Genomic DNA, 57,671 nt, shown 5'->3' on the forward strand with positions numbered 1-57,671 from the left:
CCGACTTGGTATAACCAGCCGCTGGTGGCCCGGTTCAAAAAACATTGCTTCTACCAGCCGACAGGCGAAGAATGCGAGAACATTTACAACACGTATTAGCTATTCATCTATAAAACGGACGATCAGATCGCAAAGATATGCCGGCCGATCGTGATGGTCGGGGTGCGAGACCAGATCCATTTGCTGGTTGCGGTAGCCGGATTAAAGTAATACAGGGCGTCCTTGGTAGGATCCCAGCCCTTAACAGCTTCAAGAGCTGCCAGATAGGCGGTGCGATCGGGGATCATCCCGTACTGTCCATCATCCACCGCTGTGAAAGCTCCAGGCTGAAACACGACATCCGAGATCGTATTCGGGAAGGAATCCGACTGCAGCCGGTTCATGACGACCGCTCCGACTGCGACTTGACCGATGAAGGGCTCGCCTCTGGCTTCTCCATAAATAACTTTTGCCAGGACATCCAATTCCTTTTGGTTGACCGAGAAGCGCTTCAGCTGTCTCCAGGTCTGCTCTCCGACAATACCGTCACTCGCGAGCCCGTAATCGGACTGAAACTGCTTGACAGCCGTATCCGTCTGCGTGCCATATTTGCCATCCAAAAGCTGTGTATAGTAGCCTAGCGTCCGCAATCTGAACTGCAGATCCCACACATCGGGATGCGCGCTGCCCTTCGTGAGGGTAGCGGGAGACTGGGCTTGACTGACCGGCAAGCCGCTGAGCAGGAATAGAACTATCGAGATGAGGACTGCAAACATGCTGCGTTGTCTCAAGATCATCAGCTCCTTTCAAGGACTTAATTATAAGGAGCAGGACCGATTAATCAACCTGCAATAATTGGATTTGACCGAGCAAATAGGCGAAAAAGCTGACGCGAACCTCGAGTTCGGTCAGCTTTTTACTATCTGGAAAAGCAGGTCAAGCGGTATGCCGAGTCTGCTTAGTATCCGTCGCTCTGTTGTCCGGACTGTTCCGCGCGGACAGCCCCTTCCTGCAGGGCGGCTGAGCCGATATGACCGGTCGGGCCTTGAGTCGCGAGAGCCTGGGCCAAGCCTTCGGCCACGCGTCGTCCGTATTCGGGATCGGCCTGGGAGAAGTACCCGATCATGCGCTCGCTAATATCGGGCTTGCATATTTTTAAGACATCCACCAGGTTGCGGACAAGCTCATCCTGCTCCTCTGGACTGAATTTGCGGTACGTATCGCCAGCCTGCCCGAAATCATTGGTCCGCTCCAGCTTCTGGCGTACGAGACGATCGTTGTAGTGGGGCTCATGCTCTTTGCCGATGGGACTGGCTTCGACCAAGCCTCCAAGCGAAGCGGGCTCATAGTCGACATGAGGGCTTTGCTCGGGAGCGCGGTCGACGAAAAATGTCATCTGACCATCACGCTGGTTCGTGGCTACCCTCGTCTTGGGCGCATTGATCGGCAGCTGCAGGTAATTGGATCCGACCCGGTAACGCTGCGTATCCGAGTAAGAGAACGTACGCCCCTGCAGCAGCTTATCATCGGAGAAGTCAAGACCGTCCACCAGCACGCCGGTGCCGAAGGCAGCCTGTTCGACCTCGGCAAAATAGTTTTCCGGATTTTTGTTCAGTACCATTCGGCCGACCGGCAGGAACGGAAATTTCTCGTGGTCCCACAGCTTGGTCGGATCGAGCGGATCGAAGTCCAGCTCGGGATGCTCTTCGTCGCTTAGGATCTGTACGCAGAGCTCCCACTCGGGAAAGTCGCCTTTTTCGATGGCTTCGTACAGATCCTGGGTAGCGTGACTCGTATTCTTCGCCTGGATCTCGTCGGCTTCCGACTGGGTCAGATTGCGGATGCCTTGCTTCGGCTCCCAGTGATATTTCACGAGCACGGCCTCGCCCTCGCTATTCACCCATTTGTACGTGTTGACGCCCGAGCCCTGCATCTGGCGATAGTTAGCCGGAATTCCCCATGGCGAGAACAGAAAGGTAACCATATGCGTCGCTTCGGGGGAGAGCGAAAGAAAATCGAACATGCGCTCCGGATTTTGCAGATTATTGACAGGATCGGGCCGGAAGGAATGCACCATATCCGGAAATTTCAGCGGATCGCGGATGAAGAAAATTTTCAGGTTATTGCCGACCAGATCCCAGTTGCCCTCCTCCGTATAGAATTTGGTAGCGAAGCCCCTCGGATCGCGAAACGTTTCAGGCGAATGGCCGCCGTGCACCACCGTAGAGAAGCGGACGAACACGGGGGTGCGTTTCCCCTTCTCCTGGAACAGTTTGGCTCGGGTGTATCGGGATACGGGTTCTTGCCCGGCCGTACCGTAGGCTTCGAAATACCCGTGCGCCCCGGCCCCGCGTGCATGTACGACGCGTTCGGGAATACGCTCGCGGTCGAAGTGAGAAATTTTCTCGAGGTAATGTTAGTTCTCCAAGGTCGAAGGACCTCTATCGCCGATCGTACGGATGTTCTGATTATCGGATATCGGGTGTCCTTGACGGTCCGTTAAGGTAAGGTTGTCCGGCTGCTGCTTATTTTCCATAATCGTCCTCCAGATTCAAATTCTCTCCTATCCTGCTTCGGGATAAAGAAAAATATACCAGGATGAATATAACCCGAATGTGGAGGGTTCTTCAGATGCTTCGGGGAAGGAGAAGGACAGGCGGGTGAACGTCGAACAAGCCTGACGGGAAGTCAGGCTTGTTCGGAGGCGGGCTTGCGCCGCATCTTCGTTCTATAAGGGTTCCGCAGACAGCTCATGGAGGCCGTTACGCGCTGCGGGTAGCTATTTGTTCTTGTTCGTCCATCCAATCGACGGCCGGAAGCTCAGTCAGCGGAGAGCAGACGCCGGCGTTATACAGGACCTGATCAATATAACGAAAGCCCGAGCTGTATATCGTCTCAACGGATGAATAGTCAGCGGGATGCAGGCGTTGGCAGCAGAGGCAGTAGTACATAGTTCGACTCCCTTCAACAAGTTCTGACTCCTATTAAACTATTCGCGGCAGATTGAAACAGCTCTTGTCGGAATATGACTGACGAAAAGAAGAAAAACGAAAAAGGACGAACACAGGTGTCGTCCCTTGGGGGAATTTGGAGGATAAAAGCAGGTCAGCCAAACATCTCAATGATGCTTTGTACAAGAAGGACCGGCAGGGTCGCGAAGCCAAACAATCCGAATAGCATGCCCTTCAACACCGACTTGATGTTGTCCATAAGGCTCATCATCTCCTGACGGTTGGTTTGTTTGTCTAATATGTGAACAGTGTAATGAAAATTCGAAATAATGTCAATACTAAACATTTTAATACTAAACAATAAAATAGCTGCATGACAGATTGGATAAGATTATGGTAAAATAATTAAACATCGAAACGCCTATGTCGTTTAGTACCGAAAACGAGCGAATAGTACCTAGCATATAGCAGTGGTCTCCTAGGGAGCCGACTGCTTTTACCATATGAGCATAGATACTGCTGCCCGCTACCAAGGCGCTGACCGAGGGCTGCTGACACAAGCATCTTAACGGGTAGCGTGCTTTCGGGCAAAGAAGTGGAGGTGTCCTTTGATGATGAGCATCGTGGACGAAATTGATAAGCTAAAGCAGCAGCTGATGCTGAAGGGGCACAAGCTTACTCCGCAGCGGGAGGTCACGCTGCGCGTGCTGCTTGAGAATGAAAAGGATCACTTGAGCGCTGAAGATGTGTTCATGCTGGTCAAGGAACGATTTCCCGAGATCGGGCTCGCTACCGTATACCGGACGCTGGAGCTTCTGGCTGAGCTTCATATCGTCGAAAAGATGAATTTCGGCGACGGGGTATCCCGATTCGACCTTCGCAGCGAGGATCATGAGCATATGCATCACCACTTGATCTGTCATGTATGCGGAGCTTTGAATGAAATCAAGGATGATTGGCTGCTTGAGCTTGAACAGCGGCTTCAGCGTGAGTACGGCTTTCAGGTAACGGATCACCGGCTTGATTTTATTGGCATCTACCATTCCTGTAAGAGCGGGGACTGCAAGAAAGCATGCAAAGCCGTATCCTGACTTGACCCATACGGATAGACAGTCCCCATAACGTCTTGCCGGCAGCGGCGCTATGAAGCCAGCTGCGGCAAGACGTTTTTTGCTGCTTTTACAAGGGAAGGAGACCGGATCATGAGCTTTCAATTGACCGATCGAATGATTAAACAGCTGTGCGGCAAACTCTCTTATCAGCGGGGAGAAGCTTTTTTTCGCCAAGGCCGGGTGACGCTCCGCGAACGCGATTCGGAGGAGCCGCTCTACGAGGCCGCTGTGCGGGACCATGATCATCACCAAGTATCCGTCGAGATCGATCGCAACGGGGATGTGCATGCGGGCTGCTCCTGTCCCGAATTTGCGAATTACGAAGATTATTGCAAGCATGTTGCAGCAGTTCTGCTGCACATCGTACACATCGAGCAAAAAGACAGGCTGCCGGACCGCCCTTCATCCCATGACAGACTGTCCCCGGTCGCCGGAGACAGCCGGAAGGCGTCAGAACCATCCGGAGTCAGTGGCTCGCTTCAAGGAATCCATACCGCGCAGGCCGATCCGCAGCTGGCCCAGACGGTGCTCGAGGTATTCGCAGGGAAGCCGTCGTTGCCCAGCAGCTTTCGTGCGCTTATAGATATACGGACAGTTCTGGAGGCGGAGTTCACCCTCAGTCCGTTTCCTACCGGTAAAGGCACGTATATGTTCGGTTTGGAGCTGAAGCTAGGTCCTCCAAAGCGATTGTATGTCGTTACCCGAATCCGAGAGCTGCTGGAGAAGATCAGCCGGCAGGAAGTTCATGCACTCTCCAGACATTTTACCTATGATCCCCGCATGCACAGCTTCGGTGCGGAGGACGACTCCATTATACAAGAATTGATCCGGGTTCTGCGCAACGAGCAGCTCTACCGGGAAACGATAAGCCTGTATCCTTCCTTCGACAGAGGTAAGAGCGGCGAGCGGATGCTGCTGATCCCTCCGGCTTGCTGGGCGGCCTTGCTGCCCCTGCTGGAGCGGGCGAGGTCGGTTAAGCTGGACCATGAAGGCCGAATAGCCGAAGGCATACGGGCCTCCAGCGACCCGCTTCCTCTTGCCTTCGAATTCGACGAGGCGGAGCCGGGAGCACAGGCAGACGGCTATCGGTTAACCGTTCGCGGCTTGGATAAGATGACCGTCATGGAAGCATACGGAATCGTATGCGCAGAGGGCAAGCTTCTGAGGCTGGCGGATGAGGGATGCAGACGGCTGGCCGAGCTAAAGTCGGTCCTTCAGTCCTCCCCGGATAACAGGATTCCGATACCTGCGGGGCAGATGGAGGGCTTCATGGAGAAGGTTGTTCCTGGCCTGATGAAGCTTGGCAGCGTACGGGTCGCACAGGCCATCTCCGACCGGGTGCTGCAGACGGAGCTGAAGGCGAGGCTCTACCTGGACCGAGTGAAGGATAGGCTGCTCGCAGGTCTGGAGTTTCAGTACGGGGATATTGTGATCAACCCGCTGGAAGGAAGCGGCGGCATGCGCGGCTCCGACCGCATCCTGATGCGGGACGGGGAGCGGGAGCGGCGGATTCTAGAGCTGATGGAGGAAGCGCCGTTCTCGAAAACGGAGAGCGGGTATATGCTGGATGATGAAGAGGCGGAGTATCAGTTTTTGTATCATGTTCTGCCCCATCTGGAGAAGCTGGTCCAGGTATACGCCACCTCGGCGGTGAAGGTCAGGATTCTGCCCGCTCCGGCGCCTCCCCGCATCCGGGTGAATATCGGCGATCGGATCGACTGGCTGGAATGCCGATTCGATATGGAAGGAATACCGGACTCGGCGATCCGCGAGCTGCTGCTGTCGCTTGAGGAGAAACGCCGCTATTACCGCCTTCCGAATGGAGCGTTAATGCCGCTGGAAGCGGAGGAGTTCCAGGAGATCGTCCGCTTCATGAACGAGATGGGAGTCCGGAAGGACGATATAACCGGCGACACGTTCCGTCTGCCTGCCGTCCGCGGCCTACAGCTGCTCGACGCCGGAGAGCCGGGACAAGCGATTAGTCTGGGCAAAACATTACGCAAGCTCCTGGAGCATATCCGGAACCCGGATCATCTGGATTTCCCGGTGCCTGACAGCTTGAGCGGTGTGCTGCGCGACTATCAGATCTACGGATACCAATGGATGAAGACGCTGGCGCATTACCGGTTCGGCGGAATTCTGGCGGACGATATGGGCCTGGGAAAGACGCTGCAGAGCATCGCATTCCTCGTCTCCGAGCTGCCGGATATCCGGCGGCAGGGAGCTCCGGCGATCGTCGTATCGCCGGCCTCGCTCGTCTACAACTGGCTCAGCGAGCTGACGCGGTTCGCCCCGGAGATCAGGGCCGTCGTTGCCGACGGCAGCCCGGATGAACGAAGCGCATTTCTGGCTGGAACCGTTCAGGCCGATGTGATCATCACGTCTTACCCGCTATTGCGCAGGGATGTGAGCCAGTATGCGGAGCGAGCGTACCATACCTTGATTTTAGACGAGGCGCAGTTCTTTAAGAATGATGCCACACAGACAGCTCAGGCGGTCAAGGCTATAAAGGCCCAGTATCGCTTTGCGCTCACCGGGACACCCGTCGAGAATGGCCTGGACGAGCTGTGGTCGATCTTTGATGCGGTGTTCCCAGCTTTATTCCCGAGCAAGAGGGCTTTCCACGAGCTGCCGCGGGAGACGGTCGCCCGACGTGTTCGTCCCTTTGTCCTGCGGCGGCTGAAAACCGATGTCCTGAAGGAGCTTCCGGAGAAAATCGAGTCGGTGCAAGCTGCTGAGCTGCTCCCGGAGCAGAAGAAGCTGTACAAGGCCTATTTGGCCCGGCTTCAAAAAGAGGCGATAAAGGATCTGAACAAGGACGGCTTCCAGAAAAGCCGCATCAAGATCCTGGCCGGTCTGACCCGGCTTCGGCAGCTGTGCTGCCATCCGGCCTTGTTCGTTGAAGGGTATCGAGGAAGCTCCGCCAAGTTCGAGCAGCTCCTGGTCATCATGGAGGAGTGCCGGCGTGCCGGAAAGCGAATGCTCCTTTTTTCCCAGTTCACGGAGATGCTGGGTCTGATAAGGCGGGAGCTGGGCGTTCAGGGGATACCGTTTTTTTATTTGGACGGTTCCACACCGGCTTCCGACCGCGTAGAGCTGTGCAGCCGGTTCAATGCAGGGGAGCGCGATGTGTTCCTGATTTCCTTGAAGGCGGGGGGGACGGGCTTGAATCTGACCGGAGCGGATACGGTCGTCCTCTACGATCTCTGGTGGAATCCTGCGGTCGAGCAGCAAGCGGCCGACCGTGCGCACCGCATGGGTCAGAGCAAGGTCGTACAGGTCATCCGGCTGGTAACACGGGGGACCGTCGAGGAGAAGATGTATGAGCTTCAGCAGCGGAAGAAAAATTTGATCGACGAAGTGATCCGACCGGGGCAGGAGGCCATGTCCGCCTTGTCCGAGCAGGAGCTGCGGGAAATATTGATGATGGATTGAATGACTATTACTAGAGCTCCAAGCGAAAAAGGTGTCCACCAAGAAGATGGGGGACACCTTTTTTCAACCGGCTAACGAGCCTTCCTTACACGATCCGTACAACAACTACCTCTAGGTCGGCAGGTACGGACTTGGGAGTGCCGGATACCAGATCGCCGTCGGCATTGCGAACTCTCAGGGTATAGGAGAAGTTTGTCGGAGCGACGAGGTTGGTGAATCGGGCCACGCCAAATTCGTCGAAGTTGGCCGTTTGCGTCGTTCCTCCCGTTCTCGTCATGACGGCTGTCCAGCCTGTCGTGTCGCGGGGGATGCCCGCGCTGTTCGTGACTACGACGTGAAAGCGATCGAATACTTGTCTAACTCTTCTTCTGCTTCTGGCAGCCGCTTTAGGTTTGCGGACTAAAGAAGCTCTTTTGGGGATAATCGGCATTTTGTCACCACCTTTGCTCGAAGGATAGGATATTACATGCGGTTCAGTCGAGCTTTGAAACATCTCTAGCCTATCAAACTATAAAAAGGCATCTATCATCCGGCATCTGAACCGCTAGCTGATAGCCTCTCTTCAACTTTCCTGGCATGGTGCATATACTGCACAAGAAAGAGGTGAGCGTCCCCCTATGAATGTGCAGGCTGGCCATCCATCTTCAGTCCGGAAGCTGAACGCTTCCTTGAAAAAGCGGCTCGGGCATCCGTCGTTCCACGCCAGGAAACGGGTTCCCGTCATTATCCGGTTTCATCGGCGTATCGAGAAGAAGAGACTTCGCGCGCTGCACGAGTACGTATTCCCCCACAAGATCGCCGTCAGGCACCGGCTTCATCTGCTCCAGGCTGTGTCAGCCCGCGTCTCCCGCGCTTGTCTCCGTCGGATATGCGGCTGCCGCGAAGTGCGGAGGGTATACCTGGACGGGGTCAAAAAAACGTCTTTATCCGTAGCGACCCCTGCTATCGGGGCGGCAGCGGTACGCAGCAGGCTGGGTCTGACAGGGAAGGGAATTCGCATCGCGATTCTCGACACAGGCGTATTCCCGCATCCGGATCTGACGCGCCCTGTCAATCGCATCGTTGCCTTCAAGGATTTCGTCCGCAACAAGAAACGGCCCTATGACGATAACGGTCACGGGACCCATGTTGCCGGTGATGCGGCGGGCAACGGACAGGCGAGCAGAGGAACATACAGAGGTCCGGCTCCGGAGGTCGGGATTGTCGCTGTTAAGGTATTGGGCAAGACAGGTACAGGGAATGACTCCACGATTATCAAGGGCATCGAGTGGTGCGTCCGGAACCGGAAGCGTCTTGGACTGCGCATCCTTACTTTATCCTTGGGCGGGCGCGCTTCTAGCCGCTGGCAGGACGATCCGCTGTGCCTAAGCGTAGAGAACGCGGTCAAGGCGGGCCTCGTCGTATCGGTTGCTGCCGGTAACAGCGGGCCTCGAAAGAAAACCATCGAGTCGCCGGGTATTACTCCGTCGGCGTTAACGATAGGGGCTGCCGATGATCGGCGAACCGTAACCCAGAAGGATGATGTGATCGCCTGGTATTCGAGCCGCGGGCCTACTGGCTCCGGGGCAAAGAAGCCTGATCTCGCGGCTCCCGGCGAAACGATCACCTCGCTTCGTGCGCCCGGCTCGGCACTGGATAAGCAATATCCTCATCTGCGAGTGGGCAAAGCTTACTTTACTCTGTCGGGCACGAGCATGTCGGCGCCTCTTGCCGCAGGCGCCGCGGCCCAGCTGCTGCAAAGAAAGCCGACCCTTTCACCCGACCAGGTCAAGAGGCTGCTCAAGCGCGAGGCGTTTCGGATAAAGGAAGGCGCCAATGCGGCGGGGAGCGGAGAAATCAATCTTAGGTTTCTGATCCCGTCTAAGAAGCCCGCACGTCGTCGAGCCGTGGGCCGGCGAGGCCGCTCCTACCGCAAGCGCTAGCAGGCTTGAAACATGCGCGCTCCTCGCTCCATAGAAAGGCGACCGGAAAAATATACCGATTGATGAAACATATTTCCGACTCCGGCAGTTAATAAGATATAGGGCTGCAGGAGGGGATGAGATGACGGTGACTAAGTATAGTATAGGTAGAAAGCACATGGCTCTGGCAGCGGTCCTGCTGCTCGCTTCCGGCTGCGAAGGGACGCATGCCGTCCCGCCGGAAGCAGGATATCAGGCCCCGGCTTCGATGGGCCGCCTCGTCCCTGCCGAGACCGGGCCGGATACGCGTCCCCATCAGACCGGGGAATTTGAGCCTCCTTCGGGGGTTTGGTTTAACGGACAAGGGATCGCAACGGCGATTGCCGCGGGTTCCAAGATGCCTGGAGAGGAGGTCTCTATCCAGATTGAGGCAATCAAGCCTGAGCAAGCGAAAGCATGGGCCAAGCGCTCCATCCGTTACAAGCTGACCGAACGGGACCCGGACGGCCGTTACTTGCGGACGGTCGACGAGAAAGTCGGTTCGGTCGTCGCAAATGAGCGCATTTCCTCTTATCAGGTCAAACTGCCGGACAAGGCTGACACGTATTACTGGCTGACTGCGGAGGTTATGTATCAAGGGAAAGTAGAGGACACCTTGCTGTCCCGCCTCGAGGTGCCGCTTCAGGAGGCTGAGGCGGAGCTAAAGCTGGACCAGTCTGTCTACGAGAGGAGCGGGACCATGAAGGTGACCTTGACTAATCGGGGGCCAACGTCTCTGTTCTTCGGCGAGGACTATCGCTTCGAGCGTCAGGAAGGAGGGGACTGGGTTCGGGTCGGGACAGGCCTCACCGTAGCTATCGTGTCCATAGGCCACCGGATGCCGCCCGGCGGACAATGGGAGCAGACGATCAACTTCAAGGAGCTGGCGCCCGGCTTATACCGTGTCGGCAAAGAAGTAGAAGGAGTCGGGACTCCGCTCCGCTTCAGCGCCTACGCAGAGTTCCGTATCGAGTAGCCGTCGAACAACCGATGGCCGAATGGGGAAAAAGGGGCCCTTACGGCCCTTTTCCCATCTTCGATGCTGTCTTACACGCGCGGCTCAAACGTTTTGCAGTCGGTTTCTTCGGAATTCCGTGCGTTGCTGCCATGGTGACTGACTACGTAAATCGAGGAAGCGCTGCATTTATTTCCTGCCGCCCAGTATTTACAGGAGTTTACTTCACAGAGAACATCTTTTGCCATGATCGGTTCACCTCCTTTTGGTATAAGGATGGACGAAACCGATATCGCTTTATACCTGCTTAGGCCCTGAGGAGCTCGGGATAACTAGCCGCGAGCCGGCCCGTCTTCCGTCTGCGCAGGCCTTGACCTGGCGTTGACCAGTACGATGCTTGCGATAATTAGGACAAGCCCTGCCACCAGATTCAAGGTGATCTTCTCGCCCAGAAAGGCGACACTGCAGCTAATGGCAACGAGCGGGATCAGGAAGGTATAGGCCCCGACCTTACTCGCTTCACCTGATCCGACAAGCTTGAAGTATACGATCCAGCCGGCAGCTATGACGAATACGGATATAAACAATAAATTATAAACAAACGAAGGCTCCCACCGGATATCCGACCAGCGTTCCCATATGAAGCCTGAGGCCATAAGCATCAAGCCGCCAAGAAAGATTTGCAGGGCAACGACCCACACCATATCGACCTTATCGGAACATTTTTTCATATATACCGTGCCTAAGGCCCAGCTCCCTGCGCTCCCGAGAGCGAGCAGTATTCCCGTGAGCGAGATATGACCGGCGAATCCGCCTGCGCTTATCGTTCCGACACCCACGAAGCCGAGGATTAACCCCGTCAGCTTCCGTGCGGACATGGATTCTCCTAGCCAAAGCCAGGAGAAAATGCCGATCAGGACGGGCTGTAGGAACACTATAGAAGAGAAAAGCCCTGCGGGCAGGTAGTTCAAACCGATCGTTTGCAAACCGTAATACAAGATGATGTTCAGCAGGGAAGATATCAAATAAATCGGCCAGGTGGCACGAAGACGAAGCTTTCGGTAGCCGGGCAAGGCAAGCAGCAGGAGGATCAACCCCCCAATGCAGGTCCGCAAGCCTGCAAACAGCAGGGGAGGCGTATAACTAAGGGCATACTTGGTTAGAGGCCAGTTGATTCCCCATACGAGGATAAGAAAGGCCAGATAGAGGGCTGACCTGGTGCGAGACAGAGAAGACACGTTCATTCACTCCTTGATGCGGGATGTCTACCATCATACCTTACTTGCCTTATGAAATAAAAGAAGGGTTTCTCACAAGGCAGCTGTTAGAAATGTCGGATTATTTTCACAATTCAAGTATTCACGATAGGCTAAGGTGGTAATATAAGTAAAGGCATAGTCTGGATGTTAACTTCTATATTGAAAAGGAGCCGTGAAAAGGATGAGGGATTTATTCAATCGGGCTATATCGCTGGGCTTCGGGCTGGCGGCGGAAAGCAAGGAACAGATCGAGAAAGCGGTAGAGGAATTGGTTAAAAAAGGCGAGGTTAGCCGGAAGGAATCCTCGGAGATGGTGGATGAGCTCGTCCGAAAGGGCGAAGAGGCCAGGAGTAAAATGGAGACGGTTATCAGTGAGCGTGTAAAGGCTGTAATCGGCGAGAAAAAATGGGCGACGAAAGAGGAGGTAGCTCTGCTCGAGAAGCGCATTGAGAAATTAGAGCAGCTGCTGGAGGGCCGAAGCGATCTCAACTAACTGAAGACAGCGGAGCGGAGGAGGAACGACGATGCTAGTCAGGAGAAGAATCCGCCATCTTCAGCGATATCAGAAAATCGCCGCTGCGCTCGTGCGCAACGGCTTTGGCTTTGTCGTGCATGAATTGGGCTTCTCCGAAACGATGACTTTCTTCCGTGGAGGGGCCCAGAAGGATATCCATAAAAAAACGGTCGGCGAACGCGTCCGCCTCATTCTGGAGGAACTGGGCCCGACCTTCGTCAAGCTGGGGCAAATCGCGAGCACGCGGCCCGATCTGATTCCGGCCGACCTGATCGCGGAGCTGGAGCAGCTGCAGGATAAGGTGCCGCCCTTTACCTATGAGGAAGCTGTCCATATCGTGGAAGAAGAGCTGGGGGATACAATCGGCGAGTTGTTTCTTGAGTTCGAGCCGCTCCCGGTCGCTTCAGCTTCGATCGGTCAAGTGCATCGGGCCAGATTGCCCGATGGCACCGTCGTCGCCGTGAAGGTGCAGCGGCCCAAGATTACGGCTATCATCGAGGCGGACCTCGATATTCTTGCGGAGCTGTCTCGTCTGGCCGAAAGCCGGATGGCGTGGGCGAAGCATTACCGGCTGCGTGAAATTGTCGAGGAGCTGACCAAGTCGCTTAGGGCCGAACTGGACTACACGGCAGAGGCGCGCAATGGCGAAAAATTTGCCGGCCAATGCGAGCGGATGAAGCACGTCCAGGTTCCGGACATATACTGGGAGTACTGTTCCCGAAAAGTGTTAACCATGGAGTTTATGACCGGCATCCGCTTGTCCGAGCCCATGCTCCTGGATCAAGCGGGAATCGACAGGACCTTGATCGCCGAGAGGCTGGCCTCCGCTATCTTTCATCAGATCCTCGTAGAGGGCTTCTTCCATGGCGATCCGCATCCGGGCAACGTGCTGGTTTTGCCGGACGGGAGTCTCGGGTTGATCGATTTTGGGATGGTCGGCCGGCTTTCCCCGGAGATGAAGAAGCACTTCGCCGCTCTGGTCATTGCGCTGCGCAACCAAAGCTCCAAGGGAGTATTGCGAGCCATCACCAAGATGGGAATCGTCCCCGAGGATGTGGAGGAGGCGGCTCTAAGAGCTGATGTGGACGAGCTGAGGGACAAATACTATAAGGTGCCGTTCAGCCAGATTCGGATGGGCGAAGCGGTCAATGATTTATTCAGCGTGGCGTTCCGGCATCGCATCCGAATGCCGGCGGAGATGACGATGCTTGGCAAGACGCTTCTGACGATGGAGGGAGTCGTGACCGCTCTGGATCCGTCGTTCAGCGTTTTCGACGTGGCCGAGCCTTATGGCCGACGCTTGTTCAGAGATCAGTTCGACGTTGGCAAGCTGGGTAAAAAATGGCTGGAGGAGATCCCGGACTACATGGACTTGGTGACGGAAATCCCGCTCAGCCTGAAGAACTTGACCACCTTCGTGCGGAAGGGCAAGCTCAGGATCGAGGTTACGGCACCGGAGCTCAGCGCTTTATTGAATAAAATGGATCGGATCACCAATAAGATGTCGTTCAGTATCGTACTGCTATCCCTCAGCATTATTATGGTCGGGCTGATTATCGGATCATCCATGGGTCATCAGGAGTCGATGCTGTGGAGGTTTCCTGTTATCGAGATCGGTCTGGGGATAGCGGCCATACTGGTACTATGGCTCGTCTATTCGATTTTCAAGTCCGGCAGGTTCTAGCCGCTGCAAGGGCTGCCGGATTTGACGGGAGGGCTTTTATTTGTCTTAATATAGAGGGAATTGGGGGACTGCTCCCATACGAGGCGCTGCAGATCATTTGCCTGACAAGTCTTTCGGAATCGGAGGATAGGCGCTATAATAGCAGAAGGAACCTACGTATGGAAAAGGTGGTCTGTTCCCCATGATCAAGTGTCCAGCATGCCTAAAGCCCACTGAATTGCAATTGCGCCGCTGTTCCCATTGCGGAGATGTGTTGAATTATACGATGGCCGAAAAATTCGATCTGCTTGCGGCTTCCGTCGAAATGGCGCTGAAGAAGGAATGGGAGATCCGGAAAATGAAAAGACAGTAGAGGATCGACCGACCGGACCAGGTTTACAAGGATGTACATAATCGGATGGGGGCTAACTTATCGTGACTCAGAAAAAGAAATCAATCGTGGATACCTCGGATAAACTGCAGCATTCTACCAACGTATTGTTAAAAAGATGGGCGGGCCTGAGCGGGCTCTACGGCTACAAATCGATGGAGCTGGACGAAGTACTCGCTTTATTCAAGGCGGGCGGCTGGAAGGTCGTAATCGACGACTCGCAAAGTCCGAACCGGACGGTTGAGCTTTACAAGGAGGAGAAGCGGGTTCGCAGGGAAAAATTTATTGTGGATGAAGCAGGACGCGTTCGTATGGTTTAAATGGAGGGAAGCCTATGAACGACTCAGCAGCTAAAGAAGAGCTAAGGCTCAAATTGCTTACCGCCGAGCAAGTGCTGCAAAAAGCGGAGGAAGAGTACGTGCAGTATTTACAGCAATTGGATCTATACCGGCGAACGATCGAGGAACAAAAAAAGGTCATTTCCGCGATCCGCCTTAGACTGCACGGGCCTATTCAATAAGCATATCTCGGACATGAAGAAAGAGCTCCTGCATAGCGGGGGCTCTTTCTTGTGACAATCCTTGAAGCCCGGCTTGGTCATGGCATCAATCGGTTATATTTCTTGTGTAATACTCAATAATATCCTTGCGCCGTATGATGCCTAGAAACACGCGGTCGTCATCTACGACGGGAACGAAGTTCTGATCGGCTGCAAGCGCCAGCATATCCTCCATATGGGCATGGATCGATACGCATTCGTTATAGATCCTTTTTTTGATATCGACCACCGGCACCTGATCCATATTGTCGAAGCTCAGCTCGGGCGTATTTTTTAATTTCCACAGCAGGTCGCCTTCAGACAAGGTTCCTATATATTTACCTTCACTGTCGATGATGGGGATGGCAGAGTAGTGGTGAAGCTCCAGCTGCTCCATGGCTTCCCGCATAGAAGCAGAGGATGTGATAAAAGCGACCTCGTTCTTAGGCAATAGAAAAGAACCTATTCTCATCGTTATGACTCTCCTTTGCTTCAGATTTCTAATCGTTATATCTTATTAAACCACACTTTTCTAGTAGTTCGCATTGAAAATTGGTTCCATTTATGAAAAAAATACCAGTGAAAGTCAATTTTCGCTGACAACGAAGAACCGTCCGTAAATTCCGACGGTTCTTGCGCATGACACATGATGCTTGCTTAGGGATGGTAAAGCGTCTGGGTCTGCTTGGAAAATTTCTGAATGATGGCGGAAACCGTTTCAAGCTTCGTCGGTTTAGCAATATAATCATCCATCCCGGCCGCAATGCATCTTTCGCGCTCTCCGTTAAGGGCATTGGCCGTCACAGCTACGATGAAGGGACATTTATCGTGCGGCAGGAACTGCTTGATCTTCTCGGCCGCCTCAAGACCGCTCATCTGGGGCATCTGCAGATCCATGAAGACGATGTCATAATGGTTCCGCTGGACGGCCTCAACCGCTTCAGAGCCGTTCTGAGCGATGCTTACTTGGTGACCCATCGCTTCGAGCATTTTTTTAAGCACAAGCTGGTTGATCTCATTATCCTCCGCCACCAGCAGCGATAAGGAGTTTGAGGAACCGGCCGTTTTTTTGTGACAAGATCCCTCCTCATGGAGAAGGGACTTGCGATTTTCCTGAAGCCAGATGGTAAAGGTGATCGTCGTCCCCGGCTCCTCCTTCTGCTCCACCCAGATGCGTCCGTCCATCAGCTCCACGAGCTTCTTGGTGATGGCGAGTCCGAGTCCCGTGCCCTCCGATTTCCTTGTCATGAAATGATCGAGCTGGTAAAACGGGTCGAAGATCTGCTCTGCCTGGCTCTGGGGAATGCCGATGCCGGTATCTTTCACGGACATCTGGAGCAGAACTCTGTCCTCCTGGCGTTCCTTGAGCTGAACGGTCAGCTGGATGCCTCCGATCAGCGTAAATTTAATCGAATTGCCTATCAAGTTAATCAGGATCTGCTTGAGCCGCGCCGTATCGCCGATCAGGGAAGCGGGAACGTCAGGATCGACCGCATAGGAAACGGTAAGCTTCTTTTTATGCGCGGCTTGGGATAGCAGGTCCAGGGTTTCTTCGATGATCTCGTAAAGCTCCAGCGTTTCCTGACGCAAGGAAGTGTTGCCGGATTCAATTTTGGAGAAATCCAATATATCGTTAATGATCGTCAAAAGCGTGTTGCCGCTTTTGCGAATAATCTCTACGTATTCCTTCTGCACCTCGTTTAGCAGAGTCGTTTGCGTTAACAAATCAGCCATCCCGATGACGCCGTTCATCGGCGTACGGATCTCGTGGCTCATCATGGACAAAAACTCGCTCTTGGCACGGTTCGTGCTTTCGGCCGCTTCTTTGGCGATCAATAGCTTCCGCTGCTCCGTGATGTCCTTTACGATGATATAATAGCCTACTGTTTTCTCATGGATCACGATAGGGGCAATCGTCAGCAAGACATCGGCCACATGTCCGTCCACATGCTCAAGCTGCCTCGACAATTCCGTTTGTATCGGATCGTTTTCCAGATGATGCAGAATATCCGGACCGAAAAAGCAGGAGACATTGGATCCCGTCATACGGCTGGCTTTAAGTCCTATCAGTTTCTCCGCGGCTCCATTGGCATTGATGATATTGCCTTTCAAGTCAAGCGAGATGATTCCGTCATGGTTGTATTTTTTTAGCGACGTATAGCGCTCTACGCTTTCCATCAGCTGAAGCTCGATCCGCTTGCGTTCCGTGATATCTTGTACGGTTCCTCCGATTTTGGTATCCTTGCCGGTGATATCGTGCGCGAGCGATCCTTGAATGTAAAGGTACTTAATCGTACCGTCCGGCTGAAGATGCCGAATCTCGAACGAGAGCGTCTCGCCTTGAAGGATGCGTTGAATACATTCGCGCATGCGATCGCGATCATCGGGATGAACCAGGTACAGGAGCTTCTGCGGCTCATGGATGGAGAAGCTGCCCGGAACCAGATTGAAGATCCGGTACATCTGGTCGGACAACATCAACTGCTTGTTCGTTATATTCCATTCCCAGCTTCCGAGCGAAGTGATCCGCTGCGCTTCCGATAAGATATCTTCATTTCGCTTACGCTCCGTAATATCCCGCACGATGGCCAGGATGATATCCGGCTCTCCTTGCTCGTTGCGAACCAGCGCATAGTTTCCCTCAAACCAGAGAAAATGGCCGTTCTTATGAAGAAAACGAAAGCGCAGCACATCCGCATCCGAATGTTCTTTAGCCTGAAGCTCGGCCAGATCGTCAGGATGGAAATAGGCAAAGTTCGTATTCCCGACGAACTCCTGGGGGTCGTACCCAAGCAAGCTGCGGACGGAGGGCGAAATATATTGGCAAACGCCTTCCGTCGTACAGGCATAAATAATATCGCGAGCGTGCTCGGCAAGGAGAGCCGATATACCTTTCGCGTCCATTTCATTGGACGTTGCCGTAGCGGGAGAGGACGCCTCCCTAACGAAATATAGAAAATACGCAGGAGTCTGTGCGGATTCTTCCTTGATGACTTGAATCTGTACGGATACCCGGACCCACTTTCCGTCCTTATCCGCGTAACGCTGCTCGAATGGAGCCTGCGGGCTTTCGCCGGCAAGTGCCTGTTGCCGGAGCCTCTCGTTTGCATCGATGTCATCGGGATGAATAAGGGTCTGCAGCGTCAGGTCCAATCGTTGTTCGGGACTGTATCCGAGCAGCGTGCAAAAAGCGGGATTGGCCTTCAACAGGCTGCCTTCCGCGGATATCAGAGCTGCCCCCAAGGGCATACCGGTATAAGCGTGTTCAAAAATAACGAAAGTATCCGCTTGTTTGCTTGACATTTCCACGGCCTCCCATGCTGATCTGTCTATCATACGAGCTAATACCTGATATTTTAACATGCCTTAGAACGGAAAACGAGGCAAATTGCATACTTTCACGTCCAATTGACCGTAGATCGTAGCAATCGGGGCCGCAATCTAGTACACTTGGAGCAAGGAGTGATGCGCTGTGACTTACCGGATCTTTTCTTTAAACGAAGCAAACGCCATGCTTCCCGAGTTAAAAGAGGACCTCAAGCAGCTGCAGATCATGACTGCGCTTTTTGAGAAGCAATATACGGATTTGCAGAAAAGCAAAGCCAGACTGGCAGGCAGCTCGGCCTTGATGGAGGACCGGGGAACGATGTATTTTGAAGCTGAGAGCCAGCTTGAATTTATGAGGATCGAAGTGGAGCTGTTCATGCAAAACTTCGGCCGAAAAGGCGTACTTTTGAAAATGATCAACCCGGGGCTGATCGATTTTCCAGCGATGGTAAATGAGAAAGCCGTGCTGCTCTGCTGGAGGGAAGGGGAGGAAACTATTACGCATTATCATGGATGGGAAGAGGGCTATATGGGACGGAGGATACATCCCGACGCCTATTAGGCGAGAGCCGGCCAAGGGGATTCCCGGAGCCGGAGCTCCAACCGTTGCATCTGCAACCTTCCAGGCGCAGGGGCGCAGCGATACATCGAACGCTTGACGGAGAAGGTCAATCACAGGGGAGAAGAAGGGGATTTTGATGTCGAAGGTCGGACTGAAGCTTACTGACAACCAGCGGTTTTTACTGCGCAATGTATCGATCATCGTACTTGGACTATTCATCAATCAGCTGCTGCAAACGTTAGGAAGCATCGTGCTGGCGCGTCTGCTGGACGACCCGGTCAGGTTCGGCGAAGTTAACTTGCTGCTGCAAATATTCGGAATGGTCGCGCTGTTCTTGAATGTAGGGTTCAACTCGTCGCTTGTGTATACGTTTTCTACCAATGCCGAGGAGGCGATCCATCGGAAGTTTCGGGTAGCGCTGGCCGGCAGTACCTTTTTTGGCGTTGTCGTAAGCGTGGCGATGTGTATCCTGGCCCCGGTGCTTGCCGCTTCTTACGGGATAGCCGAGCTGAAGGGCGCGTTAATGCTTAGCTCGGTCACCTTGTTTTTCAACTCGATTGTGAATATCGGGGTAGCTTCATTTTCGGGGAACCGAGATTTCCGAACGCAAGCTTTTTTTATGGTAGTCATGACAACGTTTTCTACCGCCGCCATGATCATGGGAGTGCTTGTGCCTTTTCATGATCTCTTATGGGGGGTGTCGCTTTGGACGGGCATCGGTTCGGCGTTGACAGCTGCTTTTATATGCTGGAAGGTGGCAAGGGTCCACCGGCCGCGCTGGCGTGGAGCCGTTAGGCTAGCCGAGATGAAGGACATGATGAAGTACGGGGTCCCCATGTGGGCAGGCAATATCGCGAAAGCTTTCCAGCAGCCCTTTCTTGTCATGATGATCGGCTCGATCTCGGTCGTTGCGGTCGGCCAGCTAGCCAATGCTTCCCGTATCACCGGATTTATCGGCATTATTACCTGGGCGTTCATGATCGTAACGCTGCCGTTCGTGGCGGAGAGCGCCCATAATCCCAAGGAGAGCTCCCGTCGAGGGACGCTTTGTATCCGCTACAATAATTTGATCCTTTACCCGCTCACAGCGGCCATCTGTATATTTCCCGATGAGATCAACGGCTTCCTGTTCGGATCAGGCTATACGACTCCTGAATCTGCAACTTACATAAGGCTGCTTGCTCTTGGCGTTTTCTTCTCGTCAGTCGGTAGGCTGGGCGGCAATATTTTGGCGGGGATCGGTAAGACGAAGGCGAACTTCTGGGTGATGATTTTGGCCGGTATCATAGTCATCGCGCTTGTTCCCGTGCTTGTCAAGGTCGATGCCGTATGGGCGGTATGGGTGTACACGGCAAGCTGGGCGGTATCTGCGTTTGTGATGATCTATTTCTTCTTTGTGGAGGGCTTCTCTCCGGACTGGTGGAAGGCCTACGGACAACCGTTCGTTCCAACGGCTGTGATGACCGCCCTGATCTTGATCGGGAGGCTATCAGAGGCTTGGCTGCCGTATTTTGTCGTAGTCGGTGTGATCAGTCTCTTGGCGCTCACCATGCGCATTGAATCCAAGAAGGGCTTGACGATCCGAAGCATTCGTTTGCATCGATAAGCTTAAATCCGTGTCAAAACTCGAATAGAGCGGAAATATAAGGAAAAAGGAGAATCCGGTAGAAAATTAGCGGAATCGGGGCCTTTTTTCTTATAGGCGGATTATTCTGAATATTTACAATAATTAAATAATAGAGTATCTTAATAAACAAGAAGGACATCAACCACGTTGACAAGTTTCAATTCGGAAGTAGGATGCGAATCCGGCCCGGATTGAATTTCACTCTTAATCCTACTTGGAAAGGTGGCGTTTCCATTGGACCATGTTAGCGAAGCATGCCTTTGATTACGGCATGCGGGTGAGGGGAATTAATCGAAATCTAAGAAGAATGGAGTGCTGTAAGTAAATTGAATAGACAGAAGGACGCATAGGGACCTCTCGGTTATCATCGATAAGCGGGAGGCCCTATTTGTGTTTTCTGCCGGATTCTCTTGGGGCCGCAAAAAAGGTGGAAGCCGAAGGGAGTCCGGCGTGCCGCTTTTCGTCTTCCTGATGTATACTGGTGTTATAACCAATCGTCGGAGAGGAAAAGGTCTATGTGCAGAAACATCAAAACGCTGTTTAATTTCGACCCGCCGGCTACGGATGAGGAAATCGAAGCGGCCTCGCTGCAGTTTGTCCGCAAGCTGACAGGCTTCACCGAGCCGTCCAAAGCCAATGAACAAGCTTTCCGGCAAGCGGTAGGCGAGGTCGCTCATGCGGCCAGGCAGCTGCTGGATTCGCTGGTGACCCAAGCAGAGCCGCGCAATCGCGAGATCGAGGCCGAGCGGGCCCGCGCCCGCAATGCCAAAAGATTCGGAACGGCGACAAGCACAGCGGAAAGAGACGTCTGATCGCGTTCGTCTTCTTCTGGCGCCGGGACTCTGCCGTTTCTTTATCGGGGAGCAGCAAAAAGCGGACAAGCTGAGCTTGTCCGCTTTTTGCTGCTCCGGAAGCCGAAGAGGATGCAGCCTTGGTAGGGGTGGTCGGTCATGGAGCTTCCTCATTGGCGCGATAAGGAACCCTTTTTAATTAAACGCAATTCAGAGAGATGCCCTAAGTAAACGGCCGCTTTTCATAGAATAGCTGCCCATATCAGGCTGTGCGTACTGTTGCAGTTGCAACTTATCATTGATACGATATAGCTTACTTTATGAAAACCGGGTGATTAGATGGATGGATGGAAACGGACCTTTTGGATCTTATTCGCAGGCGTATTGCTGTGCAGCTCCAGTTATACGATGGCAGTACCGTTTCTGCCCTTGTTTTTGTTTCAGCTCGGCGTAGACGAGTCCTCGGTGCATTTGTGGTCGGGGATCGTTTATTCGTCAGCCTTTTTCATGGGAGCGCTTATGGCGCCGTTATGGGGCTCTCTGGCCGATAAATACGGGAAGAAGAAAATGGTGGTCCGGGCCGGGCTTAGTCTCGCTGTTATCTATGCCTTGTTTGCCGTCGTACAGAGCCCGTGGCAACTGGTCGGCGTCCGTCTGCTGCATGGCTTCGTAGGTGGCTTTGTACCGGCCTCCATGTCCATCGTCGCTTCCGCGACACCTGAGAAGCAGCTGGGGTGGAGTCTGGGGATGATGCAGGCGGGTACGATGACCGGGGGGATCATGGGGCCGCTGGTCGGGGGCATTCTGGCTGAATGGTTCGGACTCAGGCTATCCTTTGTCGTCGCTGCGGTCATAATTTTAGCCGCTGCCGTGTCCGTCATATTCTGGGTAAAGGAAGGAGCCCAGACACCGGCATCCGGACAGCCGGCAAAGCTTGGCATCATGCATACCTGGAAAGAAGCGGCGAAGCAGCGCCCGCTGATGAGGCTGCTGCTGCTGCTGGTGATTTTCCAGCTTTCGGTGAATATGATCCAGCCGGTACTGACCCTTCATATCGCCGATATTCAAGGAAGCCTGCAAGGGGCCGTGTTATCCTCGGGCATCGTGTTCTCTCTTATCGGGATAGCCGGTATCGTCGCATCCCCCTTCTGGGGAAAGAAGGGGCAGATGCATGATTATAACACGATCATGTACATTTGTCTGATGGCGGCGGGGGCCGTGATCATGACCCAGTATTTCGTGCACCAGCTCTGGCTGTTCACGGTCGTTCAGTTTATTTACGGTTTTTTTCTGGCAGGCGTCGTACCATCCGTCAATACGCTGGTTGTCCGATCGACGGATGCGGATTTCCGCGGGAGATCGTTCGGCTTGACGACAAGCGCCAACCAACTGGGAGCAATGCTCGGTCCATTGATTGGCGGTGCGGTAGGCTTGTATTTGAACGTTTACTGGGTGTTTGTCTGCACCGGCGTGATTCTGCTTATCGCAGGGGCTTCGGTGTACGCCTCCCCGAAGCTTAGCCCCGCTCAATCACGCAAGCTTCATGGCTAAACTTCAAGCGGCGCAGAACCGCAGAACAATTTTTCTATATGAATTTATAAGAAATCTAGCGTTTTTCTGAGAGATTGGGAGATTATAGGGGATTTTTGTTGAAAATTAGATTATTCTGAATATTTACAATATTTTAATAATCGGGTATCGTAATAAACAAGAAAGCTCACCAGCGACGCTGACAAGTTTCAATCCGGAATTAGCCTAGCGGCTGATCCGGGTTGAAGTTTCACTAATACCATTTCAATTAAGAAAGGCGGCGTTTCCGTTGGAGAAGTGTTAGCGAAGCGTGCCAAGCTTGCGGCATGCGGGGCCTAATTCATTTTTAAGCGGATTGGAGTGCAGGTATTAAATTGAATAGGATGAAGAAAGCGTAGGGTTCTCCGGTTATCATCGATAAGCGGGGGCCCTATTTGTGTTGTCCGCTTTTACATAGATTTCTTGTAATTCGACACAATTTGAGGTTATATCAGAAAGTCTGATGAATCTCATAAGATTACTCTAATTGACCTGTACATTCCTTACTGGTAGGTTTATAGTAGGATAATTAAGTCAGATACCCGAAAAGGGTATACTATCATGGCATGCTATGCGAGGTGGGTTATTCGGTGGAATTTCAGGTAACAAACAGTCCCTTTACTCAAGAACAGGCGGAGCTGCTTAATCGTCTTCTGCCTACATTAACGGAAGGTCAGCGGGTTTGGCTGAGCGGATATCTAGCAGCTCAAGCCTCTTCGGCTCCTGCGGTGGGAGTTATCCCGGCTGCCGCTCCTGCAGAGGTGCTGGCAGCAGCACCGGCGGCCGTCGTTTCCAAGGAAGTAACCGTACTATTCGGTTCGCAATCCGGAAATTGCAGCGGGCTCGCCAAAAAATTGTCGAAAAAACTCGAGGAAAACGGATTTCAGGTCTCGCTCTCTTCGATGGGGGATTTCAAAACGAACGGGCTAAAAAAGATTCAGAATCTTCTCGTTCTGGTAAGCACCCACGGAGAAGGAGAACCGCCTGACAATGCGCTTTCCTTCCATGAGTTTCTTCATAGTAAGAGAGCGCCCAAGCTGGAGGGCTTGTCGTTTTCCGTGCTGGGGCTTGGAGATACATCCTACGAGTTCTTCTGCCAGACGGGGAAAGACTTCGACAAACGGCTGGAAGAGCTCGGGGGCAAACGTGTTGTCGATCGCGCAGACTGCGATGTAGATTATGATGACGCCGCCAAGCAGTGGATGGATCAGGTGCTTCAGGCTCTTCAGGGACCTGCAGCGGCAGCGCAGCCGAGTACAGCAAGCTCGGCCGGAGCAGCGGCTGTCGTGACGGAGTCGGAGTATTCCAGATCGAATCCGTTCCAGGCGGAGGTTCTGGAAAACCTTAATCTGAATGGACGCGGCTCCGATCGGGAAACACGTCACATCGAAATTTCGCTGGAGGGCTCTAACCTTCAATATGAACCCGGAGACAGTCTTGGCGTATATCCGGAGAACCATCCCCGTCTGGTCGATGAGCTGATCGAGGCGATGGGCTGGAACAGTACAGCGGCTGTTCCTGTCGGAAAAAGCGGCGAACTGGTGCCATTGAGGGAAGCGCTGCTTCGTCATGTAGAGATAACAGTTTTGACTAAGCCGCTGCTGGAGCAAGCGGCCAAGCTGACCTCGAACAGCGGCTTGCTGGCGCTTCTGGAGGCAGGACGCGAGCAGGAGCTTAGAGCGTACCTGAATGGCCGCGATCTGCTGGACCTGGTGCAGGATTATTCCCTCAAGGGCGTTCCTGCCAAAGAATTCATAGGGGTGCTGAGGAAGCTTCCGGCTCGTTTGTACTCCATCGCAAGCAGTCCTAAAGCTAACCCGGATGAGGTGCATGTTACAGTTCGGGCGGTGCGGTACGAAACTCAAGGCCGCGAGAGATACGGCGTCTGCTCCGTTCATCTGGCGGAGAGAGTACAGCCCGGAGATCCGCTGCCCGTCTTCGTTCAGCAGAATCCGAACTTTAAACTGCCGGATAATCCGGATACGCCGATCATCATGATCGGACCGGGTACCGGCGTCGCGCCATTCCGTGCATTTTTGGGCGAGCGCGAGGAGACGGGGGCGCAAGGCAAGTCTTGGTTGTTCTACGGGGACCAGCACTTCGCTACCGACTTCCTCTATCAGATCGAATGGCAGCGCTGGCTGAAGGACGGCGTGTTGACTCGTCTCGATGTAGCCTTCTCCCGCGACACCGATCAAAAGGTATATGTCCAGCACCGTATGCTGGAGAAAAGCAAGGAGCTTTATCAATGGCTGCAAGAGGGCGCATGCGTCTATATCTGCGGCGACGAGAAGAAGATGGCGCATGACGTGCACGGCGCATTGCAGGCGATTCTCCAGCAAGAGGGCGGCTTGAGCGCCGAAGCGGCTGCGGATTATCTGAGCCGCATGCAGCAGGAGAAGCGCTACCAGCGGGATGTATACTAGTCCCTTTATATAGAACGAGAGGAGTGGGGTACCCACCATGGCAATTAATCTAATCTCATCTTCGGATACATCTTTGCACAGCGACGTGGAGGAGCTTAAGCGCCGAAGCGACTATCTGCGCGGCAGCCTGGTCGAAACGCTGGAAAACCGCATTACGGGTTCGATCCCGGAGCTGGATAACCGGCTGATGAAATTCCACGGCAGCTATATGCAGGATGACCGGGATTTGCGCATTGAGCGGAATAAACAGAAGCTGGAGCCCGCTTATCAATTTATGCTGCGGGTGCGTGCGGCCGGCGGGGTTGTAACGCCGGAGCAATGGTTGATGATGGACCGCGTCGCACAGAAATATGCGAACGGGACGATTCGTCTGACGACGCGTCAATCGTTTCAGCTGCATGGGGTCATCAAGTGGAATCTGAAGCCTACGATTCGCGAGGTCAACGACGCGCTGCTTAGCACGCTCGCTGCCTGTGGAGACGTTAACCGGAACGTCATGTGCAATCCGAATCCGTTTCAGTCCGAGGTGCATGAGGAAGTATACGAATGGTCCAAGCGCATCAGCAATCATCTGGATCCGCAGACCCGGGCCTACCATGAAATCTGGCTGGACGGCGAGAAGATCGTCGACAGTCAGGAGGGTGCCGAGCAGGAGCCGATCTATGGTCCGGTTTACTTGCCCCGCAAGTTTAAGATCGGTATCGCGGTACCTCCGTCCAACGACGTGGATGTGTTCTCCCAGGATCTGGGCTTCATCGCCATCGTCGAGAATGGCCGCTTGAAGGGCTTCAACGTCGCGGTCGGCGGCGGAATGGGGATGACCCATGGCGACACGGCGACCTATCCTCAGATCGCGAAGGTGATTGGATTCTGCACGCCGGAACAAGTCATCGACGTAGCTGAGAAGACTGTCACGATCCAGCGCGATTATGGCGACCGTTCGGTTCGGAAGCATGCCCGCTTTAAGTATACGATCGACGATCGGGGCCTTGACTGGTTTGTCGGAGAGCTTACCTCCCGTCTGGGCTGGTCGCTGCAAGCTGCTCTTCCGTATCACTTCGAGCATCATGGCGACCGTTACGGTTGGGTTAAAGGCTCCAACGGCAAATGGCATTTCACACTCTTTATTGAGAACGGCCGTGTGAAGGATGAAGGCGACTATCTCTTGATGACGGGTCTGCGTGAAATTGCTAAGCTGCAAACGGGCGACTTCCGGTTAACCGCCAATCAGAATCTGATCATCGGCAACGTACCGACCGCCAAAAAGAAACGGGTCGAGAAGCTGATCTCAGATTATAAGCTAACTGACGGGGCTCACCACTCGGAGCTGCGGAGAAATGCCATGGCCTGCGTCGCGCTGCCGACCTGCGGGATGGCGATGGCGGAAGCCGAGCGTTATCTTCCGGAGCTTCTGGATAAGATCGAGCTTATGCTGGATGATGCAGGACTGCGCCAGGAAGAGATCGTGATCCGGATGACCGGCTGCCCGAATGGCTGCGCACGTCCGATGCTGGCGGAAATTTCGTTCATCGGCAAGGCTCCGGGGAAATATAATATGTACCTGGGAGGCGGCTTCGACGGAAGCAGGCTGAACAAGCTGTACAAGGAAACGATCGGGGAAGCGGAGATTCTCGAATCGCTTAAAGAGATGTTTAACCGGTATGCGAAGGAGCGCCACAATGGCGAGCGGTTCGGAGATTTCGTTATCCGTGCCGGCTATGTCAAGGAAGTTCTTGACGGCAAAGAGTTTCATTCCTAAAATCATGCGCTAAGGCGCGCTGCAAGCACAGGCTGCTCCGAGATTTTTCGGATGGCCTGTGTTTTGTTTGTCCTTGTGCCGCAATCCGCGATGAAAAAGCGAAAAAAAGCAGTACTATCCAGGTGGAGCAAACGCATACATTACCTATGCGTAACTAAATCCAATGGAATGCGAGTGATGCTGATGGCGATGTCATTTTGTTCGCATTGTAACGAGAGGATTCCGGAGGGCTCCATCTCCTGCAAGTACTGCGGAACGCTTACGAATCAAGCCGGCGGATCATCCGCTGCTCCGGCAGCCATCGCGGAACCAGCCAAATCCAGCGCCAAGCTATGGATTATCAGCATTGTTATCATCGTCGTGCTGGCCGTCCTAGTCGTGCTGCTTGCACTTTCCTAACGCAGCGGCATCCCTCACTTTGAACGTCAGGCTAATTCTGTTCGCTGTTAATCAGGAGCGGGCGAATTAGCCTTTTTTCTATGAGTGCAGCAGGCCGTCAGATGGATAAAACAAGGAGAAACTGCCAAAGCTAGTTGCGTAATAAGACCCAGCAAGAAGGAGATAAGCGATGAGAGATTTTCACAGCTTTGTCGAAGAGCTGCTCGGGCGCAATAGGCAGCTGTTTAGCGCCGACGATTTTACCGAATGCCAGAAGGCCGCCGCCGACCTGGGCGAGTTGATCCTTAATCTGGAGACGACTGAAGTGAAATTCCGGCGCAAGCTGACAGAAGTCTCCGCTCAGGTCCCGCAAAATAAAGACAAAATTGTGTATTTGCAAGGCTTATGCGATGGTATGAATCTGATCTTGGGTCCCTTGAAGAAATATGGCCGGCCGGATGACCCTGAACATCGGCAATAAATCGGACATACACGCCTGACTAAAGCTCCTGCGGATGAGAATCTGCTGGGGCTTTTGTTTTAGCTGCCGGGCGAATAGGTTAAAGGTCCTGCCGGTGAGTCTGCGAGCCCGAAATAAGACTCAAAAATGAAGGCGTTTCATCCGATAACTTTCAAATACCACAATAACGGCGGTCGTGTTATGATGACTAAAACAAGTGGCTGATGAATAAATCGGGAGGAAATAAATGGAGCATATACATGGTTCGCATGACCCTATACTGGTCGTTTTTTCCTATATCGTGGCGGTTGTCGCTTCCTATACGGCTCTCGACCTGACAGGAAGAATCCGTTCGGCAGAGGGGTTCAAGAGGTGGCTGTGGCTTATACTAGGAGCTGTAGCGATGGGGCTGGGCATCTGGTCGATGCATTTTGTGGCCATGCTGGCGTTTACGCTGCCGGTGCAGGTCGCATATAACATCACTATCGTGTTCCTCTCCGTGCTACCCTCGGTGTTCGGCTCCTTCGCCGCCTTGTACATAGTAGGACGCAGTAACCAGCTTAGCGCCCGGGCTTTGCTTGGAGGCGGAATGCTGCTGGCCGTAGGCGTTTCAAGCATGCATTATATCGGGATGGCAGCGATGCAGATCGGGATTGCCTATGATCCGTTTTATTTTGCTCTCTCCATCGCAATAGCGATTATCGCATCCATAGCGGCTTTATGGCTATCCTTTTACTTCCGTAAGGACGGCAAACGAGGAGCGGGTTGGAAGAAGATGGGGAGCGGCTTGATCATGGGGGCGGCTATTGCCGGCCTGCATTATACCGGGATGATGGCTGCGCATTTTTATATCGAACCTGACTCGGATTTGTCCGCCGGGGTTGTGCTGAATCAGACCTGGCTCGGCTATTTCATATCGGGAGGTACGGTTGCGACATTGGGACTTTGCCTGGTCGGCATCTTGATCTCCAAGCGGTTCTCGCGTAAAGATTCGGAAATTCGGCTCAAATCCGATGAAATTTACCGAATGAATCTAGAGCTGCGCGAGCTGAACGAGCATTTGGAGGAATTGGTCCAGGAAAGAACGTCCCAGCTGGAGAAAGCCCACGATGAAGCTATCAAGGCGAATCTGATCAAAAGCCAGTTTCTGGCCAACATGAGCCACGAATTAAGAACGCCCTTGAATGCGATCATCGGATACAGCGAAATGCTGAAAGAAGACGCAGAGGATCTCGGAGAAGCGACCTTTGTCGAGGATTTGGGGAAAATCAGTAAAGCGGGCAAGCATTTGCTTGCGCTGATCAACGATATTCTGGACATCTCGAAGATCGAGGCCGACAAGATGGAGGTCTATGTGGAAGCATGCGACTTGACCAAGCTGACCCAAGAGGCGGTGAACACGGTAGCTCCGCTCATTGAAGCAAACGGAAATCAGCTGGAGGTTCGCTGCGTGGACGGCCACATCGCGACCGATGTGACGAAGGTGCGGCAGATTCTGATAAATCTCCTCAGCAATGCAAGCAAATTTACCCATGGGGGCACAGTCTCTCTGGAGGTGTGTGAGGAAACAAGGAATGGGCGGGCCGGTTATCGCTTCCGGGTGGCGGATACGGGAATCGGGATGTCCCCTGAGCAAATGAAGAAGCTGTTCGAGCCGTTCACGCAAGCCGATTCGTCCACGACGCGCAAGTATGGCGGGACGGGGCTCGGGCTGGCCATAAGCCGCAGGTTCTCCCATCTGCTAGGCGGAGATATTTCCGTTGAAAGCGAGCTCGGTTCGGGCAGCGTATTTGCTTGCTGGCTGCCGGCTTCGCCTCCAGGCCATGAGGCTTTCGCCCCGGAGGCCGTCATTCCTCATGAAGCGGGCCGCGACGAGGTGACGGATGCGGACACGAGCCACGTCAGCATCCTTCTTATCGACGATGAGCCTTATAACGCGCAATTGATGAAACGGTACCTCGATAAGGAGGGCTGGACGATGGCCTTCGCTCCGAGCGGGCCGCAGGGATTGGCTTTGGCTAAGAGGCTTCGTCCCAAAGTGATCTGTCTGGACATCCTGATGCCGGGCATGGATGGCTGGAGCGTCCTCGCGCAGCTGAAAAATGACCCGGAGCTGGCAGATATTCCGGTTGTCATCTGGTCCATGTCGAGCGACAGACAGCTGGGCTATACCTTGGGGGCATCGGAGTTTCTGACGAAGCCGGTGCAAAGGGATCAGCTGGTTACCATGATGGACAAATATGTGGCGAATCGTGCCGAGCATACGGTACTGGTCATCGAGGACGACAGCTCGGCGAGCGAGCTTGTCTCCAGACTGCTTCGGAAGGAAGGCTTTATCGTGAATGAGGCGGGAAATGGCGCCATTGCGCTGGAGAGCCTGTCCCGAATGGTTCCTGCGCTCATCCTGTTGGACTTAATGATGCCGGAGATGGATGGCTTTCAGTTTATTGAGGAGCTGAGAAGGCAGGAGAGTTGGGCCGATATCCCCATTGTCGTCCTGACCGCCAAAACCATTACACCTGAAGACCGGCTCAAATTGGACGGGTGTGTGCGAAGCATTATTCAGAAGGGAGCCTTTAGCCCGCAAACCTTACTGGCGGAGCTTCGGCCGTATCTTGCTCCGCCGCTGATGCAGGGGAGTAAAAGCACATCACAACGATAGCTTGCTTGATAAAGCTGGATAGGAGAACGGGATGCTGACCGAATTCAAGGATGTTAAATATGCCTTATCCGCATTGGAAGCCACGGCGATCGTTTCGGTTACGGATGAACAAGGAATCATTACTTTTGTTAATGATCATTTCTGTCGTTTATCCGGATATGACAAGGATGAAATGATCGGACAGAGCCACAAGCTCCTAAATTCCGGCTTCCATTCACGGGGTCACTTCGAACAATTCTGGGATACGATCAACCAAGGGCAAGTGTGGATGGGCGAAATGAAAAACCGAGCTAAGGACGGCGGCGAGTATTGGGTGAGCCTGACCGTTATACCGTTCGTCAACGAGAACGGCAAGGTCTATCAACATATGGCTATCGGAACCGATATAACAAATAGGAAGCAAAATGAATGGAAGCTGTATCAGAGCATGGAAAGCTTGCGAGATATTGAAAATGCACTGGATGAGTCTTCGATTGTCGCTATAACCGACGATAAAGGGATCATAACCTATGTAAATGAAAAATTTTGTGAAATTTCCAAGTACGACCGCGAGGAGCTGATCGGGAGAACGCATCGGGTGATCAACTCGGGGTACCATCCCAAGTCGTTTTTCAAAAACATGTGGGATACGATCAAGCAAGGACGCGTCTGGAAGGGCGAGGTCAAAAACCGGGCCAAGGACGGCAGCGAGTACTGGATGAATACGACGATTGTGCCTTTTCTTCATGAGGACGGTACTCCCCATCAGTTTATTTCGATCCGTACGGACATTACGGACCGGGTCAAGGCCGAAGCGGCCTTGGCGGAACGAACCGAGCAACTGGCCAAAGCGCGGGACGAGGCCATCAAGGCGAGCTTGATCAAGAGCCAGTTTCTGGCGAATATGAGCCATGAGCTGCGAACTCCGCTCAACGCGATCATCGGGTATAGCGAGATGCTTCAGGAGGAAGCGGAGGAGATGGGCGAGTCCGTCTTTGTGGAGGATTTGTCCAAAATCAGCAAGGCGGGCAACCATCTTCTCGACCTGATCAACGATATTTTGGATATTTCGAAGATCGAGGCAGGCAAGATGGACCTTCATCTCGAGACTTGCAGCTTGCCGGAGATGATTCAGGATGTCATGACTACGATACGCCCGCTGGTGGAAAGCAAGGGGAATCGACTGCAAACCGTCTGTGAAGAAGAAGGAGAGCTTACAACGGATGTGACGAAGCTAAGACAGATCCTGATTAATTTGCTCAGCAATGCCAACAAGTTCACGGATGCGGGCTCGATCTTCTTCGATGCAGGCAAGGAAATCCGAGACGGCCGACCGGGTTACAGCTTCCGTGTGCGGGACACGGGCATAGGCATGACGCCGGATCAGCTCGACAAGCTGTTTCAGCCTTTTACCCAAGCGGATGCATCCACGACCCGGAGGTATGGTGGGACGGGTCTTGGTCTGGCGATCAGCCAGAGGTTTAGTCAGATCATGGGCGGCGATATCCAGGTGGAGAGTGAATTTGGCGCAGGCACGACCTTTACATGCTGGCTGCCTCACTCTGTAGAACCGATAAGTTCGGCGCCTTACTTGCCTGACGGACCCGAGCAGCTGCCTGAGGCAACCGGCCAGATCAGCATCCTTCTTATCGACGATGAAAGCTTTAACCGGGAGCTGATGGAACGCTATCTGGCCAAGACAGGCTGGACGCTGGCCTATGCGGATAACGGCCCGGATGGTCTGGAGCTGGCCAGGAAGCTCCGTCCCAAGGTCATCTGCCTGGACATTCTTATGCCGACCATGGACGGATGGAGTGTGCTTACCGAGCTCAAGAACGACCCGGAGCTGGCGGATATCCCGGTTGTCATCTGGTCCATGGCAAGCGACCGGCAGCTCGGCTATACGCTGGGCGTCTCTGATTATTTAACCAAGCCGGTGGAACGGGACAGACTGATCCGGGTAATGGACAAATACATAGCACAGCACGAAGAGCATGAGGTGCTTGTGATCGAGGATGATGCGGCGACGAGCGAGCTGATGACCAAGCTGCTGCAGAAGGAAGGGTATGCGGTTGCCCAAGCTGACAATGGCCGTGTAGCACTGGAGCATATGAACAAGACTCTGCCTTCTCTGATCCTGCTTGACTTGATGATGCCGGAAATGGACGGGTTTCAATTTATTACCGAGCTGCGCAAGCAGACGACTTGGACTGAGGTTCCGATTGTCGTGGTGACGGCCAAGTGCCTTACCCCGGAAGTGCGGGCCAAGCTGAACGGGGAAGTGATGAATATCATCCAGAAGGGCTCCTTCGACAAGAGCGCTTTGCTGGCCGAAATCCGCCGCTTCCTGACCCCTGAGAAGGAGAAGCAAGGATAAGGAGGTTCCTGCTGGAACAGGAGACTAGGAGTCAAGCTAAGGAGGCAGAGACCGATTGCATACCGTTCTACTGATCGAGGATAATGAAATGAACCGGGATATGCTGTCCCGACGTCTGGAGCGGAAAGGCTACCGGATCGTGACAGCCGAGGATGGCAGACAGGGGGTTGACCTTGCTTCTCAGCTGCTTCCCGATCTGATTCTGATGGATCTGAGCCTGCCTGTCCTGGATGGATGGGAGGCTACGCGCCTGCTGAAAGGTTCACCGGATACGAGACATATTCCCGTCATCGCTCTGACTGCTCATGCGATGACCAGCGATGAAGAGAAGGCTTATCAGGCCGGGTGCGACGATTTCGATACCAAGCCTGTCGTACTGGATCGTCTTCTCGAAAAGATGCGTTCCGCGCTGCACACTTAATGCTCGTACGTTCATGAATACGGAATGGGGAAGACAGATGGAAGATATCAAACTCGCGAAGCTGCTAATAGTGGATGATCAAGAATATAACGTTAGTTTGCTGGAACGTATTTTGGCACGTGCGGGGTTTAAGCAGGTTTTCAGTACAATGGACCCTCTCCAGGTTAAGCAAATGCTGGAGGAGATTGATCCGGATATCGTGCTGCTCGATATGCATATGCCGGGGATGGACGGGCTTCAGGTGCTGTCGCTGATCCGGGAGCTGACCAGGCCTGACGTTTTTTTGCCGGTTCTTATGCTGACCGCGGATGTGACTCCCGAAATGAAGCAGCAGGGGCTGCAGGCGGGCGTCAATGATTTTTTGACGAAGCCCTATGACCGTACGGAGGTTATCCTCCGCATCAATAATTTGTTGAGAACGAGGCAGCTGCACAACCAGATCCGGCAGCATAAAATAACGTTGGAAGAAAGAGTGCTGGAGCGCACGGAGGAGCTGCAGAAGGCGAAGCTGGAAATCCTGCAGCTGCTCGGACGAGCATCAGAGTACCGCGATGATATGACAGGAAGACATACGCTCCGAGTAGGCAGGCTAGCCGGTTTAATTGCAAGCCGGCTCGGACTTCCCGAGGAGCACGTCGATATGATCCGAATGGCGGCGCCGCTTCATGATATCGGCAAAATTGGTATTCCGGACGATATTTTGCTGAAGCCGGGGCGGTTCGAGCCTCACGAATTCGAACGGATGAAAAGTCATACGATGATCGGCGCGAGCATCTTGGAGGAAAGCTCCTTCACCGTCTTGAAGCTGGCCGGGATCATAGCTCGAGCTCATCATGAGAAGTGGGACGGCTCGGGGTATCCGCACGGGCTGCGCAACGAAGAAATTCCCATAGAGGCGCGTATCGTGGCGCTCGCTGATTTTTACGACGCCTTAACCCACGAACGCCCCTATAAGAGAGCCTGGACCGCTCAGGAGACAATGACCGAGATAGAAAAACAGAGCGGAATTCACTTCGATCCGCGGGTCGTAGAGGCGCTCCTCTCCTTGTATGCCGAAGGCCAGCTTCTCGGCCTGGATGAATAGGCGCGCAGCCGCCGAAGACGGACCTGAACCCAGTAATAGCTGTCTCTATTTTCACCGGACATGATACCAATGGGCACCGCGAGCCATAAGCTGAGGTGAAAGCATCTGAGACGGAGGGAAGCCTATGTATCACTACAGGTACGCTATGCAGAGGCCCGTTTATTCGGTCGTTCCGCCTGGTCCGTATGGAAATATGAGGCAGCAGCCGACAACTTACAAATCGCTTGAGGAGGCAATCGCGCTTATCCGGGAGGCTCTCGCCGGTGAGAAGGAAGATGAGCTGTTCTACGATTATTTGATTTCCGTAGCGCCTTCTCAAGAGGATAAGGAGATACTAACAAGTATCCGCGATGATGAACGGAAGCATAATCAAATGTTCCGCAAGCTGTATCAGACCTTAACGGGTCAAACGATAGCGGAAGCAAAGGACGTCAAGTTCGAAAAACCGAAATCCTATACGGATGGCCTCAGAAAGGCGTTCTTTGGAGAGCTCGAGGCCGTGGAGCGATACCGGGATATACGCGCGGGCTTGCAGGAGCGCTATAACAGGGATATGCTCTTCGAGATCATTACCGATGAGCAGAAGCATGCCAGCAAGCTCAATTATTTATTGAATCTGGATCTACGAAGAAGGCCGAAGAAATAACGGCTATTCGCGAACAAAGACAAAGCTCCCTGGCTGTCCATGGACAGCAGGGAGCTTTTGTCTTTGCGGAGAATAACATGGTTCAGGGTTCGGGATAAAACTGGTAGGTGTACTGGTAAACCTGATCGTAGACGATCGTGTTCAGTACTTCTTTTTTCACCCGGTTCGATCACAAGGTTATTTAGGGTTAATGATACAGAGCGTAGTAGCCGCCGACGAGAGCGCGTTCGATCTGCTGGAGCGGAACGCTGTCCTGCACAAAGTCCCGCCTCTTCTTGTCATACTGGAGATAGTCAACGTGATGGCGGTAGAGCGCATAGCGGCTCAGGTGATTGTTCTCCCATACGTATTTGCCAAGCAGCCGCCATGAAATCCGGATGAGCCAAAGACCAAGTAGGGCGGGAAGCAGCAGGTAAACCCACCCCTGATAGATGAAGGCCACTATGACGGGAAGGGTCGCCAGGCATAGAGCCAGCAGCAGCAGAAGAGACAGACATTCGAAGGTTAAGATCCAGTAAAAAGGCTGCATTTTCCGCTCGGTTTGCTCATGAATAAGTTCCCCGTTTTGTGGCATCCGATCACTTTCCTTTCTTCCAGTCTGAATTTCCAAACGCCCATGGTTATAAGGAATACAAACTGTATCGTTTCAAAATGACAAGCAAGCAGGACTTTTGCCGACTTGCGTCGAATGGTAGGACATGGATAACTTACATAGGGAGAGAAAAAGCTTGTTCCGGCATACAATCTGGTGTGGGGCCTTGTTGCTTTGCTGGCAATTCGGCATCTCTGATGCCGCGTATGCTGCCAGTCAGTCCACCGACAAGGTAACCCCAAAAATCGAGCAAAAGGATCAGCAGCTGGCGAAAGAAACCTTCGTCAAAATTGTCGACGTTACGAATTTGCGCAAGGGGGCCGGGCTAGAGTTTGAGATCGTAGGAAAGGCTAAGCCGGGCGAATCCTATCCTGTTCTTGGATCAAAGGGAGACTGGTATAACGTATCGCTTCCTGATGGAGGTACCGCCTACGTCGCCAATTGGGTGGTTAAGACGGAAAACACGAGGAGCTGCGGCAAAAGCGGGGTAACGATCCTAGCCAATGCGGCGCCAAAAGCCGACAGCGCCAAGCAGAGCCAGGCCAAGGAAATGACGGTGAAGATCGTAGATAACACGAATCTGCGCATAGGTCCTGGGCTTGATCAAGACATTATCGCCAAAGCGAAAGCGGGAGACGAGCTTCCCGTGATCGGATCGGAAGGGGATTGGTATCAGGTCCAGCTTCCCGGCGGGAAAAAAGCTTTTGTTGCCAATTGGGTCGTAAAGACGGAGACCAAGAGCCGCACGGAGAGCCCGCCGGCTTCAGCAAGCGTCAAGCCGGTCTGCCAGGGCAGCGTCTATATTTATCACACGCATAATCTGGAGTCCTGGAAAAATGTCGCAGGTCTTACCCATGGTACTTCTTACGACGATCCTAAAGTGAATATTACGCTGGTAGGCGAGCATATCGGCCAGCAGCTCCAGGCCAAAGGAATTTCGACCATCGTAGGCGAGGATGATTTTGCCGAGATTTTGAAGGCACGGAATTTGAGCTTCGGGCAGTCGTATGCCGAATCGCGGAAGGCCGTCAACCAAATCAAAGAAAGTCATCCGGACTTAACTTATTTCTTCGACATTCATCGGGATGCCGACGTGCCGCGCGATAAAACTACGGCTACGATTAGCGGGCTTCAGTATGCTCGCATTTTGTTCGTCATCGGAACCGGTCATCCGAATTACAAGGAAAATAAGCAATTTGCCGAGTCGTTGAATGAACGTTTGAATAAAAAATACCCGGGGCTGTCGCGAGGAGTTATCTTGAAGAGCGCCCAGCAAGGCAACGGAGAATATAATCAGTCCGTCTCTCCCGGCAGCCTGCTGCTGGAGGTGGGAGGCGTGAATAATACGCTCCAGGAAAGCCTGCGAACGGCTTCGGCCTTTGCTGACGTATTTGCCGAGTATTACGTCTCTACGAAATAGGCGCCCGTTCCGGGATCTCATCGACAGGAGAGCCGCGACTAACGCAAAGCGGAAAGCAGATCTCAATACGAGCTCTGCTTTTTCTCCTGCCCGGACCTTCTCCAGATTCTCGTCATGATCCAGGTAACGAAGGCAATAATCGCAAGCAGCAGTATGCTTATAATGAAGCCGAAACGGATACTTTTCTCTACAAGAGTACCTGATACCGCCGCCGCCACAAGCAGCAGGCTAAGCAGGGAGAACAGCTTGTCTTTTACCGTAAGCTTGAGCAGCTTATTGGCCGAGAAGAGGATGATCCCCCAGTTATACATCTGCAGGATCCCGGCTGCGGTTGTCAGGTAGGCATAGATGGTACCTGGAAGAAATAAAGCCGTAATCACGGACGCCGCCAAGCCTAATGCCGCTAAGGCCAAAGAAGGAAGAGGCAGGTTCTTATAGGATTTGATTTTTTTCTCGAATACTTGAGGGGCATCGCCGTTATGAGCAAGCATCACTAGCAGATTCGTCACCGCAAATAAGGAAGCGGTCATCGTGGAGAAGCCGGCGATGATGATGGCTCCATTAAAGACATGCGGGAAAAAAGACAAGTGGTAGCTCGCAAGCGCCGTCACAAATGGACTCTCTTTCTCGCTAACAGCCTCATGGGAAACCATCAGGATGACCAATCCGATCGAGATGACATAGATGATCGTCAGGGCAAGAAGCATCGCTTGTCCGGCTTTGGGCGCCTCTTCTTTATTCTTCAGCTGCATGGCCATCAAGCCGATCACTTCTACGCCCCCATACGCATAAAACGCGTACAATAACGAGGACCAGAAGCCGCGCAGACCATACGGGAAGAGGTCTTTCATCGAACCGGGAATTCCGGGATGGCTGCCGCCGTCTCCGGGTATCCATCCGATTAGAGCGGCGCCTGCCAGGATAATGAAGATGACGATCGCCGCAGTCTTCGTCACAGCCAGAATATGCTCGACCTTATCGAATCCCTTCGATCCTAGCAGCATGACCCCGATAGAAAGGATGGAATACAGAGAAGCAAACATCCATAAAGGAATGCCGGGGAACCAGAATTGACTTAGAATCGCGAGCGCTGTCAGTTGACTGCCCATTATTAAAACGGTGGAGGTCCAATAATTCCAGCCACAGCCAAACCTTGCCCAGCGTCCGCATGCTTTGCCGGCATAATAGCAAAAGGAACCTTCTTGCGGATCCGCTGTAGTCATCTGTGCAAGCAAATGAAAAACCATATAAGTCCCCCATGCGGCCAGCAGAAAAGAAATAACCATAGAAGGCCCCGTAACCTTTAGCCCTATGCCCGTCCCCAGGAAATATCCGGTTCCGATGGTGCATCCGACACCAAGCAAGGAAAGCTGCCACCAGGTCAAGTAGCCTTGTGCCGACTCGGAGTCTTTCGCGTTTAGAATTGGATGAGCAGACGGTTTCATCTTATACACCCCCTGAAGCTTTAATGTGCGGCTCCAAGGTCGAATTTATACCCGAAGATTGGAAATGATGGACCCGTCAAGATCGTGCAGGAACTGTCGGGTCTGATTCCCTTGTTTCTGCTATTCTACGTATGAGGGAAGGAGGGTAGCGAATGAATGTACTTGAAGATATGAACAAAGCACTGTCATACATTGAAGAAAATTTGACCGGCGAGGTTGATCTGAAGGAAGCGGCAAGAAGGGCCTTGTGCTCGGAGTATCATTTCACCAGAATGTTCTCATTCCTCGCCGGCCTAACGCTGTCCGACTATATTCGTCGCAGACGGCTTACTCGGGCAGCGGTTGAGCTTCAGAGCGGCTCCAGTAAAGTTATCGAGATTGCCATGAAATATGGATACCAATCTCCAGATGCTTTTACCAAGGCATTCCATCTTTTTCACGGAATTACGCCCTCGGAGTCCAGACTCCAGGGCCAATCGTTGAAGGCCTACCCTCCCTTGACCTTTCAGTTGACCATTCAAGGAGGCAGCGAAATGAAGTATCGTTTGGAGGAAAAAGAAGCTTTTCGGATTGTCGGTCTTCAAAAAAGAGTTCCGATCGTCTTCCACGGGGTGAATCCGGAAATTGCGAAAATGTGGGAAAGTTTGAACGAGCAGTCGATTCATCAGTTGAAAATGCTCTCCAATGTCGAGCCGACGGGCTTGATCAGCGCATCGGTCAACTTTTCCGAGGGGCGGATGGAGGAGAAGGGAGAATTGGATCATTGGATCGGGGCGGCTACAACGAAGCCGTGCCCGGAACAGTTTGACGAGCTCGAGGTTCAGGCATCGTTATGGGCCGTGTTCGAAGCGGTCGGGCCATTTCCAGATACCCTCCAGAATATATGGGGACGGATTTATTCCGAATGGTTTCCATCCACCAGCTATGAACAGAAGCCGGGCCCAGAGATATTGTGGAATGAGAGCAAAGAGGTCACATCCCCTACATTCCGTAGCGAAATTTGGATACCCGTTGCGAAGCGAGGGTAGCCGGACCACGGGCTAAGAGCCTGCGTGTAAAGAAAAAGATGCCCGAGTCGGGCATCTTTTTTTGCGGTGCGCAGAAATGCTTCCTTCAGCCGCACGGGTTTTAAAGCTTAAATTTTAGAGTTAGCCCATGCAAATCCTCTGCTAATTTCGTCAGATGCAGCGAAGAGGCTGATATTTCTTCCATCGAGGCCAGTTGTTCCTCGGTAGAGGATGAAACATTTTGGGACGCGGCCGCATTCTCCCCCGCCAGCTGCCCCATGTAATGTATGGAGCTGACCACTTGCTCGGCGCCGGCCGATATAAGTTGAACAGCGGTAAATATTTGTTCGGTATGCGTCGTGACCTCATCGACGGAGCTCCGAATCTGTTCAAACGACATACCGGCCGTGCTTACCGATTGGATGCCCTCCGCTACTTCTTTGGCAGCATCCTCCATCGTTCGGATGACTTCTTCCGTTTCCAATTGAATCTTGCCGATGACATCGGTAATTTGGTGAGCGGACTGTGTCGATTGCTCGGCTAATTGCTTGACCTCCTGGGCGACAACCGAGAAGCCTCGACCTTGTTCGCCTGCTTTAGCCGCTTCTATGGCCGCATTCAGAGCCAACAGGTTGGTCTGTGAAGAAATCTCGGTAATCGCAGCGGTAATCTGACCGATCTCGCGGGAACGATGCTCGAATTGTTTGATGGCCCTCACCAGCTTACTCATGGTTTCATTAATGAAGTTCATTTGCCGGGAAGCCGTAGCGATAGCTGAATTCCCTTCGGACGTTTTCTCCGAAGCGGTCCCGGTCGAACTGGCTACCGCTTCAGCGATTTGGACCGCTTTATGAACGCCTACTACCATGCGGTCTACGGTATGTATCGTCTGCTCGACGCTGCTCGTCTGGCTTTCCACGCCAGCAGCTACTTTTTGCATAGAGCTGGAGATGTATTCGGAAGCCTTAGCCGTCTGTTCGGAGCTGGCCGTTAATTGCTCGGCTGAGGAGGCGACTTGCTCCGTGCTATGGCCGATCTGATAAACCAGGGAACGCAGGTTGTCGGCCATCCTATTAAAGGAGCTGGCTAATACACCGATTTCATCCTTGTTTTTGATATGCAGATGATCAATAGATAGGTCGCCCTCCGCCATCCGTTCTACAGACTCGGTCACCTTCTGAATCGGCTTGGAAATCGACTGGTTTAACAAATATCCGGACAAGCTGACGCCCAACAAAGCCAGGAGGCTAATCAGGAGTAAGAGTTGTTCCGCTTGTTTTTTTGTCTGTTTGGATTGAAGCCACGCATCATTGGTTAACTTGTCTATATCCTTCTGGATATCTGCATAGGTGGCCCGGAAATCATCGAACAGTTTTTTACCATCTGCAAGTTTGGAGTTTGCTTCTTGCCGCTGCCCTTTTTTCACTAATTCGATTTGGGATTCGAAATACTGCTCTATGTTTTCGATTTGGGGTTTTGCTCGTTGGATTAATTCCGCCATGATCGGATGGCTGGCCAAGTGAGTATTAATGATCGTCAGGCTGTTCTTCACTTCTTCTCTTCCGAACTTATAGGGCTCCAGGAAGCTCTCGTCAGCAGACAACAGATAACCACGTACTCCGGTTTCTTGATTGACAAGGGAAGTAAGGATCTCTGCAGCTTCCTGCCCCAGAGGGATCGCATCCATTATAATCTCGTCCGTCTGTTTCTGCATGCTGGACATGCTGGAATAGCTTAGAATGGCGAGGATGGACATTAAGAGCAGAATAAGGGAATAGCTGATTACCAGTTTCCTTCCGACTGTCACTTTCATCATAATCATCTCCTTAGGTTGTCAAGTAAAGGAAGAACTGCTTTCATCTTAGATGGAAAATTATATGTAAAGAAAGGCGACTCTATTCGATGTTATTCTACAAGATTCTACAGGAATTAACAATATATATAGAACATTCTTGGGACTAAAAGGAAGGGGGCTAACCAGGCAAGTGAAAAACCTTTTAAAAAATGAATCCTTTGTCCAAATTAGAAGTATTATGAAGTATGATTAGAGCGAGCACTATTTCTCGGGGAGGTCCTTTATGGAAATCTTGTCACGGTTTAGAGCTATTATGGCCAGCAACATCCAGGCGATATTGGATAAGGCGGATGATCCAGAGAAGACGATCGATGAGTTCATGCGCAGCTTGACCAGCGACTTAGGCAAGGTAAAAGCGGAAACGGCCTCCGTGCTAGCGGATGAACAAAGGGCGAAGCGGGCGCTGGACGAGTGCAGAGGCGAGATCAGGAAGCTCCAGTCGTATGCGGAGAAGGCGGTTGAGGCAGGCAGGGATGAGGAAGCCAGGAAGTTTCTTGAGCGAAAGAGGCCGCTTGCCGACAAGGAAGAAAAGCTGCAGGCTTCGTACGACCTGGCTTCTTCCAACGCCGCAAGTATGAAGCAGCTGCAGGATAAGCTGGTGGCGGATATCGGCAAGCTTGAGGCCCGGCGTGTTGTGCTGAAAGGGAAAATGGCGGAAGCCAGCTTCCAGCAGAAGGTCAATGCTTCCGGCTCATCCACGGCTGGCGGACAAAATTCTATATTTGATTCGATGGATGAGAAGGTCGATAGAGCCTATCATGAAGCTATGGCCATTGCCGAGCTTCGGGCTGGCAACAAGAAGGACGACATCGATGAGCTGTTCGCCCAATTCGAGAAACAGGCGAGCAACAACGATCCCGACGATGAATTAGCTGCGATTAAAGAGAAAATGAAAAAGAAGGAATGACAGTTTCTTCGTCCATGAGGTGAGCAGATGCAGGTTATCGATTATAAATGTCCGAACTGCGGCAGCAGCATGGTCTTCGACAGCGCTACCGGTATGTTATCCTGCCACAGCTGTGGAAGAAACGACAATATCGAGCAGCTTCCGGATCCCCTGACGAGAAATACGTTCTCGGAAGACGAAGCGAAGGAGTATCATTGCACAAGCTGCGGAGCCGTCCTCATCACGGAAGCGGAGACGACCGCAACGGTGTGCAGCTTCTGCGGATCAGGCATCGTGCTCGGCGATCGGCTGACCGGGAAGCTGGCTCCGGCCAAGGTCATACCATTTTCGATCGGCAAGCAAGAAGCGATGAGGGCATTCAAGAAATGGTGCAAAAATGGCCGGCTGACGCCAAACGGGTTTATGACCGCGGATCGAGTCAAAAGCATCACCGGGATGTATGTTCCCTTCTGGCTGTATGGATTAAACAATCGGATCGAGGTTCAAGCTCAAGCCACGAAGGTGAGAGTCTACACGCAGGGCGACTATCAGATTACGGAAACCCAGCACTTCAAGGTATACCGGAAAATTAATTTGAATTATGCGAAGGTTCCTATCGATGCATCCGAGAAAATGAACGACGAACTGATGGATAAATTAGAGCCATTTCCTTACGAACAGCTGAAAAGCTTCAAAACTCCTTATCTCGCCGGGTTTATCGCGGAAAAGTACAGCTATGACGAAAAGGAGCTGCTCCCGCGGGCGAAGGATAAAATAAGCGAATATGTAGAGGCTTATATTCGGTCGACGATGTCGGAATACACCTCCGTAAGCTATACCGATAAGCATATCGACACCCGACTTCAGCAAGCGGACTATGTGCTGCTTCCGGTATGGGTGGTACACTATGACTACAATAGGCTGGAGCATACGTTCGCCATGAACGGCCAGACCGGTAAGGTAGTTGGCAAGCCTCCGATTAGCAAGGCGAAGGTGACCGCGTGGTTTGCCGGTATTTCCGGTATCTCTTTCCTCTCACTGAAGCTGGTCTCATGGATGATGGGGGGAGGATTCTGGTGAAGCGATATAGATGGCTCCTGGCCCTGTTGTTGTTCTGCGCTGTAATCGTGGCCGTTCCGATGGAGCTGGCGGCGAGCGAAGCGGCCCCTGCGAAGCTGAAGCAGCTGATCATCGACGATGCAGGCTTGCTCACTCGGGAAGAGGCAGCGGAGCTGAACGCTTTGGCTAATCAATACGGCGCCGAACGAGAGACGGATATCCTAATCGTCACGTCCAAGAACGCCGCGAATCAGGATGTTAAGAAAATGACCCAGGATTTTTACGATGAGCATGGGCCGGGATATGATAAGCCGCACGGCAATGCAGTCATCTTGATGCTGGATATGAAAAATAGAGAGATTTATTTGGCCGGGTTTTACAAAGCGAAGGAGTATCTGGATAACGGCAGGCTGGATAAAATTCGGAACCGGATTAGTCCGGAGCTGACCAGCGGCGACTATGGGCTGGCCTTCCGGGAGTTTATTTTGACTGCGCATAGATATATGGGCTTTCGCCCGGGAGTGAACCCGGACAATATTTTATTCGAGGTTTGGTTTCAACTGGCGGCTTCGCTTGTGCTCGGCGGGATCATCGTAGGCACGATGGCCTATCATTCCGGAGGGCGGGTTACGGTGCATCGGCATACTTATGAGGATACCGGCACTTCTGGCGTCCTTGAGCATCAGGACCAATACGTGCGCACCACCACTACGAGACAGAAAATTGAGAAGAACAGCGGCGGCGGCGGCTCGGGAGGCGGTGGGGGAACTACCGGGGGCGGCCATTCGCATAGCGGCAGCAGAGGTTCATTTTAATCGAAGGAGCGTGTAAGGCATGGTGTTGTTCAGAAACCAGTTTGCGAACGTCGTGGAATGGGAAGAGTTTAGGGACGATATGATTTTTTGGAAATGGAGCAACCGGGAGATCAAGAAGGGCAGCAAGCTCATCATCCGCTCGGGTCAAGATGCGATTTTTGTCCATAACGGCAAGATCGAAGGGATTTTCGAGGATGAGGGAGAGTACAGCATCGATTCGCAGATCATCCCCTTCTTATCCACGCTCAAAGGCTTTAAGTTCGGCTTCAATAGCGGGATGCGAGTGGAGGTCTTATTCGTCAATACGAAGGAGTTTACGGTGAAGTGGGGGACGCAGAATCCGGTTCTGATCCCGACTCCCCAGCTTCCGGGAGGCATGCCGATTCGCGCCAACGGTACGTTCAACTTCAAGGTGAACGATTACGTGACGCTCATCGACCAGATTGCGGGGATAAAAGACAGCTATCTGGTCGAGGACGTCAAAATCCGGATTACTTCCGTGCTGGATCAATTGTTAATGAAGTGGATCAGCCGGGAAGGGAAGGATATGTTCAATCTGCAGGCGAATGCGTATGATATTGCCAGCGGCATTCGCGAGGATCTGGATATGCAAGTGATGGATAACGGCATAACGATAACGGGCTTCCACGTGATGAGCTTCAATTACCCGCAAGAAATTCAAGCGATGATTACGAAGACGGCGTCCCATGAAATGATCGGCAATCTGCAAAAGTATCAGCAGGTTTCGATGACGGACGCTATGGCATCCGGCAACGTGAAAGGCGGAGGCGCCGCCGCGGATATGGCTGGGATGATGATGGGGATGAATATTGCCGGCGAAATGATGAAGCAGATGAATCCGGGCCAAAAGTCCCCTTCGGAGCCGGCAGCCGCACCGGCAGCGCCTGCTGAAGGGAAGCAGAAGCCGAAATTTTGCCCGAACTGCGGCGAGAAGAACGAAGGGGCTAACTTCTGTCCGAATTGCGGCCAGAAGCTCGGTTAGAGACGCGGACCGTACAGAGCTAAAGGAACATCCACCATCAATCTAGAACGCACCTGCTGGATGCTCTAAACATTTACGGGTCGTAGCGGAGGATAGTCATTATTATGTTTGTCATAGCCGGAATCGGTTTTCTGCTTGTATACGGACTGCTTGTCTTCTATATCGGCTGGAGCGGCTGGAGCTGGATGAAGCCGGTCGTTTCGGCCCGGTTTAAATGGCTCTATGTGCTGGCGCTCCTTTTTCTCGCAACCTCTTTTATTACGGCGAGGCTATTTGGCAGCCTTTCGTTTTTGAGCATGATCGGGTCGTATTGGCTTGCTGTCTTTTCGCTGCTATTGCTCATCCTGCCGGTTATTCATATCTGCTTGTGGCTGCTGCGCTTGACGAAGCTGCCGCGCCACCGTGCACAAAAGTGGGCGGGGGCGGCCACGCTGACGCTGCTGCTCGCGCTGCTCGGTTACGGTACCTTCAACGCTTACAGCCCTATTGTTCGAGTGTATGAGGTAGACATTCCGAAGAGCGTCCAGGGCCGCTCGGAGCTGAACATCGTCATGGCTGCGGACATGCACTTCGGCATGTTGTCAGGGCCCTCTCACGCCGAGCGTATGGCTCAGCGGATCAACGCTCTCAAGCCGGATCTTGTACTCTATCCGGGAGATCTGATCGACGATAATCTGGATGCGTATCGGAACAACGGCTTCATCGATATTTTGAGCCAGATCCGGGCGCCCCTGGGCGTCTACGCCTCGCTTGGCAATCACGATAAATTCGACGGGCCGATCGAAGAGATCATTCAAGCGCTGGAGCGCAGCGACATCCGGGTATTGGTTGACGAGTCGGTAACGCTCGACAACGGGTTGACGCTGGTCGGCCGCAAGGATCGCACTGAGAAGGATCGTGCCCCGCTGGCCGAGCTGATGAGCGGCTTGGATCGCGGCCTTCCGTTAATCCTGCTGGACCATCAGCCTTACGAGCTGGATATGGCCCGGCAGCAGCAGGTCGATCTGATGGTGTCCGGCCATACGCATCGCGGGCAGATCGCGCCGGCCCAGTTCATAACGCGGGCCATCTATGAGAATGACTGGGGTTACTTGAAGAAGGGCTCTATGCATTCGATCGTGACGTCCGGTTACGGCTTCTGGGGACCTCCGATCCGAACCAGCAGCCGTTCGGAGATCGTTCAGATCAAAGTTAAGCTGACTGGTAATCCAACCGCTAATCCGGGTAAATGATATCGAGCGCCTGCTGCGAGCGACTAGCGGCAGGCGCTCGATTCCGTAGACGGGAGGAGATTCGAAATGGGCCCTAGAAAGCGAATGCTGATAACCGGCGCTTCAGGACGAATAGGGAGCTGCTTGCTGGACGGACTGCGTCAGACAGGACGGTATGACATCATCGGAGCAGATGTGGAGCCCGATGAGCAGAAGGAAGTCGTGCAGCTTGACGTAACGGACGCTTCCAGGATGCTGGAGCTTACCGAGGGGGTCGATACCGTGCTGCATATCGCATGGGCCAAGGACGAGGAGGATTTCCTCGGGAGGGTGCTGCCGATCAATGTAACGGGGGCGTACCATTTGTACGAAGCAGCCCGTACGAACGGAGTCAAGCGAGTCATCTTCGCCAGCTCGAATCATGCAACCGGTTACTACAAGGTCGGAAAAGAGGTCGAGCCCACCGATCCGTATCGGCCGGACAGCTTCTATGGGCTAAGCAAATGCTACATCGAGCTGCTCGGACGGCTGTATGCGGACAAGCACGGCATCTCCTCGATCAATATGCGGATCGGCAATTTTCCAGGAGACGACCGTCCGCACTCGGAGCGCGCGAAGCATATTTGGATCTCGGAGCGGGATCTGCTGCAGCTGAGCGAGCGATGTATAGAAGCTGACGAGGGAATCAAGTTCCTATGCTTGTACGGCACTTCGGCCAATACGGACAATTATTACAACATTGACGATCTGGAGGAACTAATCGGCTACAAGCCCCAGGACGACGCCAGCCTCCTTCTGGAAGAGGAGCAAGCGAAGCAGGGGCCGCTGAAGAAAGACGAGACCGAGTACCAGGGCGGCGTGCGCTAAACGCTATGGAGCGCCCGGCGCTCCGCGCGTTCCATACCGTCTGCTTAATACGAGGCCGAAAAAGGTGCCTATCAGCGATAGGGAGGAGATGAACAGAAACAGCGCTCGTCCCCCGAAACCCTCGTACACGGCGCCGCCCACATAGGATGCCAGAATGCCCGAAACTCCGAAGAAAAGCAGAGCCAGGACGGTCTGCCCGGTAGCCCTCCACTCGGCAGGCACGATCCGGTACAAATATTGGATCGCGGTCGAATAGAAGACCGGGAAGGTCAGCATCTGCAGGAGCTGCAGGTAAGCCAGCAGATGGGGATCGGTGATCCAGCTTGTCAGGAAGAAGCGAAGGAAATAGAAGCCCGCCGCGATGGTGATGATCACCAGCTCCTTCCCCGGACGCATCCACCAGAAGCTAAGCGCGAAGACGAGAATCTCGCTGCCCGCCGCCAGAAAGGTGGCGAGACCGACCAGCTCTGGGCTTCCGCCTAGCTCGCGGATGTAGACGCCGAGGAATGTATCGTTCATTCTGGCGGGCACCGAGCAGATAAAGACCAGCAGCAGAAACAGCAAGGTTTCCCGTCTGCCGAGAAACTGCTTGAGCCTGTCCCAGGTGACCGGCCTGCCTGTCGAAGGAGCATCCGGCATCATCCAGCCGATGATCAGACAGAGGATGGCTATGCCGCCAAACATCCAAGACAAGCTATTCATGCCGAAGTAGGACATCGCATAACCGGTCAGTAAGGCGGACACTCCATAGCCCATTGCGCCGAACGTGCGGATCGAGCCGTAGCTGACGCCGCTGGCCTCCGCTACGGTGAAATTCAGGCTTTCCGTCAGCGGATCGATCGGCATCAGGAAGAAATACAGCAGCAGGGCGAACCCGATCAGCGGTACGTAGCTCCCCGCGCTGAACAGCATATATCCGGTCACAGCGGAGGCCAGCAGAAGCCCAATAAGAATGAGTCGGACCGTTCTTAATCGGTCGCTTATCATCCCCCACAAGGGCTGGGCCACGAGCGTAACAAAGCCGCCGGTGCCGATAATAAATCCGATCTGCGACGGCTGCAGCCCTTGCTCGTCCAAGTAGACGGGCAGGAAAGCGATAAACATCGCGAGCAGTGAAAAATACAGGAAATTAAAGCCTTTTAACAGTCGAGACGCATACATATAAGGGGATTACCTCACAATGTGTATATTAGAGTTGAAGCCGTAGGATCAACTTTGTCATTGTACCACAAAACCTATACCTGCAAACGGCTTTCCCTCGTCTTTCGAGTAAAGGATACCGAAGCTAGGCGGCAGCATGGACCAGATGCTTGCCAGGCTTGCCGTCCCGCGGAAACTGTTGCATGGCGAATAGACCGGCGCATAGGACGATGCGTGCCGGTCTATTTTTTACTTTAACTGGTTGACACTGGATAATCCTGTGGTGTATAGTCGGTATTAATAGTAATAATTACATATTAATCAAAGTGGAGGTTATCATGGCACATCTGTTAATGATTGAAAGCTGGGTGGGGGCCAGCGGCAATCTGCTGCCGCCGCTTCTGAAGTCGCTGGGACATACGTATACCTTTGTTACCCGCAAGCCGGAGCATTATGACAGCGCGTCCGGTTCGGAGAGGCATCCGGTATTGCGATATGCCGACGCGGTCCTTGTGACCGAGACGAATGATGCTCGGGGACTGATCGACTTCCTGCAGCCTTATCGATTCGATGGAGTTATTACGGTATGCGATTACTATATAGATATTGCGAGAGAGGTGGCGGAAGCGCTAAGTCTTCCATGCCCTTTCCCGACTAATGTGAAAGCTGTCCGGCAGAAGCATCTGATGCGCCAGGCCCTAGACCGTGCCGGACTTGCCAATCCTCGCTACCTTCTGGCGCATAGCTGGAGTGAGGCCGAGGAGGCCGCCGCCGTTATTGGCTACCCGCTGGTGCTCAAGCCGGTCGATCTCGCTTCCAGCGCATTTGTCACCTTAATCCGAAACGTCGGGGAATTGGAGGACGCTTATCGGGCGCTCGAAGGTTTTCCGCTTAATTTCCGGGATCAAGCAAGAGATTGCACGTGTCTCCTGGAGGCGTACATGGACGGCGAGGAGTTTAGTGTGGAAAGTGTATCTTATCATGGCGAGACAACCTTGCTGGGCATTACGGACAAATCGGTGACAGGCACTCCCTATTTCATCGAAAACGGACATATGTTCCCCGCCAAGCTGGACGAAGCAGCTAGTCGCGAGGTATCGGAATTCGTAAGGAGCGCGCTGCAGGCGGTCGGCTTTGATCACGGCGTTGCTCATACGGAAGTAAAGCTCACGGCTGAAGGCCCCCGGATCGTCGAGATCAACCCCCGGACGGCCGGCAATTATATTGTGGAACTTATTGGATGCGTCACGGGTATCGATCTGCTGCAAGTATTCGTAGAGCTCGCTTTAGGAAGGAAGCCTGTTATGACGGCCCAGGACACCGGGATAGCCAGTGCAGCTGTGATGTTTCTCGTTCCCTCCCAGGGCGGCACCCTTGCTCAGATCCGGGGGATTGACTCGCTTGAGACGGATGAGCACATCGCTCGTTACAAGATCGAGAATCGCTCAGGTACCTCCATCGCGGCTCCGATCGATAATGCCTGCTACCTGGGTTACGTGATTGCGCAGGATAAAGAAGGCTTGCAGGCCAGAGCATACGCGGAAGACGCGCTTGACCGGCTCGTCTTGAGCTTCGAGCCTGCGGCGGAAGGGGCGTGACGGGAATGCAGGCAAGCACGCGATTCTCCGTGAATGAACTGCGGGAAGCGATCCTGGCAGGAGAGTATGGCCCTAAGCCGGATCGTCTGGCGGTTACGGGTGCCTCGTATCTATATCAAACGACGCAGTTTCCGTCTTCCGTAACGAAATATCATAATTATTATGTGCTGCTTCGGGTAGAGTCCTATTTCGGAGCTTGCTCCCATACGGCAGACCAGCTGGAAAAGGAAGCGGCCGCCGAATTATCCGGGCTTTCTCTCGATGCCGCTTTGCGCGACGCCAGACTCCCGGTACGCCTGGCAGCCATGGATGCTTATCTGGGCGTCGTGTATCCGCATCCCGACCATTGCACCCATGCTGTCCAGCTTCCTGCGGGAACGCCGATTCAGAAAGCTAAGCTGCGCGATGCCTTGATCGCCGATACCGCTGATATTCAAGCCTCGGAACGCGTAGCTCTGATCGGCGTGGTTAATCCGCTTGTTGAAGCCATTAAGCAGCGCGGGGGAATCTGCTTGCCCTGCGATCTGCAGCTTCAAGAAACCCAGTGGGGAGAACCGGTCGAAGCGGATATGGACAAGGTGCTGGACCGAGCCGATCGCGTCATTTGCACGGCAATGACCTTAAGCAACGGGACGTTTGATCATATCCTCGATCGCGCCCGGAATAGACAGATCCCACTGATCGTCTATGCTCAAACCGGAAGTGCGGTGGCCGCTAAGTACGTAGGTAAGGGCGTGACAGCTCTGATTGCGGAGCCCTTTCCGTTCACGCAGTTCAGCGCCGCCGCTTCCGAGCTCTACGTGTACGCAAGCAGTAAGGGAAGGGAGAGTACCGATGATCATTAAACGGGATACGGATAATTTCCTGCACACCAATCCTTTGCTCTACTCGGCATTCTATGGCGAGCATGATCAAGGCATGGCGCAGTTCCTACATACGCTATTCATCGAATATAGGACCGGGAAGAAGGTGCTCGATATCGGCTCCGGGCTCGGACGCGAGGTAGCTTATCTGAATCGAGCCGGCTATGCGGCCGTAGGTCTCGATTATTCGGAGGACATGATCGCGTGGGCCAGGGAGCATTATCCGGGAATGACGTTCGTTCACGGGAATCAATCCGATTTTTCCCTGCAGCAGCAGTTTGACGCGCTTTACTGCGTAGGGAGCACCTTCCTCTACAATTACACCAACGAGGAGGTGCTGGCGAGCTTGCAGTGCTTCCGCAAGCATCTGCACGAGGGCGGACTTCTCTATCTGGACATGCGGAATGCCGCCTTCTTCCTGACAAGGGAGGGACAGCGCTGGCTTACCGAGGAAATGGTGGAGCAGAGAAAGGTGAACGATACCGTGATCACGTTGCGGACGCGCTTCAGCATCGATCTGGCCGGGCAAATGCTGGAGCGGGATTATTGCTGGACGGTGACCGGGTACAAACCCGTGATGGAGCATTTAAGACACCGGCTGCTTTTTCCGCAGGAGCTTATCCAGTATCTTACGTCAAGCGGCTTTCGCCTGCTGAAGCTTTTTGATCAACCGGCGCCGCATGTGAACAGCATCGACCGCTCACAGCCATTGGCTTACAGTCACGACATGCTAGGGACGCGCATGCAGGTCATCGCCCAAGCCGTATAGAAAAAGCGGGCCTATCTTATGAAAGTAGTCAGCTGTTGAAGAAGTCATATACCCGCAGAAGTGTGGAGTGGAGGTCATGATGAAGAAGCTATTATTTATTTTCCTAGCCATTACTGTCTTAACGGTCAACGGTTGCAGCGGCAGCGCGGATACCCCGGGCAGCGGAGCCGGGTCAAGCCATAACCCGACAGCCGGCTCGAAGCAGCAGGAGCTGGTTGTGGCCGGTCAAGAGATTGCCGCAAGCCTTGATCCCGTCAAGCCGCTTACCTCAAGCTACTTACGAAATATCGGCGCGGCCGAAGCGTTGTTCCGAGTGAATGCGAAAGGGGAGGTTGAGCCAGCGCTGGCAAAAAGCGCCAAAGCGCTGGATCCGGTTACCTGGGAGATCGCATTAAGGCCGGAAGCACGCTTCTGGAGCGGCAAGTCCATCGATGCGGATGCCGTGATCGCCTCCTTGGAGCGCTCCAGATCCCTCGATCTGCAAGCGAAGCCTTTCCTGGATGAATTAACCTTCACGAAGGCGGACGATTACATCCTGCACGTCAAGACGAGCCGCAGCCATCTTCAGGTGCCGCTGAACCTATCCTACTACCAGACCGTTATTCATGCGGCAGAGGCGGGGTATGATGCGCCGGGTACGATGGATCTATCCGGGATGTATAAGGTGACCGAGTTTATTCCAAAGCAAAAAATGATCTTGGAACGAAATGAAAACTATTGGGGGACAAAGCCGGTTATCCCTAGGATCGTGTATGAAGAAATCAGCGATGATCAGACCAGGGTGCTTTCTGCCCTGAGCGGTCGCAGCCATGTAGCCTTAAATATCCCGGTGACCGGCTTGGCTCAGTTCAAGGATCATCGGGAGGCGCGCATCTCGGCTACTCCTGCGGCCAACACGCAAACCATCTATTTGAATCTGAGCAGACCTCAGCTGAAGGATGTCCGGGTCAGGCAGGCCCTTTCCTGGGCGCTGGACCGGGATGAGCTGGTGACGCTTGCCGCAGAAGGGCAGAGCACGCCGGTGTCTACATGGCTAAGCTCCAATCCGGCATTTGCCGAGGCACGCAGCGCGGTCTATCCCAAGTATGATCCGGAGAAGGCGGCTCAACTGCTGGACGAAGCAGGCTGGACGCCAGGCGCTGACGGGACACGCCAGAGGGAGGGCAAGCCTCTGACCATACGCTTGATGACTTGGGGCGGCGACAAGGCATTGGGCGAAGCTCTGCAGGGCCAATGGAGCAGACTGGGCATTCATGCGGAAGTTCAGCATGGCGATTACAGCTTGATCCAAACGGCGCGCAAATCCGGGGATTGGGATGCCTCGATCGAAGCCTGGAGCACCTTCGGGGATGAGCTTACCTTGCTTGCTGGCCAGTATGGACCCCAGAGCAGCGCTAACTATGGCGGCTATCGAGATGAAGTGACGAATCAGCTGCTCGCGCAGCTGGCGGAAGCTTCAAACCAAGCCGAACGACATAAGCTGGCTCTGCAGATTAACGAAAGAGTTGCGCTAGAAGCGCCTGTCATCAGCCTGTTTCCTCGTCCGCAGCTGACGGCGGTAAGCCGCAAGCTTCAAGGCTTTGAGGACCACTTCAGACAATTCGAGAATGTGGTGAATGCGAAGCTTTCCCTGGACCCGAAGTAGGCGGAGCCGATGGTGTACAAGGTGTTGCTCCGCAAGCTGTCCGAAGCGTTACTCACGTTGTTCTGCGCTTCGCTGCTTATTTTTACGCTGATTCGGCTGGCTCCAGGCGACCCTGTCGAATTGCTGCTGGGACGTACAACCGAAGCGGCCGCAAGTCATACCGAGGCGTATGACGAGAGAGTAAGTGAGCTCCGGGGCCAGCTGGGGCTCGATCAAAGCTTGCTCGAACAGTATATGACATGGCTGAAGCGCTTGCTGCATGTCGACCTCGGCACCTCCATTCATACCGGGAGACAGGTCAGCGCTGAAATCGCGGAAAGACTTCCTGCGACAGTCGTTCTTTCCTTATCCGCCCTTCTCCTGCAAGTGGTGCTGGGCCTGTTCCTCGGAACCGTCTCTGCTCTGAAGGCTGGGGGAGCTGCCGATTCCTTCATCAGACTGGTCTGCGTCGTTATGGCTTCCACGCCGGCATTTGTCATCGGCTTAGGGCTGCTGTCATTCTTTGCCGTTACGGCTGGCCTGTATGAAATAAGCAGCGAAGCGAGCCCGGGCAAGCTTTGGCTGCCCGCTCTCACCTTAGGCCTCCTAGGCGCTCCGCCGCTGATCAGGATGGTAAGAGCCCATATGCTGACCGAGCTTGGCCAGCTCTACATCCTTTCCGCCCTTTCGCGCGGGCTGGATCGCAAGCGGGTTGTGCAGCATGCTTTAAGAAATGCTCTGCTTCCTGTCATCGCGATGGTTGCTCTTTCCCTTACGGGACTCATGGGCGGGGCCGTCGTGATGGAGAGCATTTTTTCCTGGCCCGGTCTTGGCAAATATGCGCTCGACAGCATTTTGCTTAAAGACTACCCGGTCATTCAAGGGTATGCGGTGGTCATGGTATCGCTGGTGATCCTTATTCATCTAGTCGTCGATGTGATATACGCGCTGCTAGATCCCCGAATCCATCGCAGGGAGGAGGGAAGAGCTTGAAGATCATGCCCAGCTTCAAATATCCGATCAGTCTGGTAATAGGCATCGCTCTACTGAGTCTATTGGTCACGCTCATAGCGGCCGCGCCCCTGGTTACACCGTATGACCCCGTGAAGCAGCAAGCCTCCGAGCGTCTCGAGAAGCCGAGCCTCGAACATCCGCTGGGTACAGACCGATTTGGCCGTGATCTGTTGTCGAGGGTTTTGTATGGAGGAAAAACGACCTTGCTGGCATCCTTCCTCGCGCTTGGGGCGACTCTCTTGATCGGGCTAATCGCAGGCCTGGCAGCCGGTCTGTTTCAAGGCTCCATCCTCGATGTCATGATCATGCGTCTGGTGGATGTGCTGCTTGCCTTTCCCTTTATGGTGCTTGCGATGGTGATAGCCGCCTTATTCGGCACAAGCTTTGTCCATCTGCTTATCGCTGTCGTATCGGTATGGTGGGTTTCCTTTGCGCGCTTGACCCGCAGTGTAGTGCTTCGCGCGAAGCAAGAAACGTCCTTTGCCGCAGCCCGGGTGCTGGGGGCATCAAGCGCGACCCTCATCTGGAAGGAATTGCTGCCCAAGGCGATAGGTCCCGTCCTGGTCCTGGCGACCTTCGAGCTCGGCAGTCTGATGCTGTCTATCGCAGCGCTATCCTTCCTGGGGCTAGGCTCGAAGCCTCCGGCGCCCGAATGGGGCAGCATGCTGGCGGATGGACGCGACCATTTCATGCAGGCTCCGCATATTCTGCTCGGACCGGCTTTGTTCATCATGCTTACGGTACTGGCTTGTAACTTGATCGGCGAGGGAATGAGGGACCGGCTGGACCCGTATGAGAGGTCAGAGCTGTAGCCGCTCATAAGCGGATTGCAAGGATATTGCCAAACATGGAGGAGGGCGGGACGTGCCGAATAAGGAACAAGAGCCGATGCTGCGGGTCCGCAGCCTGCAGGTATCGTACAAGCAAAACCAGCAATCTATCCCGATCTTGAAGAATCTTAGCTTCGAATTAAGGAAAGGCGAGGTCCTGGCCGTTCTGGGCGAAAGCGGGTCGGGGAAGTCCACGATGGCCAAGGCCGTCACGGGCTTGCTGCCTCCATCCGCGATTGTTGGAGGCGGGTCTTTGGAGGTGGGCTCCCTCCGGATCGGCGATCTCTCCGATAGCGGCATCCCGTGGAAGCAGGTGCGAGGAAGGAGGATCGCTATGCTCTTCCAGGATGCGCGGCTGGCGCTCAATCCCGTTCTGCGCATTCAAGATCACTTCCGAGAGAGTCTCCTCTATCATCGCTTGGCTTCGGCGGACGAAGTCCTGTCTGTCAGCGCGAGACTGTTAAGCCTGCTGGGCTTTGCGGATGCGCCGGCCATCCTGTCAAGTTATCCGTTTCAGCTCAGCGGAGGGATGTGTCAGCGTGTCTGCCTGGCACTAGCGCTTAGCCTGAAGCCATCCGTCCTTATCGCGGATGAACCGACCTCTGCTCTGGATACGGTGAGCCAAAGGGAGGTGCTGGATTGTCTCGAGAGGATGCAGCGGGAGCTTGGCTTAACCGTTCTTCTGATTACTCATGATATTGCTGTAGCCCGCGCGGTAAGCCATCGGGTTATGGTGTTAAGGAGAGGGGTCATTGAGGAGGAAGGCGATACCCGGAGCGTTTTATCCAGGCCCCGGACTGCCTATACCCGCCGATTGCTCGCTGCCCGCGCCCAGCTCGCCCGGCCTTCACGCGATCGCAAGATGCCTCCCCTGAGTGCGAGCGGACCTTTGCTTGAGGTCATCGGGCTGAACAAGTCGTTTCACCCAAGCAAGCCGATCCTGCAGGATATCCACCTTGCCTTGAATCCTAAGGAAATCGTAGGGATTCTCGGGCAAAGCGGCTGCGGCAAATCTACGTTGGCCCGGTGTATCGCGGGTCTGGAATCGCCCGGCGGAGGACGCGTGTTGATTCGCGGAAACGAAATCAGCGGGCTGAAGGGCAGGGCGAGGCGGGACATCTGCAAGCGGATCCAACTCGTCTTCCAGGAAGCCAGGGCCAGTCTGAATCCGGGGCGCACGGCTTTGCAGCTGGTGCAAGAGCCGCTTCATTACTTGCACATCGGCACTAGACGTGAAAGAGAAGCGATGGCCAGGCTCTACCTTCATGAAGTGGGGATTACCGGCGATGCCCTAAGCAGGAGGCCCCCTCAGCTGAGTACGGGACAATGTCAGCGTATCGCGATCGCTAGAGCGCTGGTGCTGAAGCCGGAGATTCTTATCTGCGATGAAGCGGTATCCGCTCTGGATATGAACGTGCAAGCCCATATCCTTGCGCTGCTGCAGCGTCTGCACAAGCAATATGGATTTTCGATGATTATGATTTCCCATGATATCCGGGTTCTCCGTTCCTTTTGCCACCGAATTGCCGTGATGAACGAGGGAAGCTTTTGCGAAGTCCGACAGGCGGATGACCTGCTGCAAGAAAGCAATCAGCCTTATACTCAATTGCTGCTCAAATGCGCGGGCGATATGGAAGAAGGATTTTAGGAATGAAAGGAAGGATGCGCCTATGATCGGCACTATTTTGGAAACCATCGGCCAAACGCCCCTCATCACGCTGCCCAATACGAACAAAGCGGACGAAGGCCGGGTCTTGTTCAAATATGAACGATATAATCCGGGAGGAAGCATCAAGGACCGGGCTGCCTCTTATATCATTGCGGAAGCGGAGCGCAGGGGCTTGCTGAAGCCCGGGGGCACGATCATAGAGTCCTCGAGCGGAAATTTCGGGATATCGCTTGCCATGATCGGCGCAGCCAAAGGATATCGGGTGCTTATCCTGGTAGACCCCAAAACTACGCCTGCTAATCTAGCGCTGTTAAAAGGCTTTGGCGCGGAGGTCATCGTCGTTACGGAGCAGGACGACAGCGGCAGCTATCATAAAACGAGAATTTCGTTGGCCAACAAGCTTGCGAGGGAGATGGAGCATGCATTTCGTCCGGATCAGTGCTTTAATCTCCTGAACAGCGACGCGCATTATAAAAGCACGGCCCGTGAAATTATCGAGGCCTGCCCCGCCGGGCTTGCCGTCTTCATAACAGCCGTGAGTACCGGCGGGCAATTGGGCGGCATATCCAAATATCTCAAAACCTTCGCGCCCGAGGCGCAAATCATAGGGGTGGACGCCGTAGGCTCAGCCATCTTCGGAGGGCATAAGGATGCTTATCTGATCCCCGGCATTGGTCTTGGCTGGACACCGGTCAACCTTAATATGGACCATGTGGATCGCGCTTATAAAGTGACGGATGAGCAGGCATTCCTGACGGCCCGGGTGCTGGCCCGCCACGAAGGGATTCTGATGGGGCCCTCCAGCGGAGCATGCGCGCTTGTGGCCCTTAAGATCGCTCAAGAACTTTCGCCTGACCAACAGATTGTCTGCATGATCTCCGACGGAGGGGAACGTTACATTCAAACCTTGTTTAATGACGAATGGATGGAGCAGCAAGGCTTTGCCACGGCTGCCGATATCGAAACTCTGCGTACGATGGCGAGGCAGCTGCAGCCTTGGAGCATGCGACCTGCGGATCATGCGAATTACCGGTCCGACTTGATCGAGAGCCTGGAGGTTCCCGATACTACCCTGCTAATGAACGCCGAGCTGCAGGGCCGCGAAGCGTACCATTCAGGGAATTCGCTATATCTGGACTAACACGTCAACCCTATGCGTCGGTGTAGGAGAAAGCAGCTGGAGGGTTAGTTCGGATGAC

At 53.6% G+C, this 57,671-nt stretch carries 51 protein-coding genes and 1 pseudogene (2 of these 52 running past the window's edge); 40 read left to right on the plus strand and 12 right to left on the minus strand.

What is annotated here, in order from left to right; all coding sequences use genetic code 11:
* A protein-coding gene (locus GSF01_RS09370) for a cell wall hydrolase (protein ID WP_159883178.1) crosses the window boundary here: on the plus strand, positions 1–99 show its 3' end. 330 nt of this gene lie to the left of the window's left edge; the window shows 99 of its 429 coding nt (coding positions 331–429); its start codon lies beyond the left edge, outside the window; its stop codon occupies positions 97–99.
* A gap of 23 nt (positions 100–122) precedes the next feature.
* Here the strand turns inward: GSF01_RS09370 and GSF01_RS09375 are convergent, their stop codons facing one another.
* The 3 genes and pseudogenes from GSF01_RS09375 to GSF01_RS09385 form a co-directional block, all read right to left on the minus strand.
* Entirely contained in the window at positions 123–776 is a 654-nt protein-coding gene (locus GSF01_RS09375) for a cell wall hydrolase (protein ID WP_159883181.1), read from the minus strand.
* A 161-nt stretch (positions 777–937) separates the two neighbouring features.
* A pseudogene (locus GSF01_RS09380) lies at positions 938–2,515 on the minus strand (catalase).
* Between the two features lie 226 nt (positions 2,516–2,741).
* Positions 2,742–2,930 carry a DUF3973 domain-containing protein gene (locus tag GSF01_RS09385; RefSeq protein ID WP_159883184.1) on the minus strand — a complete coding sequence of 63 codons (189 nt, stop codon included), beginning with the start codon at positions 2,928–2,930 and terminating at the stop codon, positions 2,742–2,744.
* Between the two features lie 611 nt (positions 2,931–3,541).
* Here GSF01_RS09385 and fur point away from each other — a divergent pair.
* On the plus strand, positions 3,542–4,021 hold the full coding sequence (fur, locus tag GSF01_RS09390) for a ferric iron uptake transcriptional regulator (RefSeq protein ID WP_201305346.1): 480 nt from the start codon (positions 3,542–3,544) through the stop codon (positions 4,019–4,021).
* A gap of 111 nt (positions 4,022–4,132) precedes the next feature.
* A complete protein-coding gene (locus GSF01_RS09395; RefSeq protein WP_159883187.1) occupies positions 4,133–7,477 on the plus strand; it encodes a DEAD/DEAH box helicase in 3,345 nt (1,114 codons plus the stop codon).
* Positions 7,478–7,562: 85 nt separating this feature from the next.
* Here the strand turns inward: GSF01_RS09395 and GSF01_RS09400 are convergent, their stop codons facing one another.
* Positions 7,563–7,907: a hypothetical protein gene (locus GSF01_RS09400; RefSeq protein WP_159883189.1), complete on the minus strand. Its 345-nt coding sequence runs from the start codon at positions 7,905–7,907 to the stop codon at positions 7,563–7,565.
* Between the two features lie 187 nt (positions 7,908–8,094).
* Here GSF01_RS09400 and GSF01_RS09405 point away from each other — a divergent pair, with 187 nt between their 5' ends.
* Together GSF01_RS09405 and GSF01_RS09410 are read left to right on the plus strand one after the other, a co-directional pair.
* Positions 8,095–9,399, plus strand: coding sequence for a S8 family peptidase (locus GSF01_RS09405; RefSeq protein WP_159883192.1), 1,305 nt, complete (start codon positions 8,095–8,097; stop codon positions 9,397–9,399).
* A gap of 121 nt (positions 9,400–9,520) precedes the next feature.
* The gene (locus tag GSF01_RS09410) at positions 9,521–10,393 is read left to right on the plus strand and encodes an immunoglobulin-like domain-containing protein (RefSeq protein WP_159883195.1); all 873 of its coding nucleotides are present in this window, start codon (positions 9,521–9,523) and stop codon (positions 10,391–10,393) included.
* Positions 10,394–10,464: 71 nt separating this feature from the next.
* On the opposite strand, the gene GSF01_RS09415 is transcribed toward GSF01_RS09410, so the two are convergent.
* Both GSF01_RS09415 and GSF01_RS09420 read right to left on the minus strand, forming a co-directional pair.
* The gene (locus GSF01_RS09415; RefSeq protein WP_159883198.1) at positions 10,465–10,620 is read right to left on the minus strand and encodes a DUF1540 domain-containing protein; all 156 of its coding nucleotides are present in this window, start codon (positions 10,618–10,620) and stop codon (positions 10,465–10,467) included.
* Between the two features lie 84 nt (positions 10,621–10,704).
* Positions 10,705–11,610 carry a DMT family transporter gene (locus GSF01_RS09420; protein WP_159883201.1) on the minus strand — a complete coding sequence of 302 codons (906 nt, stop codon included), beginning with the start codon at positions 11,608–11,610 and terminating at the stop codon, positions 10,705–10,707.
* A gap of 202 nt (positions 11,611–11,812) precedes the next feature.
* Here GSF01_RS09420 and GSF01_RS09425 point away from each other — a divergent pair, with 202 nt between their 5' ends.
* From GSF01_RS09425 to GSF01_RS09445, 5 genes are all read left to right on the plus strand, one after another.
* Positions 11,813–12,124, plus strand: coding sequence for a phasin family protein (locus GSF01_RS09425; RefSeq protein ID WP_159883204.1), 312 nt, complete (start codon positions 11,813–11,815; stop codon positions 12,122–12,124).
* 31 nt (positions 12,125–12,155) lie between these two features.
* A complete protein-coding gene (locus GSF01_RS09430) occupies positions 12,156–13,829 on the plus strand; it encodes an ABC1 kinase family protein (RefSeq protein WP_159883207.1) in 1,674 nt (557 codons plus the stop codon).
* Positions 13,830–14,010: 181 nt separating this feature from the next.
* Positions 14,011–14,181, plus strand: coding sequence for a hypothetical protein (locus tag GSF01_RS09435; RefSeq protein ID WP_159883210.1), 171 nt, complete (start codon positions 14,011–14,013; stop codon positions 14,179–14,181).
* Between the two features lie 62 nt (positions 14,182–14,243).
* Complete coding sequence (locus tag GSF01_RS09440; protein WP_159883213.1) at positions 14,244–14,519, plus strand: hypothetical protein; 276 nt, start codon at positions 14,244–14,246, stop codon at positions 14,517–14,519.
* A 14-nt stretch (positions 14,520–14,533) separates the two neighbouring features.
* Positions 14,534–14,719: a hypothetical protein gene (locus tag GSF01_RS09445; protein ID WP_159883216.1), complete on the plus strand. Its 186-nt coding sequence runs from the start codon at positions 14,534–14,536 to the stop codon at positions 14,717–14,719.
* An 85-nt stretch (positions 14,720–14,804) separates the two neighbouring features.
* Here the strand turns inward: GSF01_RS09445 and GSF01_RS09450 are convergent, their stop codons facing one another.
* Together GSF01_RS09450 and GSF01_RS09455 are read right to left on the minus strand one after the other, a co-directional pair.
* Positions 14,805–15,209, minus strand: a complete 405-nt coding sequence (locus GSF01_RS09450) for a CBS domain-containing protein (protein ID WP_159883219.1) — start codon at positions 15,207–15,209, stop codon at positions 14,805–14,807.
* Positions 15,210–15,394: 185 nt separating this feature from the next.
* Positions 15,395–18,040 carry a PAS domain S-box protein gene (locus GSF01_RS09455; RefSeq protein WP_159883222.1) on the minus strand — a complete coding sequence of 882 codons (2,646 nt, stop codon included), beginning with the start codon at positions 18,038–18,040 and terminating at the stop codon, positions 15,395–15,397.
* Positions 18,041–18,209: 169 nt separating this feature from the next.
* On the opposite strand from GSF01_RS09455, the gene GSF01_RS09460 reads away from it, so the two are divergent.
* The 13 genes from GSF01_RS09460 (at position 18,210) to GSF01_RS09520 (ending at position 34,805) form a co-directional block, all read left to right on the plus strand.
* Positions 18,210–18,626 (plus strand): DUF2203 domain-containing protein, encoded by a 417-nt coding sequence (locus GSF01_RS09460; RefSeq protein WP_159883224.1) that lies wholly within the window; start codon positions 18,210–18,212, stop codon positions 18,624–18,626.
* Between the two features lie 136 nt (positions 18,627–18,762).
* Positions 18,763–20,232: an oligosaccharide flippase family protein gene (locus GSF01_RS09465; RefSeq protein WP_159883226.1), complete on the plus strand. Its 1,470-nt coding sequence runs from the start codon at positions 18,763–18,765 to the stop codon at positions 20,230–20,232.
* A 536-nt stretch (positions 20,233–20,768) separates the two neighbouring features.
* On the plus strand, positions 20,769–21,065 hold the full coding sequence (locus tag GSF01_RS09470) for a DUF2277 domain-containing protein (protein ID WP_159883228.1): 297 nt from the start codon (positions 20,769–20,771) through the stop codon (positions 21,063–21,065).
* 318 nt (positions 21,066–21,383) lie between these two features.
* On the plus strand, positions 21,384–22,595 hold the full coding sequence (locus tag GSF01_RS09475) for an MFS transporter (RefSeq protein WP_159883230.1): 1,212 nt from the start codon (positions 21,384–21,386) through the stop codon (positions 22,593–22,595).
* 608 nt (positions 22,596–23,203) lie between these two features.
* Complete coding sequence (locus GSF01_RS09480) at positions 23,204–25,039, plus strand: assimilatory sulfite reductase (NADPH) flavoprotein subunit (RefSeq protein WP_159883232.1); 1,836 nt, start codon at positions 23,204–23,206, stop codon at positions 25,037–25,039.
* A 37-nt stretch (positions 25,040–25,076) separates the two neighbouring features.
* The gene (gene cysI / locus GSF01_RS09485) at positions 25,077–26,798 is read left to right on the plus strand and encodes an assimilatory sulfite reductase (NADPH) hemoprotein subunit (protein WP_159883234.1); all 1,722 of its coding nucleotides are present in this window, start codon (positions 25,077–25,079) and stop codon (positions 26,796–26,798) included.
* Positions 26,799–26,975: 177 nt separating this feature from the next.
* Positions 26,976–27,197 (plus strand): zinc-ribbon domain-containing protein, encoded by a 222-nt coding sequence (locus GSF01_RS09490; RefSeq protein WP_159883236.1) that lies wholly within the window; start codon positions 26,976–26,978, stop codon positions 27,195–27,197.
* A 169-nt stretch (positions 27,198–27,366) separates the two neighbouring features.
* Positions 27,367–27,657, plus strand: coding sequence for a hypothetical protein (locus GSF01_RS09495; RefSeq protein ID WP_159883238.1), 291 nt, complete (start codon positions 27,367–27,369; stop codon positions 27,655–27,657).
* A 226-nt stretch (positions 27,658–27,883) separates the two neighbouring features.
* Positions 27,884–30,298, plus strand: coding sequence for a hybrid sensor histidine kinase/response regulator (locus tag GSF01_RS09500; RefSeq protein ID WP_159883240.1), 2,415 nt, complete (start codon positions 27,884–27,886; stop codon positions 30,296–30,298).
* Positions 30,299–30,329: 31 nt separating this feature from the next.
* Positions 30,330–32,654, plus strand: coding sequence for a hybrid sensor histidine kinase/response regulator (locus tag GSF01_RS09505; protein WP_159883242.1), 2,325 nt, complete (start codon positions 30,330–30,332; stop codon positions 32,652–32,654).
* 55 nt (positions 32,655–32,709) lie between these two features.
* Positions 32,710–33,075 carry a response regulator gene (locus GSF01_RS09510; RefSeq protein WP_159883244.1) on the plus strand — a complete coding sequence of 122 codons (366 nt, stop codon included), beginning with the start codon at positions 32,710–32,712 and terminating at the stop codon, positions 33,073–33,075.
* A gap of 37 nt (positions 33,076–33,112) precedes the next feature.
* A complete protein-coding gene (locus tag GSF01_RS09515; RefSeq protein WP_159883246.1) occupies positions 33,113–34,159 on the plus strand; it encodes an HD-GYP domain-containing protein in 1,047 nt (348 codons plus the stop codon).
* 124 nt (positions 34,160–34,283) lie between these two features.
* A complete protein-coding gene (locus tag GSF01_RS09520) occupies positions 34,284–34,805 on the plus strand; it encodes a ferritin family protein (RefSeq protein WP_235941376.1) in 522 nt (173 codons plus the stop codon).
* A gap of 187 nt (positions 34,806–34,992) precedes the next feature.
* On the opposite strand, the gene GSF01_RS09525 is transcribed toward GSF01_RS09520, so the two are convergent.
* A complete protein-coding gene (locus GSF01_RS09525; RefSeq protein ID WP_159883248.1) occupies positions 34,993–35,379 on the minus strand; it encodes a hypothetical protein in 387 nt (128 codons plus the stop codon).
* A gap of 154 nt (positions 35,380–35,533) precedes the next feature.
* Between GSF01_RS09525 and spoIIP the strand changes: the two genes are divergently transcribed.
* Entirely contained in the window at positions 35,534–36,817 is a 1,284-nt protein-coding gene (gene spoIIP, locus GSF01_RS09530; RefSeq protein WP_159883250.1) for a stage II sporulation protein P, read from the plus strand.
* 62 nt (positions 36,818–36,879) lie between these two features.
* On the opposite strand, the gene GSF01_RS09535 is transcribed toward spoIIP, so the two are convergent.
* On the minus strand, positions 36,880–38,262 hold the full coding sequence (locus GSF01_RS09535; protein WP_159883252.1) for an amino acid permease: 1,383 nt from the start codon (positions 38,260–38,262) through the stop codon (positions 36,880–36,882).
* A gap of 152 nt (positions 38,263–38,414) precedes the next feature.
* Here GSF01_RS09535 and GSF01_RS09540 point away from each other — a divergent pair, with 152 nt between their 5' ends.
* Complete coding sequence (locus GSF01_RS09540; RefSeq protein ID WP_159883254.1) at positions 38,415–39,290, plus strand: AraC family transcriptional regulator; 876 nt, start codon at positions 38,415–38,417, stop codon at positions 39,288–39,290.
* A gap of 100 nt (positions 39,291–39,390) precedes the next feature.
* Here the strand turns inward: GSF01_RS09540 and GSF01_RS09545 are convergent, their stop codons facing one another.
* A complete protein-coding gene (locus GSF01_RS09545) occupies positions 39,391–41,085 on the minus strand; it encodes a methyl-accepting chemotaxis protein (protein ID WP_159883256.1) in 1,695 nt (564 codons plus the stop codon).
* A gap of 262 nt (positions 41,086–41,347) precedes the next feature.
* On the opposite strand from GSF01_RS09545, the gene GSF01_RS09550 reads away from it, so the two are divergent.
* The 6 genes from GSF01_RS09550 (at position 41,348) to GSF01_RS09575 (ending at position 46,965) form a co-directional block, all read left to right on the plus strand.
* On the plus strand, positions 41,348–42,031 hold the full coding sequence (locus tag GSF01_RS09550; RefSeq protein ID WP_159883258.1) for a PspA/IM30 family protein: 684 nt from the start codon (positions 41,348–41,350) through the stop codon (positions 42,029–42,031).
* Between the two features lie 27 nt (positions 42,032–42,058).
* Complete coding sequence (locus GSF01_RS09555) at positions 42,059–43,090, plus strand: TFIIB-type zinc ribbon-containing protein (protein WP_159883260.1); 1,032 nt, start codon at positions 42,059–42,061, stop codon at positions 43,088–43,090.
* Positions 43,087–43,884, plus strand: coding sequence for a TPM domain-containing protein (locus GSF01_RS09560; RefSeq protein ID WP_159883262.1), 798 nt, complete (start codon positions 43,087–43,089; stop codon positions 43,882–43,884). Before GSF01_RS09555 ends, GSF01_RS09560 begins: the two co-directional genes overlap by 4 nt.
* A 19-nt stretch (positions 43,885–43,903) precedes the next feature.
* Positions 43,904–44,887 (plus strand): SPFH domain-containing protein, encoded by a 984-nt coding sequence (locus GSF01_RS09565; RefSeq protein WP_159883264.1) that lies wholly within the window; start codon positions 43,904–43,906, stop codon positions 44,885–44,887.
* Between the two features lie 104 nt (positions 44,888–44,991).
* Positions 44,992–46,119 (plus strand): metallophosphoesterase, encoded by a 1,128-nt coding sequence (locus GSF01_RS09570; protein ID WP_159883266.1) that lies wholly within the window; start codon positions 44,992–44,994, stop codon positions 46,117–46,119.
* Positions 46,120–46,185: 66 nt separating this feature from the next.
* The gene (locus tag GSF01_RS09575) at positions 46,186–46,965 is read left to right on the plus strand and encodes an NAD-dependent epimerase/dehydratase family protein (RefSeq protein ID WP_159883268.1); all 780 of its coding nucleotides are present in this window, start codon (positions 46,186–46,188) and stop codon (positions 46,963–46,965) included.
* Between the two features lie 3 nt (positions 46,966–46,968).
* Here GSF01_RS09575 and GSF01_RS09580 read toward each other — a convergent pair whose 3' ends face one another.
* Positions 46,969–48,126, minus strand: a complete 1,158-nt coding sequence (locus GSF01_RS09580) for an MFS transporter (protein WP_159883270.1) — start codon at positions 48,124–48,126, stop codon at positions 46,969–46,971.
* A gap of 317 nt (positions 48,127–48,443) precedes the next feature.
* Between GSF01_RS09580 and GSF01_RS09585 the strand changes: the two genes are divergently transcribed.
* From GSF01_RS09585 to cntE, 9 genes are all read left to right on the plus strand, one after another.
* On the plus strand, positions 48,444–49,703 hold the full coding sequence (locus tag GSF01_RS09585) for an ATP-grasp domain-containing protein (RefSeq protein ID WP_159883272.1): 1,260 nt from the start codon (positions 48,444–48,446) through the stop codon (positions 49,701–49,703).
* Between the two features lie 5 nt (positions 49,704–49,708).
* The gene (locus GSF01_RS09590) at positions 49,709–50,548 is read left to right on the plus strand and encodes a Rossmann-like domain-containing protein (protein ID WP_159883274.1); all 840 of its coding nucleotides are present in this window, start codon (positions 49,709–49,711) and stop codon (positions 50,546–50,548) included.
* Positions 50,538–51,335: a class I SAM-dependent methyltransferase gene (locus GSF01_RS09595; protein ID WP_159883276.1), complete on the plus strand. Its 798-nt coding sequence runs from the start codon at positions 50,538–50,540 to the stop codon at positions 51,333–51,335. The genes GSF01_RS09590 and GSF01_RS09595 overlap by 11 nt, the downstream gene beginning before the upstream one ends.
* Positions 51,336–51,411: 76 nt before the next feature.
* Positions 51,412–52,980, plus strand: coding sequence for an ABC transporter substrate-binding protein (locus tag GSF01_RS09600; protein ID WP_235941377.1), 1,569 nt, complete (start codon positions 51,412–51,414; stop codon positions 52,978–52,980).
* Positions 52,981–52,989: 9 nt separating this feature from the next.
* A complete protein-coding gene (locus tag GSF01_RS09605; protein WP_159883278.1) occupies positions 52,990–53,952 on the plus strand; it encodes an ABC transporter permease in 963 nt (320 codons plus the stop codon).
* 5 nt (positions 53,953–53,957) lie between these two features.
* The gene (locus tag GSF01_RS09610) at positions 53,958–54,785 is read left to right on the plus strand and encodes an ABC transporter permease (protein ID WP_159883345.1); all 828 of its coding nucleotides are present in this window, start codon (positions 53,958–53,960) and stop codon (positions 54,783–54,785) included.
* A 52-nt stretch (positions 54,786–54,837) separates the two neighbouring features.
* Positions 54,838–56,451, plus strand: a complete 1,614-nt coding sequence (gene nikE, locus GSF01_RS09615; RefSeq protein WP_159883280.1) for a nickel ABC transporter ATP-binding protein NikE — start codon at positions 54,838–54,840, stop codon at positions 56,449–56,451.
* A gap of 22 nt (positions 56,452–56,473) precedes the next feature.
* A complete protein-coding gene (locus tag GSF01_RS09620) occupies positions 56,474–57,613 on the plus strand; it encodes a PLP-dependent cysteine synthase family protein (protein ID WP_159883282.1) in 1,140 nt (379 codons plus the stop codon).
* A gap of 53 nt (positions 57,614–57,666) precedes the next feature.
* Positions 57,667–57,671 carry the start of a staphylopine family metallophore export MFS transporter CntE gene (gene cntE / locus GSF01_RS09625; RefSeq protein ID WP_159883284.1) on the plus strand. Its footprint extends 1,207 nt past the window's final position, so only the first 5 of its 1,212 coding nucleotides appear in the window; it begins with the start codon at positions 57,667–57,669; its stop codon lies off the right edge, out of view.

It is taken from the genome of Paenibacillus puerhi (assembly GCF_009846885.1).
Classification (GTDB): Bacteria; Bacillota; Bacilli; order Paenibacillales; family NBRC-103111; genus Paenibacillus_G; species Paenibacillus_G puerhi.

Bases quoted from the DNA above. Each gene is read 5' to 3' on its own strand.
- GSF01_RS09450 (WP_159883219.1), bottom strand. From the start codon at position 15,209: ATGAGAATAGGTTCTTTTCTATTGCCTAAGAACGAGGTCGCTTTTATC.
- GSF01_RS09385 (WP_159883184.1), bottom strand. From the start codon at position 2,930: ATGTACTACTGCCTCTGCTGCCAACGCCTGCATCCCGCTGACTATTCA.
- GSF01_RS09470 (WP_159883228.1), top strand. From the start codon at position 20,769: ATGTGCAGAAACATCAAAACGCTGTTTAATTTCGACCCGCCGGCTACG.
- fur (WP_201305346.1), top strand. From the start codon at position 3,542: ATGATGAGCATCGTGGACGAAATTGATAAGCTAAAGCAGCAGCTGATG.
- GSF01_RS09455 (WP_159883222.1), bottom strand. From the start codon at position 18,040: ATGTCAAGCAAACAAGCGGATACTTTCGTTATTTTTGAACACGCTTAT.
- GSF01_RS09605 (WP_159883278.1), top strand. From the start codon at position 52,990: ATGGTGTACAAGGTGTTGCTCCGCAAGCTGTCCGAAGCGTTACTCACG.
- GSF01_RS09435 (WP_159883210.1), top strand. From the start codon at position 14,011: ATGATCAAGTGTCCAGCATGCCTAAAGCCCACTGAATTGCAATTGCGC.
- GSF01_RS09375 (WP_159883181.1), bottom strand. From the start codon at position 776: ATGATCTTGAGACAACGCAGCATGTTTGCAGTCCTCATCTCGATAGTT.
- GSF01_RS09505 (WP_159883242.1), top strand. From the start codon at position 30,330: ATGCTGACCGAATTCAAGGATGTTAAATATGCCTTATCCGCATTGGAA.
- GSF01_RS09555 (WP_159883260.1), top strand. From the start codon at position 42,059: ATGCAGGTTATCGATTATAAATGTCCGAACTGCGGCAGCAGCATGGTC.
- GSF01_RS09520 (WP_235941376.1), top strand. From the start codon at position 34,284: ATGTATCACTACAGGTACGCTATGCAGAGGCCCGTTTATTCGGTCGTT.
- GSF01_RS09500 (WP_159883240.1), top strand. From the start codon at position 27,884: ATGGAGCATATACATGGTTCGCATGACCCTATACTGGTCGTTTTTTCC.
- GSF01_RS09570 (WP_159883266.1), top strand. From the start codon at position 44,992: ATGTTTGTCATAGCCGGAATCGGTTTTCTGCTTGTATACGGACTGCTT.
- GSF01_RS09410 (WP_159883195.1), top strand. From the start codon at position 9,521: ATGACGGTGACTAAGTATAGTATAGGTAGAAAGCACATGGCTCTGGCA.
- GSF01_RS09585 (WP_159883272.1), top strand. From the start codon at position 48,444: ATGGCACATCTGTTAATGATTGAAAGCTGGGTGGGGGCCAGCGGCAAT.
- GSF01_RS09445 (WP_159883216.1), top strand. From the start codon at position 14,534: ATGAACGACTCAGCAGCTAAAGAAGAGCTAAGGCTCAAATTGCTTACC.
- GSF01_RS09600 (WP_235941377.1), top strand. From the start codon at position 51,412: ATGATGAAGAAGCTATTATTTATTTTCCTAGCCATTACTGTCTTAACG.
- GSF01_RS09490 (WP_159883236.1), top strand. From the start codon at position 26,976: ATGCTGATGGCGATGTCATTTTGTTCGCATTGTAACGAGAGGATTCCG.
- GSF01_RS09495 (WP_159883238.1), top strand. From the start codon at position 27,367: ATGAGAGATTTTCACAGCTTTGTCGAAGAGCTGCTCGGGCGCAATAGG.
- GSF01_RS09575 (WP_159883268.1), top strand. From the start codon at position 46,186: ATGGGCCCTAGAAAGCGAATGCTGATAACCGGCGCTTCAGGACGAATA.
- GSF01_RS09415 (WP_159883198.1), bottom strand. From the start codon at position 10,620: ATGGCAAAAGATGTTCTCTGTGAAGTAAACTCCTGTAAATACTGGGCG.
- GSF01_RS09580 (WP_159883270.1), bottom strand. From the start codon at position 48,126: ATGTATGCGTCTCGACTGTTAAAAGGCTTTAATTTCCTGTATTTTTCA.
- GSF01_RS09610 (WP_159883345.1), top strand. From the start codon at position 53,958: ATGCCCAGCTTCAAATATCCGATCAGTCTGGTAATAGGCATCGCTCTA.
- GSF01_RS09475 (WP_159883230.1), top strand. From the start codon at position 21,384: ATGGATGGATGGAAACGGACCTTTTGGATCTTATTCGCAGGCGTATTG.
- GSF01_RS09595 (WP_159883276.1), top strand. From the start codon at position 50,538: ATGATCATTAAACGGGATACGGATAATTTCCTGCACACCAATCCTTTG.
- GSF01_RS09540 (WP_159883254.1), top strand. From the start codon at position 38,415: ATGAATGTACTTGAAGATATGAACAAAGCACTGTCATACATTGAAGAA.
- GSF01_RS09550 (WP_159883258.1), top strand. From the start codon at position 41,348: ATGGAAATCTTGTCACGGTTTAGAGCTATTATGGCCAGCAACATCCAG.
- GSF01_RS09515 (WP_159883246.1), top strand. From the start codon at position 33,113: ATGGAAGATATCAAACTCGCGAAGCTGCTAATAGTGGATGATCAAGAA.
- GSF01_RS09395 (WP_159883187.1), top strand. From the start codon at position 4,133: ATGAGCTTTCAATTGACCGATCGAATGATTAAACAGCTGTGCGGCAAA.
- GSF01_RS09535 (WP_159883252.1), bottom strand. From the start codon at position 38,262: ATGAAACCGTCTGCTCATCCAATTCTAAACGCGAAAGACTCCGAGTCG.
- GSF01_RS09430 (WP_159883207.1), top strand. From the start codon at position 12,156: ATGCTAGTCAGGAGAAGAATCCGCCATCTTCAGCGATATCAGAAAATC.
- GSF01_RS09565 (WP_159883264.1), top strand. From the start codon at position 43,904: ATGGTGTTGTTCAGAAACCAGTTTGCGAACGTCGTGGAATGGGAAGAG.
- GSF01_RS09400 (WP_159883189.1), bottom strand. From the start codon at position 7,907: ATGCCGATTATCCCCAAAAGAGCTTCTTTAGTCCGCAAACCTAAAGCG.
- GSF01_RS09620 (WP_159883282.1), top strand. From the start codon at position 56,474: ATGATCGGCACTATTTTGGAAACCATCGGCCAAACGCCCCTCATCACG.
- cysI (WP_159883234.1), top strand. From the start codon at position 25,077: ATGGCAATTAATCTAATCTCATCTTCGGATACATCTTTGCACAGCGAC.
- GSF01_RS09545 (WP_159883256.1), bottom strand. From the start codon at position 41,085: ATGATGAAAGTGACAGTCGGAAGGAAACTGGTAATCAGCTATTCCCTT.
- GSF01_RS09425 (WP_159883204.1), top strand. From the start codon at position 11,813: ATGAGGGATTTATTCAATCGGGCTATATCGCTGGGCTTCGGGCTGGCG.
- GSF01_RS09465 (WP_159883226.1), top strand. From the start codon at position 18,763: ATGTCGAAGGTCGGACTGAAGCTTACTGACAACCAGCGGTTTTTACTG.
- GSF01_RS09590 (WP_159883274.1), top strand. From the start codon at position 49,709: ATGCAGGCAAGCACGCGATTCTCCGTGAATGAACTGCGGGAAGCGATC.
- GSF01_RS09405 (WP_159883192.1), top strand. From the start codon at position 8,095: ATGAATGTGCAGGCTGGCCATCCATCTTCAGTCCGGAAGCTGAACGCT.
- GSF01_RS09525 (WP_159883248.1), bottom strand. From the start codon at position 35,379: ATGCCACAAAACGGGGAACTTATTCATGAGCAAACCGAGCGGAAAATG.